Here is a 57,082-nt window from a genome sequence, read left to right as displayed (position 1 = left end):
CACCAGGGGTACGCCCAGTCGCCGCGCGGCGAGGTCGTGCAGGGCGACGTCCACCGCCGCCTTCGCCGCCTCGTTGCCGACCACGGCGCGCTGCACCTCGGCGCAACGGGTCACCAGGTCGTCCGGGTCACGGCCGACCAGCTGTGGGCCGAGCAACTCGCGGACGCACGCCTGCGCGCCGCCGACCGACGCGCCGGTGACCTGCCAGACCTGCGGCGCCTCACCGAAGCCGGACCGGCCGTCGCTGTCGACGAGCTCGACGACCAGCGTGTCCACTGTGGTGGTACGACGCAGCGCGGTGACGAACGGGGTGTGTAAGGGGGCGGAAACCCGGTGGGTGCGTACCGCCGAGATCGTCATGTGAGGCACCCTATACGGAGGTTCACGGTGGGAGGGGAGACCGGATGACCGGGCAGGGCTGGGAGCTGGTGGGTGCACCGAACGCGCGTGACCTGGGCGGGCTCGTCGGCGCGGACGGGCGGCGGGTCCGGGTCGGCCAGTTGATCCGCACCCCGGCGCTGGGACGGCTGACCGACGAGGACCTACCGGTGCTGGCGAAGCTGGGGCCGGCGTGCGTGGTGGATCTGCGCGACGCCTCGGAGATCGCGGTCGCGCCGGAGGACAGATTCGGCGGTGAGCCACGGGTGGTGCGCCTGCCGGTGCACGACGCGGAGCACCCGGTCTTCACGTACGTCTCGGCGGTGCTGCTCGGTCACGACCTGAACGCGTACGCGGAGCTGGCCCGGCAGGGCACGGCGGGGGCGATGGCGGCGATCTACCGCTGGTTCGTCACCGGTGAGTCGGCGCGGGTCGGCTTCGCCGAGGCGGTGCGGCTGGCGTCCCGGCCGGAAAATCTGCCGCTGCTCTACCACTGCTCCGCCGGCAAGGACCGCACCGGGTGGCTGACCGTCATCCTGCTGACGGCGCTCGGGGTCGACGAGGCGGCCATTCGCGCCGACTACCTGCGCAACAACGAGCTGACCGACAGCCTGCGGGCGGTGATCGTCGAGGCGATGCGCCGACGGAACCCCGAGCTGGACGTCGACGCGGTGTTGCCGGTGCTGGAGGTTCGTGCCGAGTACCTCGACGCCGGTTACGCCGAGGTGCGTCGGGTGCACGGCTCGTTCGACGCGTACCTGCGCGACGGGTTGGGGCTCACCGACGCCGACCTCAGGGCGTTGCGGGCGCAGTTGCTGGAGTGACAGGTGCCTCGGTGGGTGTGCTGGTGCGGGCGGCCCGGCCGGTGACGATCAGCGCCTGGCCGGCGGCGTAGGTCGCCATCACCAGCACCGGCGCGCCGGGTGGCTGGGCCACCTCTGCCACCCCGGCGGCGATCAGCAGGTCGGAGCCGAGGAAGAGCGCGGCGCCGAGACCGACCCGCCAGCCCTGGGTGGTGGCGGTGCTGGCCATGGCGGCCAGCGCGATCGCGTAGCCGGCCACCGGTACGGCCAGCCCGGCGTCGGTGAGCCCGCCCCACATCCAGCTGAGGGCGATGACGGTCAGCACCGCGTACCCCAGGGGGACGGCGACCAGCGGCGTGCGGCGCAGCGCGGTAGCCGCGCCGTGTCGGGTGAAGGCCGCGAGGTAGCAGAGGTGCGTGCCGAGGAAGCAGCCCATGCCGGCGAGGAACCAGTAGGTGCCGTCGATCATCAGGGCGACGTCGCCGCCGGTGGCGAATGCCAGCGCGGCGAGCAGCAGCCGGTCCGGCCGGGCCGCGCGTTCGGCGCTGACCCGCCAGAGATACGCGGCCAGCAGCGGCATCAGCAGCGGCTTGGTGAGCAGGAAGGCCAGGCCGCCGCCGGTGGCGTTGGCCAGCAGGTTCGCCGCCGTCACGACGAGGAAGGCGATCAGCACTGTGCGACTGCGGGGCATCGGCGGCTCCGGGGTGGGGGTGCGAGCAGCGTAGCCGCAGTCTGCGGCGCTGTCCTGGCCGCCGAGACTGTCGGGTCAGAGCTGGTGGCGGGTGGCCCAGACCTGCGCCGAGATGTGCGCGAGCAGCAGGCAGGCGTCGTCCTCGACCTGGTCGTCGCCCCCGGCCAGGTCGGTGGTGGTGCAGACGGCGATCAGGTACGGCGGGGCGTCGTCGGGCAGCACCAGGCCGGCGCCGTGGCGGACGCCGCGTACCCAACCGTTCTTGTGCGCGATGCGGGTGCCCGCAGGCAGTCCGGCGGCGAGGTCCTCGCGGTGTTCCTGAGCGAGCAGGACGTCCAGCATGGTGGCGCAGGCGGCCGGTGAGGCGAGTGGGCCGGGGTTGTCGGCCCCGGTGGCCAGGGCACCGAGCAGGGCGGCCAGGTCGGCGGCGGTGACCGTGTTGGTGATGCCGGCCTCGCGGGCGGCGAAGTCCTCGATGCCGCGGCCGGTGACGCTGTTGCGGGCGCCGGCGAGCGCCCAGATTTCGGCTACCGCGGGCAGCCCGACGTGGCCGAGGACGAGGTTGGTGGCGAGGTTGCTGGAGCGCACGATCATCCGGTCGGCCAGCCAGCGCAGCGACGCGGTGCCGCCGATGCGGTCCCAGACCGCGTCGTCGTTGTCGTAGGGCTTCGCGTTGGCGAAGCGGGGTGCGCCGGGCTGGGCGGAGTCGAAGTCGTTGACGACCGGGACCGGGGTGTCCAGGTCCAGGGTGCCTGCCTCGGCGGCGCGGTGCAGCGCGGCGAGCACCGCCACCTTCATGGTGCTCGCGGCGTAGTGGCCGGCGTCCGCGTGGCGGGTCCAGGTCGGCGGCGCGTCGAGCCGCCCCACGTACGCGGAGACGGTGCCAGGCACCCGGTCCAGGTGGGCGTCGAGATCATCCCAGGTCATGCCGGTGACCGTAGCGGATCAACCGGGGGTGGGCTCGCGTACCCGTGCGGGGAAAAACGACGGGCGCGCCGCCCGCAAGTGGGCGGCGCGCCCGTCGTCGGGTGCTGGTGGGTCAGCCGGCGTGCTTGCGGCGGGCGGCGGCGCGACCCCGCAGCTGCTGGTCGAGCACCACCTTGCGGATGCGCACAGCGGTCGGGGTGACCTCGACGCACTCGTCCTCGCGGCAGAACTCCAGGGCCTGCTCCAGCGAGAGCTTGCGCGGCGGGATCAGCTTCTCCGTCTCGTCGGAGGTCGACGCCCGCATGTTGGTGAGCTTCTTCTCCTTGGTGATGTTGACGTCCATGTCGTCGGAGCGGGAGTTCTCCCCGACGATCATGCCCTCGTACACCTCGGTGGTGGGGTCGACGAAGAGCTGGCCGCGCTCCTGAAGGTTGATCATCGCGAAGGCGGTGACCGCGCCGGCCCGGTCGGCGACCAGCGAACCGTTGTTGCGGGTGCGCAGCTCGCCGAACCACGGCTCGTACGACTCGAAGACGTGGTGCAGGATGCCGGTGCCCCGGGTGTCGGTGAGGAACTCGGTGCGGAAGCCGATCAGGCCGCGCGCCGGCACCAGCCACTCCATCCGGATCCAGCCGGTGCCGTGGTTGACCAGCTGCTCCATCCGGCCCTTGCGGGTGGCGAGGAGCTGGGTGATGGCGCCCAGGTACTCCTCCGGAGCGTCGATGGTCAGCCGCTCGACCGGCTCGCAGGTCTTGCCGTCGATCTCCCGGGTGACCACCTGCGGCTTGCCGACGGTCAGCTCGTAGCTCTCCCGGCGCATCTGCTCGACCAGGATGGCCAGTGCCAACTCGCCGCGGCCCTGCACCTCCCAGGCGTCCGGCCGCTCGGTGGGCAGGACCCGCAGGGACACGTTGCCGATCAGCTCCTTGTCGAGCCGGTCCTTGACCATCCGCGCGGTGACCTTGGAGCCCTTGACCCGGCCGACCAGCGGCGAGGTGTTGGTGCCGATGGTCATCGAGATGGCCGGCTCGTCGACAGTGATCAGCGGCAGCGCGACAGGGTTCTCGACGTCCGCGAGGGTCTCACCGATCATGATCTCCGGGATGCCGGCGACGGCGATGATGTCGCCAGGGCCGGCGGTCTCGGCCGGCTTACGCTCCAGGCCCTCGGTCATCAGCATCTCGGAGATGCGGACCCGCTGGGTGCTGCCGTCGGTGCGGCACCAGGCCACCGTCTGACCCTTGCTGATGGTGCCCTGACGGACCCGGCACAGCGCCAGCCGGCCGAGGAACGGCGAGGCGTCCAGGTTGGTGACGTGCGCCTGCAACGGCGCGCCGTCCTCGAAGGCGGGTGCCGGGATGGTGTCCAGCAGGGTGCGGAACAGCGGCTCCAGTGAGGTGCTGTCGTCGGGCACCGAGCCGTCGGCGGGCTGGGTCAGCGAGGCGATGCCGTCGCGGGCGCAGGCGTAGACGATCGGGAAGTCGATCTGCTCCTCGTCGGCGTCCAGGTCGAGGAAGAGCTCGTAGGTGTCGTCCACGACCTCCTTGATCCGGGCGTCCGGACGGTCCACCTTGTTGATCACCAGGATGATCGGCATCCGGGCCCGCAGCGCCTTGCGCAGCACGAAGCGGGTCTGCGGCAGCGGGCCCTCGCTGGCGTCGACGAGCAGCACCACACCGTCGACCATGGTCAGGCCGCGCTCCACCTCGCCACCGAAGTCGGCGTGGCCGGGGGTGTCGATGATGTTGATGGTGACCGGGTCGGAGCCGTCCGCCGGCAGGTAACGCACACCGGTGTTCTTGGCCAGGATCGTGATGCCCTTTTCCCGCTCCAGGTCACCGGAGTCCATCACCCGCTCGGTGTTCTCGCCGCGTGCGCCGTACGCGCCGGCCTGCCGCAACATGGCGTCGACCAGGGTGGTCTTGCCGTGGTCGACGTGAGCGATGATGGCGACGTTGCGGAGGTCGGTGCGAAGCTGCATACCCTCTATCCTTCCGCCTGCGCTCGCGCAGGCCGCGTCGGGGTCACCCCCAGGTGCCCCTGATCTATGGTGAAACGGCTGTGCCGGTGGTTCCCCCGGCTGGCATGCTGGCACCCGTGTCCCGGGGGCCTGAGTGCACGACCTGCTGACCTGGGTGCAGGGTCTGCCCACCCTGTGGATCTACCTGGTCGCCGCGCTGATCGTGGCGGGCGAGACCGCGGTGATCTTCGGCCTGCTCGTGCCGGGTGAGGCTACCCTGCTGCTGGTCGGCTTCCTCACCTACAACGGTACCTTGCGGCTCGGGCCGGCGTTGCTCGCGATGATCGTCGCGGCGGTCGTCGGCGATGGCCTGGCCTTTCGGGCCGGACGGCGGTACGGCTCCCGGCTGCGCGCCGGGCTGGGTCACCGGGTCGGGCCGCAGCGGTGGGCCCGGGCCGACGCCATGCTCGCCCGCCTCGGCGGGCGGGGGGTGTTCGCCGCCCGATGGGTGGCTTTCGCCCGGACCCTGGTGCCTCGGCTGGCCGGTGCGGCCGGCATGCCGTACCGGCGGTTCGCCCTCTGGAACCTGGCCGGGGTGGTGACCTGGGTGGGCGGCTCGGTGCTGCTCGGTCACCTCGCCGGTGAGTCGTACGACACTGTCTCCCGGCTGCTCGGACGGGCCACCGGGGTGGCGTTCCTGCTGCTGGCCGGCCTGGTGGGTGTGGTGCTCGTGGGTCGGTGGCTGGGCCGTAACCCCGACCCGGTGCGCGCGCTGCTGTCCCGGGCCGGCGCGCTGCCTCCGGTGCGGTGGCTCACTGCCCGCTACGGGGTGCTGTTCTTCCTGGTGGCCATGCGGATCGGCCCGGCCTGGACGCTGCTGCTCAATCTGGCCGCCGGGTTGCTGCTGCTGTTCGCCGCCGGGCTCGCCATCGCCGGTCTGCTCGCGGTGGCGGTCCGCAACAGTGGGCTGGCCGCGCTGGATGGCGCCATCGCCGGGTGGTTCGCGGCTCGGCGTACCCCGGACGCCGCCGACGCCACACTGGTGCTGGTGTCGGTGGTACGCGGGTCGGTGCTGATCCTGTTGGTGGCGCTGGTGGCGGCGGTGCTGGCGTGGCGCAACCGACCCTGGCGGGCCGACCTGCTCAGCGTGGTCGGCACGGTGGGCGCGTTCGTGCCGCTGGTGGTGCTGGCGGTGGTGGCCGAACTGACCGGCCCGAACGGGACCGCCCCGGGCGGCGGTGAGGCGGCTGCGCTCTCGACCCAGAACGCTGTGGTCGCGGCGAGCTTCTGCACCCTGGCCTGGCTGGTGTCGCGCAGCGCCCGCTGGCCGGTGGCGGTGGCCGCCTGGACCGCCGCGGCGGCGGGGGTGCTCGGGATCGGCGGCGCGCGGCTCTACCTCGGACTGGACACGGCGAGCGGGACGGCCGCGGCGGTCCTGCTCGGGGTGCTCTGGACCGTGGTGTTCATGGTCGCCTGGGCGACCCGGGACCGGGCGGTGGGTAACGGTCAGCCCCCGGTGGACCAGGCCCCCCGGCGCCCGTCGCAGGGGCAACGCCGCCCGGTCGAACCTTGTTAGGGTGCGGCGACAATCACACGGGGGAGGCAACGGCATGGTTCGACGCCACGATCGGCTGGGCGCCGCGGTGCTCGCCGGGCTTCTGCTGGCGGGCGCGTTGGTCGGCTGCGCCGCCAAGGGGGAAACCCCATCGGGCCTGGCCGCGCCGGTCGCCGTCACCGACGGGCCGACGGATGCCCCGTCCGACGAGGTCAACGGGGAGCCGAGCCCGTCGGTGAGTGCTGTGGAATCGATGGGTTCCGCGCCGAGTCGTAGCGCGACCCCGAAGCCGAAGCCGACGAAGAAGCCGACCCGGGCGGCGCCGAAACCGCGCACGGTGCCGAAGCCGCCCACCGAGACCGAGGTTCCGCCGGCGCCGCCGAAGCCGGCGCCGAGCTCCTGCAAGCCGACCTACAAGGGCAACCAGGCGAGCCGGTCCGCTGTGAAGGCGGCGCTGACCGATGCGGCCAACCGCACCTACTGGCCGGTGTCGGCACCGGACATCAAGATCCCGCTCAACCTGCTCAAGGCCACCGCGTGGCAGGAGAGCGGCTGGCAGTCCAACATCTACGCCTGCGACGGCGGGGTCGGGCTGTTGCAGGTGATGCCGGCCACCGCGACCTGGATGAACCAGCGGTTCGAGAAGAGCTACGAGATCGACGCCTACCAGGACAACGCCTACCTCGGCGCCACCTACCTGGCCTGGGCGACGAAGTACATCGGCGACATGTACTTCGAGTCCGACTTCCGGCTCGACCCGGCACTGTGCACCAGCGAGCTGAACTCCTGCCTGCTCAACGCCGTCATCGCCGCGTACAACTTCGGGCACGGTGCGGTGGCTCAGGAGGGGGAGCCGCTGACCATCCCCAACCCGTCGTACGTGCGCAACGTGCGGGCGCTGATGAGCGAGTGTGTCTGCCTGGCGTACTGACCTCGACGGGGGCCGTGGCGGGACTCACCACGGCCCCCGTCGAGTCGGTCAGTCGCGCGCGGCGACCGGCTCGGGCGAGCGCGGGATCGCCTGCACCGGGTCGCGCGTGATGCGGCCGGGCCACCAGAAGCGGTCGCCGAGCAGGAACGCCAGCGCCGGCACCAGGACCGTACGGACCAGCAGGGTGTCGAGCAGGACGCCGATGCAGACGATGATCCCGATCTGGGTCAGGGTGATCAGCGGCAGCACACCGAGCACGGCGAAGACCGCGGCGAGCAGCACTCCGGCGCTGGTGATCACCCCGCCGGTGACCCGCAGGGCGGAGAGCATCCCGGCGCGGGTGCCGGCGCTGCGGGCGTCCTCCCGGGCCCGGGTGACCAGGAAGATGTTGTAGTCCACCCCGAGCGCCACCAGGAACACGAAGGCGAGCAGCAGCACACCGCTGTCCAGGGCCGGGAAGCCCAGCACGTGGTCGAAGAGCAGCCAGGCCGCGCCGAGGCTGGCGAAGTACGACGCGATCACGGTGAGCACCAGCAGCAGCGGCGCGAGCAGACCGCGTAGCAGCAGCACGAGCACGGCGCCGACCAGCACCAGGATGATCGGCAGGATGAGTCGCAGATCCCGGTCGTTGGCCTCGTCGGAGTCGTAGGTGGCGGCCACGGAGCCACCGACGATCGCCCCGGACGGGGCGTCGGCGCCGGCGGCGGCCGGCGGCGCGGAGTCGGGAACCGCGGCGACCGCCGCGCGCAGCGCCTCGATCGCGCGGTCCGAGGCGGTGGTGCCGGGTTCGGCGTCGAGGACCACGTCGACCTGGGCGACGGCGGTGCCGGCGTCGCCGGGGCGCGCCGAGGCGACACCGGGTACCGCGGTGGCGGCGTCGGTGACCGCCCGCACCGCCGCCGGGGTGGTGATCACGGCGACGGGTTGGGTGCTGCCGGCGGGGAAGGCCCTGGCCAGGGTCTGTGCCCCGGTCACCGCCTCGGGCGCGGCCCGGAACTGTTCGGTCTCGGACAGGCCGGTGCGGATGCCGAGCCCACCCAGTGCCAGGCCTCCGAGCAGCACTGTGGCCAGCGTCGCTACCACCACCGGGCGGCGTTGCACGGCGGCGCCGAGTCGACCCCAGAGCCGACCCTCGCGCACCGGGCCGCCGACGCGGGGTACGAACGGCCAGAACAGGCCGCGACCGAAGAGCACCAGCACGGCGGGGAGCACGAACAGGGCCGAGAGCATGGCGAAGACCACACCGGTGGCGCAGGCCACGGCCAGCGCGCGGTTGGTCTCCTGCTCACTGAGCAGCAGGGTGAGCACGCCGAGCACGACGGTGCCACCACTGGCCAGGATCGGCTCCGCGGTGCGGCGCAACGCGGCGCGCATCGCCGCGAACCGGTCCTCCTCGCGGCGCAGCTCCTCCCGGTAGCGGGCGATGAGCAGCAGCGCGTAGTCGGTGGCGGCGCCGAAGACCAGCACACTGGCGATGCCGGTGACCTGACCCTGTTGGAGGTTGATGCCGACGCCCGGCACGATGACGTCCACCGCGCGCAGGGTGAGCTGCTCGGTGGCGGCGACCACGACCAGCGGCACGATCCACAGGAACGGGCTGCGGTAGGTGATCAGCAGGAGCAGCGCGACCACCGCGGCGGTCACCACGAGCAGTGTGACGTCGGCGCCGTCGAAGACCGAGGAGAGGTCGGCGGTGAAAGCCGGGGCGCCGGTCACCTCGGCGGTCAGCCCGTCGGGCAGGTCGGCGAGGGTGGCGCGCAGCTGGGTCACCGCGTCGGTGACGACCTCCTGCCCGCCGGCGGTGTCCAGCGGCACGGCGACCAGGGCCACCGCGCCGTCCGGGGAGACCTGGGCGGGGCTGACCTGCCCACCCACCGCGAAGCGGCGCAGACCCTCGGCGCGAGCGCCGACAGTCGCCCGGTCGGTCTCGCTCAGCGCGCCGCGGTCGCTGCGACTGATCACCACGATGGCCGGCTGCACGTCGCTGGAGGGCAGTTGATCCTGGAGGCGTTGCACCTGGGTCGACTGCCACTGCACCGACAGGCCGGTGGCGGAGACCGGCGCCGGGTTGTCCGGCTGGGGTGTCCCGAAGACGGCAGCGCCCACGACGATCGCGGCGGCCACGGTGAGCCAGGCGGCCAGCCGGCCACGAGCGACTCTGGTGAACACAGACATCAGGTGACCTCAAGGTCTTTCGAAAGACAAGTATCTTGATGACCGAGATTATCTGGGGCTGTTCTATGCTGCAACCCGGGGGACCGACGACGAGAAGAGCGGCGCGAGGTGGCGACTCACGGCATGTACCGACGGCGCGACACGCGCCGCGAGCAGCTGGTCGCGGAGATCACCAACAACCTCCGGCGGTACGCGGCGGACGCCCAGCAGGTCGGCCACGCCTTCGCCAACCTGCACGGTCTCAACCCGACCGACCTGCAGGCGCTGATCGCCGTGATGGACGCCGAGCTGCTCGGTGACCCGATCACCCCCGGCCGTCTCGGCGAGCAGCTGAACCTCTCCTCCGGCTCGGTCACGGCCCTGATCGACCGGCTGGAACGGGCCGGGCACATCCGCCGCGACCGGGACACCGTCGACCGGCGCAAGGTGCTGCTGCACTACGCCGACCAGGGTGCCGCCCTGGCCATGGAGTTCTTCCGGCCGCTGGGCGCCCGTACCGACACGGTGATGGCCCGCTTCAGCGAGGACGAGCTGGAAGTGGTGCGGCGGTTCATGGCGGAGATGAGCGAGTCGCTGCGGGGGCACCGCGACGCGGTGCGCGCCGCCCGGCCGGAGTCACCGCGCCGCCCGACGGGCTGACCGGTGCCGGACCTCGTCACCCGCGTCGCCAGCGCCGCGCTGCGCCTGGCACCGAGCCGCCCCGGCCCGGTGCGGGTCAGCCGCGACCTCCCGGTGCGGGCCCGCGACGGTGTGGTGCTGCGCACCGACCACTACGCCCCGGCCGTCCGCGGCGCGCCGACCGTGCTGATCCGCACCCCCTACGGGCGCGGTGGACCGCTGCGGCTGCTCGGTCGGCTGCTCGCCGCCCGGGGTCGACACGCGGTGATCCAGTCGTGCCGGGGCACCGGCGGCTCCGGTGGAACGTTCGCCCCGCTGGTGCACGAACGCGACGACGGCGCTGACACACTGGACTGGCTGCGCCGCCAGCCCTGGTGGTCCGGGCAGCTCGGCGTGTTCGGGGTCAGCTACCAGGGCTTCGCCCAGTGGGCACTGGCCGCCGACGCCGGCGAGGAGCTGCGCGCGATGGTCGCCGTGGTGACCGCCTCGGCCACCCGCGACTCGACGTACGCGGGGGAGTCCTTCGCCCTGGACACCGTGCTGACCTGGGCGGAGCTGCTGCACGCGCAGACCGTGCCGTGGCTGGCCCGGCAGTGGGAACTCAAGCGCGGGCAACCCCGGCTGGCCGCCGCGCTGGAACACCTCCCCCTGGCCGAGGCCGACCGGGTGGCCACCGGCGTGACCATCCCGTTCTTCCAGGAGTGGCTGCGCCACCACACCCCGCAGGCCGCGTACTGGCGGACCCGGGTCTTCGCCGACCAGGTCGCGAAGGTGCGGGCGCCGGTGGTCATGGTCACCGGGTGGCACGACATCTTCCTGCCCGCCCAGCTCGACGACCACGCCGTGCTGCGCGCCGCCGGCACACCGCCGCGCCTGGTGATCGGTCCGTGGACGCACGGCAGCCCCGGACTGTTCGTGGCCGCGCTGCGCGAGGGGCTGGCCTGGCTCGACGAGCATCTGCCGGCCGCGCCGCGATCGCCCGTCCCGGCGGGACCGGCCCGGCCGCCCGTGCGCATCTACGTCAGCGGCGCCGGTGGCGGCTGGCGGGACCTGCCGGACTGGCCACCCCCGGCGGTCGAGACCGCCTGGCACCTGCAACCCGGTGGCGAACTGGCGGCACGCCCACCTGTCGCGTCGACACCGGACGCACTCCGCTACGACCCCGCCGACCCCACCCCGTCGCTGGGCGGCGCGCTGCTCGTCGCCCAACGGGCCGGTCCGGTCGACAACCGGCGTGTCGAGGCCCGCCCCGACGTGCTGACCTACACCAGCGCCCCACTGACCGCGCCGGTCGAGGTGATCGGCCCGGTCCGCGCCGAGATCCACCTCCGCAGCGATCTGCCGTACCTGGACGTCTTCGTTCGGCTGTGCGACGTGGACCGCCGGGGTCGCTCGTGGAACGTGTGCGACGGCCTGGTGCGGGTCACGCCCGAGCGCTTCCCGGCCGACCCTTGCGGGGCGCTGCGGGTCCCGGTGCCGCTCTGGCCGACCGCGTACCGGTTCGCCGCCGGGCACCGACTGCGGGTGCAGGTCTCCGGCGGCGCCCATCCACGGTGGGCGCGCAACCCCGGCACCGGGGAGCCGCTCGGCACGGCGGTGACGCTGCGTGCCGGTTGGCGGCAGGTCTTGCACAATCCGGCGCACCCCTCGGCGCTGCTGCTGCCGATCGTCCACTCTGCCCCGCCAGTACGTCCAATCTGAACAGACCCATCCTGAGCTGGGCGTTTGCCAAAAACGCGGGCTATGGTTGAGTCAACGCCCGGCGCCGTGCACCAGTAGGCCGGGCTCGCCCCAAGCCCAGCACCGCGTACGCGGTGTGACGTCGTGCCCGGTCCCCGCCTCTCGGAAAGGGGGACCCATGACCCAGGCCCCGGCGAATCTTCTCGCCGTCCGAAGCCTGCTCCTCACACACCTCGACAACGCCCCTGGGCCGGACGACCTGGATCCGGGCGAGGTCGGCATCGTCGGCGACTCGGCCCACCGGGGTGGCTACCACTGCGGATCGGACCGGGTGGTCCGCAACGACTACTCGGTGGTCGAGTCCCCCCGAGACCGCGCCGGGCTGACCCTTGACGCGGCGGCACTCGACGTCGGGCAGTTCAATGTCCGCTCCGGCGGTCGTGCCAACACGCTGCCCAGCTTCTCGGTCTGGTGCGTCGCGCAGTGCGCCGCGAACGCCGCCGACACCCGGGACATCCGGGAGATCATCTACAGCCCCGACGGCACCACCGTGAGGCGGTGGGATCGCCTCGGCAAGCGCACCAGCGGCGACAGCTCCCACCGCTGGCACACCCACTTCAGCTTCTTCCGCGACGCCATCAAGGCGGGCCGCGACCAGCGGCCCCTGTTCCGCCGCTACCTCAGCTCCATCGGACTCCTGGAGGACGACGACATGACCCCCGAAGAACACAACTGGCTGGCCACCGTCCACAAGAACCTCACAGTGCTGGACGGCCGCAACCCGGTCGGGCAGATCTACACCCGGATGGCGATGGGCGAGGATGCCACAGTCCCGAACTTCGTCTCGGCGCACCCGACGCTGACATCGCTCGCCGCCCAGGTGAGCGAGTTGCAGAAGGCGCTGACCGCGCTGTCCAACCGGGACTTCACCGACGAGCCGGCGATCGTCCAGGGCGTCCTGGCCTCGCTGACGCCGGAGAAGATCGCCGCAGCCATCCCGCCCACAATGGCCAAGCAGGTCGCCGACGAGCTGGCCCGCCGGCTGGTCGCCTGAGCGAGGGGCGGCCCGAGGCCGCCGGGCCGCCCCTCTTGGCGCATTCCGCAACGAGTGTTGAGCAATGATTATTGCGCAACACTCGTTGCGGATGCCATCCTGTCGGCATGGACAGCTCCGACGTACGCCAGATCACCGACTCCCGGGTGCTGGCCGCCATGTCCCACCCGCTGCGCCGCCGGCTGATGGACGTGTTCAAGGTCCACGGGCCCTCCACCGTCGGGCTGCTCGCCGAGCGCACCGACCAGGCCCCAGCGAACGTCAGCCACCACCTCAAGGTCCTCGCCGCCGCCGACCTGGTCACCGAGGCGCCCGAGTTGGCCCGGGACCGGCGCGAGCGGTGGTGGCGCCTGGTCACCTCGGGGCTGCGCTGGTCCAACGCCGACTTCGACGCCGACCCCGCCTCCCGAGCGGTCGCCAACGCCGCCACCTCGCTCAACCTGGACCGGCACGTCGCCCTGGCCCGTGCCTGGCACGCCACCGACGAGAGCACCCAGGCCACCTGGAACGACGCGCCGTTCTCCACCGACCACTGGCTACGCCTCACGCCCGAGGAACTGGCCGAGCTGAGCCGCGAGGTGATCGACGTCCTCGCGCGCTGGGCCGACCGGGAGCCACCCGACGACGACGCCGACCGCAGGCCGGTCTTCGTGTTCGTCCACGGCGTACCGGCCCGACCGTGACCACCGCCACCCGCGGCGACACCACCGACGTCCGGCCGACCGGAGGGCTGCTGCGGCACCGCGACTTCCGATTGCTCTGGGCCGGCCAGGCGGTCAGCAGCGTCGGCAGCAACGTCACCACTGTCGCGCTGCCCCTGGTCGCGGTCGCCGTCCTCGACGCCGGCACCTTTCAGGTGGCGGTGCTCACCGCCGCGGCCTGGCTGCCCTGGTTGCTGATCGGCCTGCCGGCCGGCGCGTGGGTCGACCGGCTGCCCCGCCGACCGGTGATGGTGATCTGCGACCTGCTCTGCGCGGTGGCCTTCCTCAGCGTGCCGCTGGCCGCCCTACTGAACCGGCTCACCGTTGCGCAACTGCTGGTGGTCGCCCTCAGCGCGGGCGCCGCGCGGGTCTTCTTCGAGACCGCCGACCAGGTCTACCTGCCGGTGCTGCTGCGACCCGGGCAACTGCCGGAGGGCAACGCCAAGCTCCAGGCGACCCAGACCGTGAGCTACGTCGTCGGGCCCGGCCTCGCCGGACTGATCGCCCAGCTCACCGGCGCCGTCGCCGCGCTGCTGCTGGACGCGCTCACATTCCTGCTCTCCGCTGTGTTCCTCCTGCGCATCCGCACCCGCGAACCACGCGTACGCCCCTCGGGGCGCTCCCCGTCGCTGCGCCGGGACATCACCGAGGGGCTGCGCTTCGTCATCAGGGACCCGTACCTGCGGGTGCTCACGCTCTTCGGCGCGGCCAGCAACATCGGACTGACCGGCTACCAGGCCGTCCTGGTGGTCTTCCTGGTCCGCGAACTGCGTCTCGAGCCGGGCCTGGTGGGTGGGCTCGTCGGGGTGATGAGCGCCGGGGGGATCATCGGCGCGCTGCTCGCCACCACTGTGGCCCGGCGCTGCGGCACCGCACGCGCACTGCTGATCGCGGCGGCGCTCACCGGCCCGCCCGCGCTGCTCATCCCGCTCGCCGCACCCGGTGTCGGGCTGGCCTGGCCAGCCCTCGGCGGGCTGCTGATCGGTCTCGGAGTGGCCATCGGCAACGTGGTCAAGGGCGCCTTCCGGCAGACCTACACGCCGCACCACCTGCTGGGCCGGGTGACAGTGAGCATGCATCTGCTCAACTACGGCACGATCCCGCTGGCGGCCGTGCTGGCCGGTGCCACTGGCGCGCGTTACGGCGTCCAGACGGCAATTGTCGCGATGACCGCCTGGCTGGCGTTCACCCCGTTGATTCTGCTGATCGGGCCAATCCGGAGGCGGCGGGACCTGCCCGCCGCCCCGGCGGCGTCTTGAGTGCGCTGCGACGGCGGCCGGAGACCGGCCGCCGTCACCGGCACGGAGCTACATCGGGCGGACGTTGTCCGCCTGCGGACCCTTCTGCCCCTGGGTCACCTCGAACTCGACCTTCTGGCCCTCGTTGAGCTCCCGGTAGCCGCTCGAAGCGATGGCGGAGTAGTGGACGAACACGTCCGGCCCTCCACCGTCCTGCTCGATGAAGCCGAAGCCCTTTTCCGAGTTGAACCACTTAACCGTGCCGGTTGCCATGCATCTCTCCCTGTTCAAAGCGGCTGACCCTCGGCCTCTGGCCGATGATCGCCCGTACCTGTTCGACAGTAACGGGCAAAACCCCGATCCGCTGGCCGAAGTGCCGTAGGTATTTGACTGAACTCGGGTGAACTCTGCGCGGCGGCATGCGAAACCCGCCCCGACCAACCGTCGCTGGGGCATGCTTGCGCCGATGAAGGATGCCGCAGCCGACGCGCTGACCGAGCTGGAACGCGAGATTCACGCGCCCGGCGCCGGTCTGGACCGGCTCCGGTTGATGCCCACCCCGTTCGTCCCCGAGGTACGGCTGCACCTGGCCGAGGACGCGATCGTCTGGTGGGCCCGGATGGAGGCAGCCGCCGGACACGCGCTGCCGGCGCCGTACTGGGCGTCCGCCTGGGCCGGGGGACAGGCGTTGGCCCGCCACCTCCTGGACCACCCGGAGCTGGCCGCCGGCCGCCGCGTGCTCGACCTCGCCGCCGGGTCCGGACTGGTAGCCATCGCCGCCGCGCTCGCCGGCGCCGCGGAGGTGATCGCCAACGACATCGACCCGTACGCCGTCGCCGCCGTCACCCTCAACGCGCGGGCCAACCACGTCACCGTCGACGCCACCGGAGACGACCTGCTCGACGACACCGAAGCAAAGGTCGACCTGGTCGTCGCCGGAGACGTCTTCTACGACCGCGCGATGGCCGACCGGATGCTGCCCTTCCTGCAGCGGGCCGCCGCCGCAGGTGCCGACGTGCTGGTCGGCGACCCCGGCCGCGGGCACCTGCCGACGGACCGGCTGACCGTGCTGGCCGACTACCCGGTGCCCACCACCGAACCGTCGGTCGACTCGTCGCTACGCCACGTGCAGGTGCTGCGCCCCGACTGAGACTGCCCTGACTCAGGGGCGACCCCGAGGCGGATACCAGGGGTCACTGGGGGCTACGACCCGATGTCCGAAGTGGCGCCACGGCCATAGCGTCGACGCATGACGCAATGGCTGGCCCAGATCGGAGAACTCCCGATTCTGCTGCTGATGGGTGCGCTCGGGCTCGTCATGCTCTTCGACGCCGTACCCCTGCTGGGTGTCCTGGTCCCCGGCGACGTCGCGATCCTCGCCGCCGTCGGCGTCGGCCGCCCGAGTACCGGGCTGGCGACCTTCACCGCGGTGCTGATCGGCTGCCTGGCCGGCTGGTCGCTGAGCTTCCTGGTCGGCCGTCGCTACTCCGAACGACTGCGCGACAGCCGCGTCGGCGGCTGGATCGGCGAGGCACGCTGGACAGCGGCCGAAGGAATCCTGCGTCGCGGCGGCGGCCGGATGATGGTGGTCGCGCCGTTCCTGCCGGTCTTCAACGCGCTGCTGCCACTGGCCGCCGGCGGGCTGCGGATGTCGTACCGCCGATTTCTCGGCTGCGCGACGATCGGCGCGGCCGCCTGGGCCGGTCTCTACCTCGCCCTCGGCACCGCGTCCCGGTCGGTGGCCGGGCTGCTGCCGGGCGACCCCAGCCCGCTGCTGGTCACGATGGGGGTCGGGCTGGTGCTGGCTTCCGTCGCGTTGCTGGGGGCGCGGCGGCGGTTGTTCTCCGTCGTCGGCTGAGCTGCCTTCGCTCTGGGGGCGTGGGGGCGTGGGGGCGCTTGGGGTCGGGTTGCGGTGGGTGGGGGCGGGGGCCCGCCGCGCCCGGCTCCGGGCGGTCAGGCTTGATCCCTGCACCGGGCGCGGCGGGCCCCCGCTTCCGGCGTGGTGCCGATTCGTGCGGGGGTGCCGCCGCCGTCGGTGGGGGTGTTGATCTTGGTGGTTCCTGGTCGACGTCGGGTCTTCTGTTGGGTGGGGTTACCAGCCTCTGGCTTTCCACTGGGGGAGCGCGGGGCGCTCGGCGCCCAGAGTGCTGTCCTTGCCGTGGCCCGGGTAGAACCAGGTGTCGTCCGGGAGCTTGTCGAACAGCTTGTGCTCGACGTCGGCGATCAGCGCCGCGAAGCGCTCCGGGTCCTTGTCGGTGTTACCCACGCCACCGGGGAAGAGACTGTCACCGGTGAAGAGGTGCCCGGTGCCGGACGGGTCGCGGTAGAGCAGCGCGATCGAACCCGGGGTGTGCCCCTTGATGTGGATGACCTCCAGCGCGCAGTCGCCGATCGCCACCGTGTCGCCGTCGGCCAGCCGCTCCGCCTCGATCGGCAACCCCGACGCGTCATCGGCGTGCACCAACGCCCGGGCGCCGGTCTTGGCGACGACCTCCTCCAGCGCCACCCAGTGATCCATGTGCTGGTGGGTCGTCACCACAGCGGTGAGCCCACCGTCACCGATCAGTTCGAGCAGCCGCGGCGCCTCGTTGGCGGCGTCGATCAGCACCTGATCACCGGTGCCCGTGCAGCGCAGCAGGTAGGCGTTGTTGTCCATCGGACCCACCGACAGCTTGCTGATGGTCAGCCCGTCCAGCTCCCGGACCGCCGGTGCGCCGCCGTGCGTGACGTCTCCGCTGTATGTCATGACGTTTCTATATCCATTCCGGTGGAGTAGGCAGGGGACCGTCAGGGGTGACGGAGAGCGGGGAGCCGTCGGCGCGGCCGATCAGCCAGGCGGCGAGGTCGGGGGCGGGGCCGGCGACGATCGGGGCGTCCACGCGCTCCCCGATCACCACCTCATGCTCGCTGCCGTCGAGGCGCAGCACCATCGAGGGCGGTGTCTGCCCCATGGCGTGATGACTGGCCGCCTCCCGAAGCAGACGGTGGGCGAACGTCTCCGACCAGTCCGCGGCCCGGTAGTCGGCGGCCAGATCGAGGTGGTGCACCTCGATCTCCCGCAGCCGACCCCAGACCAGCAGCGCCGCCGGCCAGGGGCCCTTACGCGCCTGCACAGTCGCCGCCCAGGCATCGGCCGGCATCGCCGCGACCGCCGCGGCGAACAGGTCCGCCGTGCGTCGCAGGTCGTCCAGGTGCGCGGCCGGTGCCCGGCTCGAACCGGCTTCGATGTCCGCGTTGCGGGCGTCCAGCGAGGCGTACATCGGCAGCGCCGCCCCGGTGCGGGCCGCGGTGAGCAGGTTGACGAAGCCGTCGGCGTTGCGCGCCACATGCGCCAGCACGTGGCCACGCGTCCAGCCCGGCAGCAGCGACGCGCCGGCCAGGTCCGCGGCGTCGAAAGAAGCGGCGGTACGCAGTAGTCGGCTGGTGGCCGCGTCCACCTCGCCCATCAGCAACAGCGGATCCGTTGTCACCCGTCGACCCTAGCGGTCCGCCGTCGCGCCGTCGCCGGGGAAATCGCTTTCGGCGCGTCGGCGCGCGACCTACCGTCAGCGGCAGACGCGGCACCGGGACATCGGACGGAGGTGGTGATCATGCCGGACGTGGCACGCGTGTTCCGCCATCACCAGCTTCGACACCGATGAGGATGCCATGACGATCGATCTGACCGCCCTCGGCTGGGACGCCGAGCGGACGGCGTACGCCGCGCGCCGCGGTGAGCACCAGCCGGGTCGGGTGGCCCGGGTGGACCGGGGGGTCTGCACCGTGCTCACCGCAGTCGGCCCGGTCCGGGCCAGCCTGGGTGGGGCGGTGCTGACCGTCGCCGCGCGGGACCCGTCCGCGCTGCCCTGCGCAGGGGACTGGGTGCTGCTCACCCACTGGCCGGACCGCCGTGTGACCGTGGAGGCGGTGCTGCCGCGACGAGGCGCGCTGATCCGGCGTACCGCCGGCAAGGACGCCAGCGGTCAGGTGCTGGCCGCCAACCTCGACGCCGCCGCCGTGGTGGAGCCGGTGCACCCCGAGCCGGACGTGGGCCGGATCGAACGGCTGCTCTCCCTGGCCCATGAATCCGGCGCCCGGCCGCTTGTCGTACTGACCAAGGCGGATCTCGCGGCCGACCCGGCCGCGCTGGCCCGCCAGTTGGCCGCGGTCGCCCCCGGGGTGCCGGTGCTGCCGGTCAGCGCCGAACGAGGCCTCGGGCTGGAACCGCTGCGCGCCGAGGTGACCCCCGGCCGCACGCTCGGCCTGCTCGGCCCGTCCGGTGCGGGCAAGTCGAGCCTGGTCAACGCCCTCGTCGGGGCGGTGATGATGCCCACCCAGTCGATCCGGCGGGTGGACGGCAAGGGTCGGCACACCACCACCTGGCGGGCCCTCGTACCCATCCCCGGTGGCGGTGCGGTGATCGACACGCCCGGTGTCCGGGCGGTCGGCCTGCTGGACGGCGCGGCCGGGCTCGACCGGGCGTTCGCCGACATCGCCGGGCTGGCCGAAGGCTGCCGGTACGCCGACTGCGGCCACGACGGCGAGCCGGCCTGCGCGGTCCGGGAGGCGCTGCACAGCGGCGAGCTCTCCACCCGTCGGTGGGAGAGCTGGCGGCGGCTGCAGGGTGAGGTGGCCCACGAGAGCCGACGGCGGGAGGCCCGGGTGGCGGCGGAGCGACGCGGAGGGTGGCGTTCGGCCCGGCGTCGGGCCGCGCGTCCGCCGGCGCCCGGCGGGTACTGACCGGGCGCCCGCTGGCGCACTGCCGACGTGGCTTGCGGGTGCACGGTCGACATGGCCCGCCGGCGCACTGCCGACAGGGCTTGCGGGCGGCGCGGCCGACCGGGCTGAGCTGGGGGAATGTGCGGGCGAGGGAAACTGTCATACCTCGGGGCTAGAGTTGCCGAGGCGTGTTTTCCGCGCCCGCACGACCGCTCAAGACCACCCAGAGCGGGACAGATCCTTCGCTTCATCTTCTCCCGGGAGTACACGCACTGTGGCCGACCGACTGATCATCCGTGGCGCGCGCGAGCACAACCTGCGTGACGTCAGTCTCGACCTGCCCCGGGACGCACTCATCGTGTTCACCGGGCTGTCCGGGTCGGGCAAGTCGAGCCTGGCCTTCGACACGATCTTCGCCGAGGGGCAGCGCCGCTACGTCGAGTCGCTCTCGTCGTACGCCCGGCAGTTCCTCGGCCAGATGGACAAGCCAGACGTCGACTTCATCGAGGGCCTGAGCCCGGCCGTCTCGATCGACCAGAAATCCACCTCGCGCAACCCGCGCTCGACCGTCGGCACCATCACCGAGGTCTACGACTACCTGCGTCTGCTCTACGCCCGCATCGGTGAGCCGCACTGCCCGGTCTGCGGTGAGCGCATCTCCCGGCAGAGCCCCCAGCAGATCGTCGACCGGGTCCTGGCCATGGCCGAGGGCACCAAGTTCATGGTGCTCGCCCCGGTGATCCGTGGCCGCAAGGGCGAATATGTCGACCTCTTCGCCGAGCTCCAGGCCAAGGGCTACGCCCGGGCCCGGGTCGACGGCGTGGTGCACCCGCTGACCGAGCCGCCGAAGCTCAAGAAGCAGGAAAAGCACACCATCGAGGTGGTGATCGACCGGCTCACCGTCAAGCCGAGCGCCAAGCAGCGGCTCACCGACTCGGTCGAGGCCGCCCTGGGCCTGTCCAGCGGCCTGGTGCTGCTCGACTTCGTCGACCTCCCCGAGGACGACCCGGACCGCGAGCGCCGCTACTCCGAACACCTGGCCTGCCCCAACGACCACCCGCTGGCCATCGAGGATCTCGAACCTCGGGTCTTCTCCTTCAACGCCCCCTACGGCGCCTGCCCGGAGTGCACCGGCCTGGGCACCAAGAAGGAGGTCGACCCGGAGCTGCTGGTCCCCGACCCGGAACGCAGCCTGCGTGAGGGCGCCATCCAACCCTGGTCCACCGGGCACAACCTGGAATACTTCCTGCGCCTGCTGGAGGCGCTCGGCGAGGCCCAGCACTTCGACATCGACACCCCGTGGCGGGCGTTGCCGGCGCGGGCGCAGAAGACGATCCTGCACGGCTCCGACGACCAGGTGCACGTGCGCTACCGCAACAAGTACGGCCGTGAGCGCTCCTACTACACCGGCTTCGAGGGCGTGGTGCAGTGGATCGAGCGTCGGCACTCCGACACCGAGTCCGAGTGGTCCCGCGACAAGTACGAGGGCTACATGCGCGACGTGCCGTGTGCGGCGTGCGGCGGTGCGCGGCTCAAGCCCGAGGTGCTCGCTGTCACGCTGGCCGGCAAGAGCATCGCCGAGGTCTGCAACCTGTCCGTGGGGGAGTGCGCCGACCTGCTCGCCGGCATCGAGCTGACCGACCGGCAGAAAATGATCGCCGAGCGCGTCCTCAAGGAGATCAACGCCCGGCTGCGGTTCCTGCTCGACGTCGGCCTGGACTACCTCTCCCTGGACCGCCCGGCCGGCACGCTCTCCGGCGGTGAGGCACAGCGCATCCGGCTGGCCACCCAGATCGGCTCCGGCCTGGTGGGCGTGCTCTACGTGCTCGACGAGCCGTCGATCGGGCTGCACCAGCGCGACAACCACCGGCTGATCGAGACCCTGATCCGGCTGCGCGGGCTCGGCAACACGCTGATCGTGGTGGAGCACGACGAGGACACCATCCGCACCGCCGACTGGATCGTCGACATCGGGCCCGGCGCGGGTGAGCACGGCGGCAAGATCGTGCACAGCGGCTCGGTGCCGGCGCTGCTGAAGAACAAGGAGTCGATCACCGGGGCGTACCTGTCCGGTCGGCGGTCGATCCCCACGCCGACGGGCCGCCGCCCGCAGGACCCGGCCCGCGAGCTGGTGGTGCACGGCGCGCGCGAGCACAACCTGCGCAACCTGACCGTCTCGTTCCCGCTGGGCCAGCTCATCGCCGTCACCGGGGTCAGCGGCTCGGGCAAGTCGACGCTGGTCAACGACATCCTGTACGCGGTGCTGGCCAACCAGATCAACGGCGCCCGGCTGGTGCCCGGCCGGCACACCCGGGTCTCCGGGCTGGAGCACGTGGACAAGGTCGTCGGCGTGGACCAGTCGCCGATCGGCCGGACACCGCGCTCCAACCCGGCCACCTACACCGGCGTCTGGGACCACGTCCGCAAGCTCTTCGCCGAGACCACCGAGGCGAAGGTGCGCGGGTACGGCCCGGGGCGGTTCTCCTTCAACGTCAAGGGCGGGCGCTGCGAGGCGTGTTCGGGTGACGGCACCATCAAGATCGAGATGAACTTCCTCCCCGACGTGTACGTCCCCTGCGAGGTCTGCAAGGGCGCCCGGTACAACCGGGAGACCCTGGAGGTGCACTACAAGGGCAAGACCGTCTCGGACGTGCTGGAGATGCCGATCGAGGAGGCCGCCGAGTTCTTCTCCGCCATCCCGGCCATCCACCGGCACCTGAAGACCCTGGTCGACGTCGGCCTGGGCTACGTCCGCCTGGGCCAGCCCGCGCCGACCCTCTCCGGCGGTGAGGCGCAGCGGGTCAAGCTCGCCTCCGAGCTGCAGAAGCGCTCCACCGGGCGGACGGTCTACGTGCTCGACGAGCCGACCACCGGTCTGCACTTCGAGGACATCCGCAAGTTGCTGATGGTGCTGGAAGGGCTGGTCGACAAGGGCAACACGGTGATCACGATCGAGCACAACCTCGACGTGATCAAGACCGCGGACTGGCTGATCGACATGGGTCCCGAGGGTGGCCACCGGGGCGGCACCGTGCTCGCCACCGGCACCCCCGAGGAGGTCGCCGAGGTGGCCGAGAGCCACACCGGCGAGTTCCTGCGCCAGGTGCTCAAGCTCGACGGCAAGGCCAAGGGTGCGGCTGCCGCCACCACCCGGGCCGCCAAGGCCAACGGCGTGACCAAGGCGCGGGCCAGCCGTAAGGTGCCGGCCGCCGCACGCTGACCTCTCTGTGCGTGTTCGCCGGGCGGGGCGGGTCGGTTGACGACCCGCCCCGCCCCATTTGCCGGGTCGGACGAGTGCCGAGATGAACCATCCGGCACAGTTGCCCGTGTGGAGAAGTGTGGCCGGCCATCGACCGGCAGCGGGCTAGAGAGAGGCGAGGCATGAGTGACGATCACGCGCTGACCGGTCCGGGTACGCAGACACGTCGTACCCTGCTCACCGGCGTCGGGGCGGTCGGCGCGGCCGTCGTCCTGGCTGCCTGCGGCAGCGACGACGGCGGCAGCGGCAGCGGCAGCGGCGCACCCACCAGTGGTGGCCCCGCAGTGCCCAGCACCGGTGACGCCGGCGGCGGCGACCGGCAGAACGCCCAGTCGTTGGCCACCACCGCCGACATCCCGGTCGGAGGGGGCAAGGTCCTCGCCGCCGAAGGTGTGGTCATCACCCAGCCCACGGCCGGTCAGTTCAAGGGCTTCAGCCCGATCTGTACGCACCAGAACTGCCCGGTGACCAACGTCGACGGCGGCACCATCAACTGCACGTGCCACGGCAGCAAGTTCTCGATCGAGGACGGCTCGGTGAAGGCCGGCCCGGCCACCAAGCCGCTGCCACCCAAGGACATCAAGATCACCGGGGACCAGATCTCGCTGGCCTGATCCGAAGCGGAGCCGGCGGGCTGGCCCGGCCGCACGCTGAGCGGCCGGCCGGCCCGACGTCGCAGGATCGACTCGCGTCTCGGAAGTCGGGGTGTCAGCGGTGTGCCGACACCCCGGCGTCCGGGGCGCCGAGTGGATCACGCCTGCGGCGGGCTGTCGGTGCTGCGGACTAGGCTTGTTGGCGTGGCTGACCCCTCGACCTACCGCCCCGCACCCGGCACCATCCCGGAGCTACCGGGGGTCTACCGCTTTCGCGACGGCACCGGCCGGGTGATCTACGTCGGCAAGGCGCGCAATCTGCGCAGCCGACTCAACTCCTACTTCGGCGACGTCTGGAACCTGCACGAGCGCACCCGGCAGATGGTCACCACCGCCGAGTCGGTGGACTGGATCACCGTCGGCACCGAGGTCGAGGCGCTCCAGCAGGAATTCACCTGGATCAAGCAGTACGACCCCCGGTTCAACGTCCGCTACCGCGACGACAAGTCGTACCCCTATCTCGCCGTCACCCTCAACGAGGAGTACCCCCGGCTCCAGGTGATGCGCGGCGCCAAGCGCAAGGGCGTGCGTTACTTCGGTCCCTATTCGCATGCCTGGGCCATCCGGGAGACCCTCGACCTGCTGCTGCGGGTCTTCCCCGCGCGGACGTGCTCCGCAGGGGTGTTCAAGCGGGCCGGCCAGGTCGGTCGTCCCTGCCTGCTGGGCTACATCGGCAAGTGCTCGGCGCCGTGCGTCGGCACCGTCTCCGCCGACGAACACCGGGCCATCGTCGACGGGTTCTGCGACTTCATGGCCGGCCGCACCGACACCATGGTCCGCAAGATCGAACGTGAGATGACCGAGGCGAGCGAGCAGCTCGAGTTCGAGCGGGCCGCCCGGCTGCGCGACGACGTGGCCGCGCTGCGCCGGGCCATGGAGAAGCAGACAGTGGTGCTCGGCGACGGCACCGACGCGGACGTCGTCGCGTTCGCCGACGACCCGCTCGAGGCGGCCGTGCAGGTCTTCCACGTCCGCGACGGCAGGGTCCGCGGCCAGCGCGGTTGGGTGGTGGAGAAGACCGAGGAGCTGACCACCGGGGACCTGGTGCACCACTTCTGCACCCAGGTGTACGGCGGCGAGCACGGCGAAGCAGACGTGCCTCGGGAACTGCTGGTCCCCGAGCTGCCCGCTGACGCCGACGCGCTGGCCGAATGGCTCTCCAACCACCGGGGCAGCCGGGTGTCGCTGCGGGTGCCGCAGCGGGGCGACAAACGCTCACTGATGGAGACGGTGGAGCGCAACGCCAAGGACGCGCTGGCCCGGCACAAGCTCAAGCGCTCAGGCGACCTGACCACCCGGGGCAAGGCACTGGACGAGATCAGCGAGGCCCTGGGCATGGGCACGTCCCCGCTGCGCATCGAGTGTTTCGACATCTCCCAGATCCAGGGCACCGACGTGGTCGCCAGCATGGTGGTCTTCGAGGACGGGTTGCCCCGCAAGAGCGAGTACCGGCGCTTCATCGTCCGGGGCGCCACCGACGACCTCTCCGCGATGTCAGAGGTGCTCCGTCGCCGCTTCGCCCGCTACCTGGACGCGAGAGCCGAGACGGGCGAGGTGGGCGTGGAGTCCGCCGACGACACGGCCGCCCCCCAGGACGCGGCCGAGCCCCAGGTCGGCGTCCTGATCGATCCGACCACCGGCCGGCCCCGAAAATTCGCGTACCCGCCGCAACTGGTGGTCGTCGACGGCGGCGCACCACAGGTCGCGGCCGCCGCGCAGGCCCTCGCCGACCTGGGCATCGACGACGTGGCCCTGTGCGGGCTGGCCAAGCGGCTGGAGGAGGTGTGGCTTCCGGACGACGAGTTCCCGGTCATCCTCCCGCGCACCTCGGAGGGGCTCTACCTGCTGCAACGGGTGCGTGACGAGGCCCACCGCTTCGCCATCACCTTCCACCGGCAGCGCCGCTCCAAGCGGATGACCGAGTCGGCGCTGGACCACGTACCCGGCCTGGGCGAGGTGCGTCGCAAGGCGCTGCTGCGGCACTTCGGCTCGCTCAAGCGACTCTCGGCCGCAACGGTTGAAGAGATCACCGAGGTGCCTGGTGTGGGTCGACGTACCGCCGAGGCGATCCTGGCCGCCCTGGACACGGACACGAAGGCCGGCGACGGCGCGGAGGCGAAGCCCAGCACCTGAGCGCTGTCCTCGATCGCCTCGCTGGAGGCGGCCAACCAGCTCACGCTGACTGTCCTCGGTTGTCCGATGATGGGCGGCCGCGCCCAGCGTGATCGTGCGTCGGGGGAGTCGGGGGAGTCGGGGGCGTCGGGGGGCGTCGCCCGTCGGCAGCGGCTCGCTGAGTGCCGGCACCGCGGTGTCGTCCCCGGACAGCCCGCATGATCGTGCTCGATCCAGGTTGTAGTGGTCTCGCGGCGTGCGGAGGGGCCTGTTTCCTGGTTCGAGCACGATCATGGGGCGAGCCTGATCGTCCTCTACCGGTGGGTCGGGCCGGGGTGGGGTGGGCCGGGGTGGGTCGGGCCGGGGTGGGTCGGGCCGGGGTGGGCCGGGTCGGGTCGGGGTGGGTCGGGTCGGGCTGGGGCGCACGGCGCTGACCCCGGGGTCGATTGGTCCGGGGCGCGCGAACGGCGCAGACAGGCATGATCCACTCGCGTTTCCTGAAATCGGGGTATTCCCGGCACTCGGACACCGCGACTTTCAGGAACCCGAGTCGATCACGTGGTTGTGGGCGTCGTGTCGGGTTCGCCAGGTCGACGGGCTGGGTGGGTTGTCGGGTTTGGCCTGGGGTGTCGGGTGGTCGGCGGCACCCCGGTGGCGGAATCGGCGGCCGGGCGGGGTCGTTATACCTGGCAGACCACCGCGACCGTCGAGTCGCAGGGCGCGGGCAGCGGCCCCCGGGAACACCCGGTAGGCCGCCTCGGTTACATCCCCGCAGGCCGGAGCACGCCAACGGCCGGGCCGCCGCCGGGAACACCCGCCAGGCCGGCCCCGTTGCATCCCCCGCACGGCCGAGCACCCCAACGGCCAACCCCCGCGGGGGGGTGGAATGACCCGCCGCCGCGAACGGTTACACCCTGTCCCGACGCCGACCCCCTCGTTGCGGGTCGCCGGGCAAGAACTCCCCCGCACCACCACCCACCCCCCAGGTGGTGCGGGCACACACCCCCGATGCAGAGGAGCACGCCATCATGCGTACCGATCTGATCCGCAAGACCGCCCTGACCGCCGCCGGCCTCGCCTTCACCGGCGGCGCCATCGCCGGCCCCGTCACCACCGCCTTCGCCGCCCCCAGCACCGGCAAGCCCACCACCCAGACCCAGACCGACCGCAAGGGCCACGGTGAGCGGGAACTCGGCGTGCGCTACGAAGCCCAGCCGAACTTCTACTACTGCGGCCCCGCCGCCACCCGAAACGCCCTGAGTGTGCAGGGCAAGAACATCAACGTCGACGACATGGCCAAGGAAATGGGCACCACCGAAGCCGGCACCAACTCCATCAACGACATCACCCCCGTGCTGAACAAGGAAACCGGCAAGACCAACGCCTACCGGTCCGTCGAGATCAGCACCCCCGACGCCAACACCACGCAGACCGACACCCTGCGCGCCGACATCGTCCGCACCGTCGACGACGGCCGGGCCGTGGTCGCCAACATCGCCGGCACCAGCACCGACACCGACGGTGTCACCCACTCCTACGAGGGCGGGCACTACATCAGCGTCGTCGGCTACCGCGACAACGGCAACACCGTCACCATCGCCGACTCCGCCGACCCCAACCAAGCCGCCTACCAGATCAGCGTCGAACACCTCGCCGACTGGATCGCCACCCGCGGCTACGCCACCAGCTGACACCACCCACACACACGCACACACGCCGAAGGGCCGGACCCGTGGGGGTCCGGCCCTTCGGCATGACCTCAGTCGGTGGCGAGGACGGCCAGGATGTGCTCGCCGTACTTGGCGAGTTTGTTCTCGCCGACCCCGCTGACCCGGGACAGGTCAGCCAGCGTGGCGGGCGCGTCGCTGGCGATCTGTCGCAGCGTGGCGTCGTGGAAGATGACGTACGCCGGGACGCCCTGCTCCTTGGCGGTTGTCGCGCGCCAGGCCCGCAACCGCTCGAACAGCGACGCGGCGGCCGGGGTCAGCTCGGCCACGACTGTGGACGCGCCGCGCGGCTTCGATGAGCGGCTCGATGCCGGCTTCTCCGGCTCGCGGCGCATGGTGACGGTACGGCGGCGAGCGAGAACGTCGGCGCTCGCCTCGGTCAGCGCCAGCGTGCCGTAGTCGCCCTCCACGGCGAGGAGCCCTTCGGCGAGCAGTTGCCGGACCACGCCCCGCCACTCGGCCTCGCTGTGCTCGGCGCCGATGCCGAAGACGGTCAGCGAGTCGTGCCCGTACTGGCTGATCTTGTCGGTCTGCTTGCCGAGCAGGATGTCGATGCAGTGCCCGGCGCCGAAGCGCTGGTTGCGTTCGCGGTCCAGGCGGAAGACGGCGGAGAGCAACTTCTGGGCGGCGACGGTGCCGTCCCAGGACTCCGGTGGGGTGAGGCAGGTGTCGCAGTTGCCGCAGGCGGCCGTCGTCGTCTCGCCGAAGTATTCGAGCAGTTGGACCCGGCGGCAGCGCACCGTCTCGCAGAGGGCGAGCATCGCGTCCAGGTGCGCGGCCAGGTTGCGGCGGTGGGCGAGGTCCCCGTCGGATGTTTCGATCATCTTGCGTTGCTGGACCACGTCCTGAAGGCCGTACGCCAGCCAGGCGGTGGACGGCAGGCCGTCACGGCCGGCGCGGCCGGTCTCCTGGTAGTAGCCCTCGACGGACTTGGGCAGGTCGAGGTGGGCGACGAACCGGACGTCGGGCTTGTCGATGCCCATGCCGAAGGCGATGGTGGCCACCATGACCAGGCCGTCTTCGCGCAGGAAGCGCTGCTGGTTGCGGGCGCGGGTGCCGGCGTCCAGCCCCGCGTGGTACGGCAGCGCGGCGACCCCGTTGGCGGTGAGGAACTCCGCCGTCTTGTCGACCGAGGCACGGGACAGGCAGTAGACGATGCCGGCGTCGCCGGGGTGCTCGTCGCGCAGCAGGGTCAGCAACTGTTTGCGGGGTTCGCGCTTGGGCACGATCCGGTACTGGATGTTGGGCCTGTCGAAACTGGCAACGAAGTGCCGGGCGTCGTCGAGTTTGAGCCGGGTCGCGATCTCGGTGCGGGTGGCGCTGGTCGCGGTGGCGGTCAGGGCGATGCGGGGCACCTGCGGCCAGCGTTCGTGCAGCATCGACAGCTCGAGGTAGTCGGGGCGGAAGTCGTGCCCCCACTGGGACACGCAGTGCGCCTCGTCGATCGCGAACAGGGAGATGCGGCCCCGGTCGAGCAGGGCGAGGGTGGATCGGATGCCGAGCGCCTCCGGGGCCAGGTAGAGCAGGTCCAGTTCGCCGGCGACGAAGGCGGCCTCGACCCGTCGCCGGGCGTCCAGGGTCTGGGTGGAGTTGAGGAACCCGGCCCGTACGCCGACCGCGGTGAGGGCGTCGACCTGGTCCTGCATGAGCGCGATCAGCGGGGACACGACGACGGCGACCCCGTCGCGGACCAGGGCCGGGATCTGGTAGCACAGGGACTTGCCGCCACCGGTGGGCATCAAGACCAGCGCGTCGCCGCCGGCGACCACATGGTCGATCACGTCCTGCTGGAAGCCACGGAACGCGTCGTAGCCGAAGACCCGGCCCAGCACGTCCAGGGCGTCGGAGGCGGTACGCAGGTCGGTGGGAGAAGCCATCCGGGGAGTCTACGAGCCGACGCCGACAGCGCCCGTCCGGCGCACCCGGGTCGGGTGGGCCGGACGGGCGAGGCGGTCAGCCGGGTGGCCGTCGTCCGGCCACGGGTGCCGGGCCGCGACCGGGTGGCGGGATAGAGTCGCTGATTGACCAATCGCGGCCGAGGGCGGCCGCGGCGCCACGGCTTGGGGGTACGGGTGAGCGAGGCGCGCGCAGCCGGTGACCGGATCGACGGCCCGGATGCAGATGACGAGCAGATGGCGGCCGAGTCGGAGACCACCCTGGTGGTGGTCACCGGCCTCTCCGGGGGTGGCCGCAGCACTGTGGCCCGGGCGTTGGAGAACGTCGGCTACTACGTCGTGGACAACCTGCCGCAGGCCCTGATGTTGGACATGGCCGAGCTGGCGTTCAAGGCGGGCGGCGCCGCCCGTCGTACCGCGATGGTGCTTGACGTGCGGTCACGGGCCTTCTCCACGGACCTGGCCGGGGCGATCCGGGAGCTCAAGGAGCGCGGATTCTCGCCCCGGGTGGTCTTCGTCGACGCCGACGACGAGGTGCTGATCAGGCGGTTCGAGAGCGTTCGGCGCTCGCATCCGTTGCAGGGTGACGGACGGCTGGCCGACGGCATCGCCGTGGAGCGCGGCCTGCTGGAGGAGGCCCGTGACCAGGCCGACGTGATCATCGACACCAGCCACCTGAACGTCAACCAGCTCCGGCGCCGCATCGAGGAGCTGTTCGGCGGCGAGGACGCCCGCCGGCTGCGGGTGACTGTGTTGTCGTTCGGCTTCAAGTACGGCCTGCCACCGGACGCTGATTTCGTGTTGGACGCCCGCTTCCTGCCCAATCCGTACTGGGTGCCGGAGCTGCGTGAGCACACCGGGCGGGAGGAGGCGGTCAGCGCGTACGTGCTGGGCCAGGAGGGTGCGGACGCCTTCGTCGCCTCGTACGCCGACCTGGTCAACGCCACCACGACCGGCTTCGAGCGGGAGGGCAAGCGGTACCTCACGGTCGCCGTGGGCTGCACCGGCGGCAAGCACCGCAGCGTGGCCATCGCCGAGGAGTTGGCCAGCCGACTGCGTCACTCCGGGTTGGCGGCGAACGCCCAGCACCGCGACCTGGGGCGGGAATGACGGCCCGGCGGGTGGTGGCGTTCGGCGGCGGGCACGGCCTGTCCGCCTCGTTGCGTGCGCTGCGCCACTGCGCTCCCGAACTCGACCTCGACATCACAGCGGTGGTCACGGTGGGTGACGACGGTGGCTCCAGTGGTCGGCTGCGGGCCGAGCGGGGTGGCCTGCCGCCGGGGGACCTGCGTCAGGCGCTGGTGGCGTTGGCCGGGGACCACCCGGCGACCCGGCGCAGCGCCGGGCTGTTCCAGCACCGTTTCGCCGCCGTACCGGTGGGCGTACCCGGAACTGGCGGGACCGGCCCGGGGCCGGCGGCGAGCGGCCCGGACCGGGACGGCACAGTCCCGCGTGGCACCGACGGGGCGTCGGCCCGCACCGACGGTCTGACCGGGCACGCGGTGGGCAATTTGATGCTCTGCGGCCTCATGGAGCTGCTCGGCGACCCGGTGGCCGCGCTGGAGCACGCCGGCGCGATGCTCGGCGCGGTGGGCCGGGTGTTGCCGATGTCCCGCCAACCGGTCGGCATCGAGGCGCGGGTACGCGGTGCCGACCCGGCCGCCCCGGACGAGGTGCGCACTGTCAGTGGCCAGCACCAGGTGGCCGTGACCACCGGGCGGGTCGAGTCGTTGCGTCTCACCCCGAGCGCACCACCGGCGTGCGCCGAGGCCATCGAGGCGATCCGGGCCGCCGATTGGTTGATCTTCGGGCCGGGCAGCTGGTACACGAGTGTGCTTCCGCACCTGCTGGTGCCGCAGTTGGCCGACGCTATCGTGTCCACCTCGGCCCGGCGGCTGGTCACGCTGAACCTCGCCGCGGAGAAGGAGACCCTCGGGCTCTCCGTCGCCGACCATCTCGCGGCGCTGCACTGGTACCTGCCCGAACTCAAGGTGGATCTTGTGCTCGCCGATGCCAAGGCGGTGGGTGACCCCGAACCGGTCGAACGTGCGGCAGAATCGCTGGGTGCCCGCCTGGTCCTCGCTCCCGTCGCCGTTGTCGACGGGACTCCCCGCCATGATCCGGCTGCCCTGGGCGCCGCGCTGGTGCCTGTCCTGGGTGCCGATCGTTAGACACGTACGTAATCTCCGGCGACACGCCGGAACAGGTCCGTGAGGGGACGCACAATGGCGATGACGGCCGCGGTCAAGGACGAGCTGAGTCGGGTCGACGTGCCCAAGCCCTGCTGTCGGCGGGCGGAGATGGCCGCGCTGCTGCGCTTCGCCGGCGGGCTGCACATCGTCTCCGGCCGCGTTGTGGTGGAGGCTGAACTGGACACCGGGGCGGTGGCCCGGCGGCTGCGGCGGGAGATCGCCGAGGTCTACGGCTACCCCAGCGAGATCCACGTGCTGGCCTCCGGTGGGCTGCGCAAGGGCAGCCACTTCATCGTGCGGGTGGTCAAGGACGGCGAGGCCCTGGCGCGGCAGACCGGCCTGCTCGACGTGCGGGGTCGCCCGGTGCGTGGGCTGCCCCCGCACGTGGTGGCGGCCAACGTCTGCTGCGCGGTCTCCGCGTGGCGGGGCGCGTTCATGGCGCACGGCTCGCTCACCGAGCCGGGCCGCTCCAGCGCGTTGGAGATCACCTGCCCGGGGCCGGAGTCGGCGTTGGCGCTGGTCGGCGCGGCCCGCCGCATCGGCATCACCGCGAAGAACCGCGAGGTACGCGGGGTGGACCGGGTGGTCGTCAAGGACGGTGACGCGATCGCCGCGCTGCTCACCCGGATCGGCGCGCACTCCAGCGTGCTGGCCTGGGAGGAACGCCGGGTACGCCGCGAGGTGCGGGCCACCGCCAACCGGCTCGCCAACTTCGACGACGCCAACCTGCGCCGCTCGGCGCGGGCCGCGGTCGCCGCCGCCGCCCGGGTCACCCGTGCGCTGGAAATCCTCGCCGAAGAGGCGCCCAACCACCTGACCGACGCCGGTCGGCTGCGTCTGGAGCACCGGCAGGCGTCGCTGGAGGAGCTGGGAGCCCTGGCCGACCCCCCGTTGACCAAGGACGCCATCGCGGGGCGGATCCGCAGGCTCCTGGCGCTGGCCGACAAGCGAGCCCGCGACCTTGGCATCCCGGATACCGAAGCGGCAGTCACGCCCGACATGCTCGTGGTCTGATAGGACGGTGGGGCCGCACGGTGCGCCCGGGAGCACGACCCGGCGCAGCGTGGTCTCGCACGCTCGGATAAGGTCGCTGAGTACGGCAAGGGGGCCGACACCCGGCACTTCTCGTCGTGCCCACCGCCTCGGGCGGTCAGGTCCTCAGACCGCGCGGCGGGGTGGCCGAGATGAACCGTCGACGGCCGGCTCCAACGGTCGGCGCACACCATTCCCGCCGGCCCGTTGTCTGAAGCCGGCGGACCAGAACGCGAGGAGATGGGACCTGTGACCATCCGGGTTGGCATCAACGGCTTTGGCCGAATCGGCCGTAACTTCTTCCGGGCAGTGCTGGCGTCCGACGCCGACATCGAGGTCGTGGCGGTGAACGACCTGACCGACAACGGCACGCTCGCCCACCTGCTCAAGTACGACAGCATCCTCGGTCGCCTGCCGTACGAGGTCAAGGCCACCGCCGACGAGATCACCGTCGGTGGCAGGACCATCAAGGCGTACGCCGAGAAGGACCCGTCGAAGCTGCCGTGGGGCGAGGTCGGCGCCGACGTCGTCATCGAGTCGACCGGCTTCTTCACCGACGCCACCAAGGCCAAGGCGCACGTCGACGGCGGGGCCAAGAAGGTCATCATCTCCGCCCCGGCGAAGAACGAGGACGTGACCGTCGTCATGGGTGTCAACCACGACACCTACGACCCGGCGAAGCACACCATCATCTCCAACGCCTCGTGCACCACCAACTGCCTGGCCCCGATGGCGAAGGTCCTGCATGACACGTTCGGCATCCAGCACGGTCTGATGACGACGATCCACGCGTACACCCAGGACCAGAACCTTCAGGACGCGCCGCACTCGGACCTGCGTCGCGCCCGGGCCGCCGCGCTGAACATCGTGCCGACCTCGACCGGCGCCGCCAAGGCGATCGGCCTGGTCCTGCCGGACCTCAAGGGCAAGCTCGACGGGTACGCCCTGCGGGTGCCGATCCCGACCGGCTCGGTCACCGACCTCACCGTCAACGTGGGTCGCGAGACCACCGTGGACGAGGTCAACGCCGCGCTGAAGGCCGCCGCGGACGGCCCGCTCAAGGGCATCCTGGTCTACAACGAGGACCCGATCGTCTCCACCGACATCGTGACCGACCCGGCGTCGTGCATCTTCGACGCGCCGCTGACCAAGGTCGTCGGCAACCAGGTCAAGGTCGTCGGCTGGTACGACAACGAGTGGGGCTACTCCAACCGGCTGGTCGACCTCGTCAAGCTGGTCGGTTCGTCGCTGTGAGCATCCGGACCCTCGACGACCTGCTCGCCGAGGGGGTGTCGGGTCGGCGCGTGCTGGTGCGCGCCGACCTGAACGTCCCGCTCGACAAGCAGACCGGTGCGATCACAGATGACGGCCGGATCCGCGCGGTGCTGCCGACTCTCGGCGCGCTGGTCGAGGCCGGCGCGAAGGTGGTCGTCTGTTCGCACCTGGGCCGCCCGAAGGGCGCGCCGGACCCGCAGTTCAGCCTCCGTCCGGTCGCCGGTCGGCTCGGTGAGCTGCTCGGCGCGCGGGTGCACTTCGCCACCGACACCGTGGGTGAGTCGGCCCGCTCCACCGTCGCGGACCTGGCCGACGGCCAGGTCGCCCTTCTGGAGAACCTGCGCTTCAACGCCGGCGAGACCAGCAAGGACGAGGCGGAGCGGGGTGCCTTCGCCGACCAGCTCGCCGCGTTCGGCGACGCGTACGTGGACGACGCGTTCGGCGCCGTGCACCGCAAGCACGCCAGCGTCTTCGACGTGCCGGCCCGGTTGCCGCACGTCGCGGGTCGGCTGGTGCTGCGTGAGGTCGAGGTGCTCTCCAAGCTCACCGCTGACCCTGAGCGCCCGTACGTGGTGGTGCTCGGAGGGTCGAAGGTGTCCGACAAGCTCGCCGTGATCGAGGCGCTGCTGCCCACTGTCGACCGGCTGCTCATCGGTGGCGGGATGTGTTTCACCTTCCTCAAGGCCCAGGGCCTGGAGGTGGGCACCTCGCTGCTGGAGAAGGACATGGTCGACACCTGCCGCAACCTGCTGGAGCGGTCCGGCGGCAAGATCATGCTGCCGGTCGACGTGGTGGTCGCGGACGCGTTCGCTCCGGACGCGGCGCACGACACGGTGCGGGTCGACGGCATCCCGAGCCACCGGCTCGGCCTGGACGTCGGCCCGGAGACGGTGGCGGGCTTCAGCGCCGCGCTGTCCCAGGCGAAGACGATCTTCTGGAACGGCCCGATGGGCGTGTTCGAGATGCCGGCCTTCGCGGCGGGCACCCGGGGGATCGCCGAGGCGATCACCAAGGCCGACGCGTTCAGCGTCGTCGGCGGCGGTGACTCCGCTGCGGCCGTCCGTGCCCTGGGGCTGGACGAGTCGTCCTTCGGGCACATCTCCACAGGTGGTGGCGCCTCCCTGGAATACCTCGAGGGCAAGACCCTCCCCGGCATCGCGGCCCTGGAGAACTGAATGTCGAGCACCACCCGCCGGCCGCTGATGGCCGGCAACTGGAAGATGAACCTCAACCACCTCGAGGCCAACCTGCTGGTGCAGAAGCTGGCGGCGAGCCTCACCGAGAAGCAGCTCACCGACGTCGAGACGGTCGTGCTGCCACCCTTCACCGACCTGCGCACCGTGCAGACCGCCGTGGACGGGGACAAGCTGCTGATCGGCTACGGCGGGCAGGACCTCTCCCCGCACGCGTCCGGCGCGTACACCGGGGACATCTCCGGGCCGCTGCTGGCCAAGCTCGGCTGCACGTACGTGGTGGTCGGGCACTCTGAGCGGCGGGCCTACCACAACGAGGACGACGCGCTGGTCAACGCCAAGGTCAAGGCGGCGCTGACGCACGGTCTGACGCCGATCCTGTGCGTGGGGGAGGGGCTGGACGTCCGCGAGCAGGGCACCCACGTGGCGCACTGCTCCGACCAGCTCGACGGGGGCCTGGCCGGGCTCACCCCCGAGCAGGTGCGGCAGGTCGTGATCGCGTACGAGCCGGTCTGGGCGATCGGCACGGGCAAGACCGCGACCCCGGACGACGCCCAGGAGGTCTGCGGGGCGGTCCGTCAGCGGTTGGCGGAACGCTTCGACCGGGAGACCGCCGACCAGGTTCGGGTCCTCTACGGCGGCTCGGTCAAGGCGTCCAACGTCGCCTCGATCATGGCCCGACCGGACGTGGACGGGGGCCTGGTGGGTGGTGCCAGCCTGGACGCCGAGGAATTCGCTCAGATCTGCCGGTTCCCGGAGCACCTCGCCCGCTGATCGCTCGGTATCCTTGACACCGCCCGTCCGCCGGTCGGTGCCGCCGTGCCCGATCAGACCGGGCGAGGATCGCTACGAGAGGAACTGACCCCAGCCATGCCGATCTGGTTCGCATACACGTTGATCGTGTTGCTGGTCATCACGAGCATTCTGCTCACCCTGCTGATCCTGCTGCACCGTGGCAAGGGTGGCGGTCTGTCGAGCATGTTCGGCGGTGGCGTCAGCTCCAGCCTCGCCGGCTCTTCGGTCGCGGAGAAAAACCTGGACCGCTACACCGTTCTGGTGAGCGTCGTCTGGTTCGCCGCCATCGTCGGCCTCGGGCTCTGGCTGCGCCTCCAAATGAACAGCGGCACCTGAGCAGGCTCAGCAAGTCGTACAATCTGCGCGCGGTTCGTCACTCGACGGGCCGCGCGCAGGCTTTTCTCCGCTGCACCGCGTCGCCCGCCGCTCCACCCCCGAAGACGGCGGGTCCCCTCCGACGACAGGAGCGAGCAGCCGTGCCGAATGGCAACGTTATCCGGGGAGCCCGGGTCGGGTCCGCACCGATGCGCCCGGACGAGCGGCACCAACCCGCCCCCCGACAGGACGTCACCTACTGGTGCCGTAACGACCACCGGGTCGACATCAGGATCGCCGCGGACGTCGAACCGCCACCCCTGTGGGACTGCCCCCGCTGTGGCCTACCCGCAGGTCGGGACGCCCAGAACCCCCCGGGTCGGGTCCGCGCCGAACCGTACAAGAGCCACCTGGCGTACGTGAAGGAGCGGCGCACCGCCGAGGAGGGGGAGGCCCTGCTCGCCGAGGCGCTCGCCGCACTACGCCGTCGACGCGGCGAGTAGCGGGCGCCTCCCCGCGCTCAGCGCAGACTGCGCAGGCGGACGGGCACGTCGGCTGCGGCCGCCCGGTCCAGCAGCCAGCGGGTGCGGTTCACGCCGCGCACGCCGGCCGCCGGCAACTGCACCGGCCCGGCGCCGGCCAACGCCATACCCACAGCGCGAGCCTTGTCGGCGCCGGCGGCCACCAGCCAGACCTCTTCGGCGGTGTTGATCGCCGGCAGGGTGAGGGTGGTCCGCGTCGGCGGCGGCTTGGGGCTGCCCCGCACCGCGCTGACCGGCCGGGTCTCGTAGCCCACCGGGTGCTCGGGGAAGACCGAGGCCACGTGGCCGTCCTCGCCGACACCCAGCATCAGCACGTCGAAGTGCGGCACCGTGGCGTGCCCGGGCCGGGCGGCGCGGGCCAGCTGCTCCGCGTACGCCGCAGCGGCCGCCTCGGGGTCGTTGCCGGCCGGGCCGTCCGAGGCCGGCATCGCGTGCACCCGGGCCGGATCCAGCGGCACCACGTCCAGCAGGGCGGCGCGGGCCTGCGTCTCGTTGCGGTCCGGATCACCGGCGGGCAGGAACCGCTCGTCGCCCCACCACACGTCGACCCGGGACCAGTCAACAGCGTCGCGGGCCGGCAGCGTCGCCACCGCCCGGTACACGGCCGCGGCGACCCGACCTCCGGTGAGCACCACCGAGGCTTCGCCCCGGTCGGCCTGGGCGTCGAGCAGCTTCACCAGCAACCGGGCCGCCACAGCCTGCGCCAGCAGGTCGGCGTCGGCGTGCACGGCGACACTCGCCTCACTCATGGTTGCGCCTTCGTTTCCCGACCGCGAGGCGGTCGCTGTCGTCCCCGGGCCGGTGTGCCCGAGGTGGTAGGGGCAGGAACCCCTGACATTGCGGGGCAGGGCCGGTGCGTACCGGCCCTGCCCGACGTTGTGCCCCGGCTGGGCTCAGCCCTCGCCGCTCGTGCCGGCGTGCGCGGTGACCCCGGCCTCGGCGCGCTGCGCGGTGGCCGGATCCTTCCAGACGTGGACCCGCTGCGGGGGGCGCTGCTCCAGCCCTCGCAGCCCGACCGTCGCGCCCAGCGCCTCCGCGTACACCTGGTCGGCGTCCAGCCGGCGCAGCTCCTCGGCCAGCTCGTCGCCGAGCGGGCGGCGCACCAGCGGCAGGGCCCTGTCGTCCTGGCCCGTCCGCCGGAACACGGCCATGCTGTCCTCGCGGGTCAACGTCAGCTGGTCGCCGTTGGCGCAGCTGAGCTGCACCTCCCGCATCCGAGGGAACTCGTTGCTGTCCACCCGGCGTGGGGTGATGCCGAGCCGGCTGGACAGCCAACCGGCCATCAACGCCGCCGTCGGGTCGGTGGGAGGCGCGACGATTGTCGCCTCGGTGACCCGGGCGTTGGTGGTGTCGAACGCCCCGGCGACCAGGGTGCGCCACGGGGTGATCCGGGTCCACGCCAGGTCGGTGTCGCCGGGGGCGTAGTCCCGGGCACGCTGCCGCAGCGCCTCCACCGGGTCGGCGGCCTGCGCGGAGTCGGTGATCCTGCGGTCGGCCACCACCCCGAGGAAGTCGGTGGCGATCTCCGCCGGTGGCTCGCCGTGCCACCAGGTCACCACCGGCACGTCGGGAACGAGCAGCGGCATCACCACCGACTCGGCGTGCAGGGACAACCGGCCGTACATCCGGGTGACCACGGCCTCGCAGGGGCCGAGCCGGCCACCGACCACGATCTCCGCGTCCAGTCGGTTGCGGTCCCGCTCGATCTCCGAGCGGACCACCACCACGAGGCGACACGGGTGCGCGGCGGCCGCGATCGTCGCCGCAGCCTCCGCCTCCCGGACCCGCTTCTCGTCCACGACCACGATGAGGGTGAGCGCCATGCCGCTGGCCACCCCGCCAGCGCTGCGCCGCTCGGCGGCGAGCGCCTTGACCACCTCGTTGCCGGTGGTGTCCCACAGCCCGATCATGCTCTCCTCCAGGCGCGGCCCTCGCGGGCCAGCATCTCGTCGGAGGCCCTGGGGCCCCACTCACCGGCCCGGTACGGCTCCGGTGTGGTGCCCTCCCAGGCGTGCTCCAGGGGGTCGATCACCTGCCAGCTCTGCTCGACCTCGGCCGCGTCCGGGAACAGGGTGCGGTCGCCGATCAGCACGTCCAGCACCAGACGCTCGTACGCCTCGGGGCTGGACTCGGTGAACGCCTCGCCGTACTGGAAGTCCATCGCGATGTCGCGGACCTCCATCGTCGTGCCCGGCACCTTCGAGCCGAACTTGAGCACCACGCCCTCGTCCGGCTGCACCCTGATCACCAACTGGTTGTTGCCCAGCGACTCCATGTCGGCGTCGTTGAACGGCAGGTGCGGCGCCTTCTTGAACATGATGGCGACCTCGGTGACCCGTCGGGGCAGCCGCTTGCCGGCCCGGATGTAGAACGGCACCTCCGCCCAGCGGCGGTTCTGGATGCCCAACCGCACCGCCACGTACGTCTCGGTGGCGGAGTCGGCGGGGACGTCCCGCTCATCCAGGTACCCGACAGCGCGCTCGCCGCCGACCCAGCCCGGCAGGTACTGACCGCGCACGGTGTCCCGGGCGACGTCCTTGGGCAGGGTGATGGCCTTGAGCACCTTCAGCTTCTCGGCCCGGATCTCGTCGGCGTCGAAGCTTGTCGGCTCCTCCATCGCCACCAGGGCGAGGAGTTGGAGAAGGTGGTTCTGGAGCACGTCGCGGGCGGTGCCGACGGTGTCGTAGAAGCCGGCGCGGGTGCCGATGCCGACGTCCTCCGCCATGGTGATCTGCACCGAGTCGACGTACTTGGAGTTCCACAGCGGCTCGAACAGGTTGTTGGCGAACCGCAGGGCGAGGATGTTCTGAACGGTCTCCTTGCCCAGGTAGTGGTCGATCCGGAAGACGTCCTGCCTGGTGAACACGTCGTCGACGAGGTCGTTGAGCGCCTTCGCCGAGGGCAGGTCGTTGCCGAACGGCTTCTCCACCACGACCCGGCGCCAACCGCCGGACTTGTCGTTGTCGGCCATTCCGGTTCGAGCCAGCTGCTTGAGCACGACGGGGAACGCCGCCGGCGGGATGGAGAAGTAGAACGCCGCGTTGCCGGTGATGCCGTGGGTCTGACGCAGATCGTCAAGCGTCGAGGCGAGGGTGTCGAAGGCGGCGTCGTCGTCGAACGACCCACCGACGAACTTGATGTTGCCGGCCAGCCGCGCCCACACCTCGTCCCGCCACGGGGTACGGGCGTGCTTGCGGGCAGCCTCGCAGGCCAACGTCTCGAAGTCGCCGTCACCCCAGTCGCGGCGCGCGAAACCGAGCACCACGAAGCCCGGCGGCAACAGCCCCCGGTTGGCCAGGTCGTAGACCGCGGGGAGCAGCTTCTTGCGGGCCAGGTCGCCGGTCACCCCGAAGATCACCAGAGCGCAGGGCTCCGGGATCCGGGGCAACCGGCGGTCCTGCGGGTCGCGCAGCGGGTTCACCGAACCGCCTCCTCGCTCCGCTTCAGTCACGTCGTCCATCCTCACGCCCGCAGATCACCGGCCGCGTCCAGTAGTTGGGCGACACCGGTGGCACGGTCGGTCAGGTGCAGTCGCAGCACCGGCCGCTCCCGACCCGCGAGAGCCTGCCGGTCACCGGCGGCCTGCGCCGCCTGCAACTCACCGAAGGTGTACGGCTTGCCCGGCACCGCCAGGTCCTCGGCGACCGCGCCGGTCACCTGGAGGTAGCTGCCCACCTGCGGGCCGCCCTTGTGGTACTGGCCCGTCGAGTGCAGGAATCGCGGACCCCAGCCGAAGGTGACCGGCCGCCCGCCCGCCTGCGCCAGCAGCGACCGCAGCCGGGCCGCGTCGGCGTCGGCGAACCGGTCCAGGTACGCCATCACCGCGAGGTAACCGTCGTCGCCCAGCCCGTCGAGCAGCCAGCGCAGCACACCCGCCAGGTCTCCGGGGGCGCCCTGCGGGGCGTACACCTCGATCGCGCCCTCGGTGAACGACGGCGTCTCCGCCGGCAGGCCCGAGGCCAGGATCTTGTTGGTGTTCTCCTTGGACTCGGTGACGTTCGGCTGGTTGAACGGGTCGATGCCGAGCACGACACCGGCAACCGCTGTGGCGTACTCCCAGGCCAGGAACTGCGCGCCCAGCGGACCGTTGACGGCCACGTCCGGGTTGGCCCCGCCGCCCGGCATGTCACCGGGGGCCAGCGCGCCGCCGTAGCTGACGGTCAGCACGTCCGCACCGGTCGCGCCGGGGCTCTGCGGAGACTCCACCACCACCGGGAGGATGCCCACCCCGGCCTTGCCTGTCGACTCGGCGATCAACTGCTCGGCCCAGTCGCCGAGCCCGTCGATGCCGGTGCCGTCGGAGACCAGGGCGACCTTGTCCCGTGCCAGCGTGGCCGCGGCGCCCAGCGCGGCGCCCAGCGCCAGCGCCGGGTTGTTCTGGTCCGCGCCGAGCGACGTGGCCAGCGCGTCGGCCTGGTCGAGCAGCTCAGCGACCTCGACCCCGGCCAACGCCGACGGCACCAGACCGAAGGCGGTGAGCGCCGAGTACCGGCCGCCGACGTTCGGGTCGGCGAGCACAGTGAACGCGCCCATCTCGGCCGCGGTGGCCTCCAGCGGCGAACCCGGGTCGGTGACGATGACGAAGTGCCGGCCGGCCTCCGCCTCGGTCATCCCGGCGTCCAGGAACGCCTGCCAGTACGCGCGCCGGTGGCTGTCGGTCTCCACAGTCGACCCGGACTTGCTGGCCACCACCACGACCGTGCGTTCCAGCCGGTCACCGAGCGCCGCCCGGACCTGGCCCGGGTCGGTGGTGTCCAGCACCGTCAACGGGCGGCCCAGCGTCCGGGTGATCACCTCGGGCGCGAGCGACGAGCCGCCCATGCCGGCGAGCACCACGTGATCCAGGTCGGCCAGCTCCGCGGTCAGCTCGGCCAACTGCACGAGCAGCTCGCGGCTGCGCCGGTGGGTGTCCACCCAGCCCAGCCGGATCTTCGCCTCGGCCTCGGCGTCCGGACCCCACAGGCTCGCGTCCTTGCCCGCCAGCTTGCCCGGGACGCCGGCCTTGACCAGTGCGTCCCGGGTCGAGGCGGGCGCGGCCTTGTCGACCGCGTCCGCGCCGTAAACGGAAAGCCCGGCGGCTGCCTCCACCGGCCCACCAAGCAGGTCGCTCATGCCGTCACTCCGCTTCGCTGCGTGCCGTCATGAGGCACCTTCGCGCTGGGCTCGATGATGCGCTCGCTCATGCCCCACCGGCCTTCTCTGCGGACTTGGCGTTGCCCTTGGCTGCCTTGTTCGGCGCGCCCTTGCCCTTGGCGGCCGCCTCCAGGGACTTGCGGACCCCGTCGAGCAACTCCTGCCAGCTCGCCTCGAACTTCTCCACACCCTCGCGCTCCAGGGTGGCGATCACGTCGGCCATGTCCACCCCGACCGACTCCAGGTCGGCGAAGACCTTCCGGGCCGCGTCGTAGGCGCCGGTGACGGTGTCGCCGCGGGTCTCGCCATGATCGGCGTACGCGTGGATGACCGACTCCGGCATGGTGTTGACGGTGCCGGGGGCGATCAGTTCCTCGACGTAGATGACGTCCCGGTAGTCCGGGTTCTTCGTCGAGGTGGACGCCCACAGCGGCCGCTGCGGGTGCGCGCCGGCGGCGGCGAGCGCCTTCCAGCGGTCGGAGGAGAACACCTCGCTGTAGCGCTCGTACGCCAGCTGGGCGTTGGCGACGGCGGCCTTGCCCCTGAGGGCCTTCGCCTGGTCGGAGCCGATCTTCTCCAGCCTCTTGTCGACCTCGGAGTCGACCCGGGAGACGAAGAACGACGCCACCGAGCCGATCTTGGACAGGTCGTGGCCGTTGGCCTTGGCCCGCTCCAGACCGGCCAGGAACGCCTCCATGACCGCCGAGTAGCGGTCCAGACCGAAGATCAGCGTCACGTTGACGCTGATCCCCTCGGCAAGGGTGTCGGTGATCGCCGACAGGCCCTCCTCGGTGGCCGGGATCTTGATGTAGAGGTTGGGCCGGTCGACCAGCCACCACAGCGCCTTGGCCTCGGCGACCGTCTTGTCCGCGTCGTGCGCGCTGCGCGGGTCCACCTCGATCGAGACCCGGCCGTCGACACCGTCGCTGCCGTCGTACGAGGGGCGCATCACGTCGCAGGCCCACCGCACGTCGTACGTGGTGAGCATGCGCACCGACTCCTCGACCTCGACGCCACGGGTGGCGAGGTCGTGCAGCTGCCAGTTGTACTCGTCGGCGTCGCTCAGCGCCTTCGCGAAGATCGTCGGGTTGGTGGTGACGCCGGCCACGTGCTTCTCGCGGCGGAGCTGGTCCAGCCCGCCGGAGCTCAAACGCACCCGGGAAAGATCGTCGAGCCAGACCGCCACACCCGCGGCGGTGAGCTCATTCAGCTTGTCCGTCATGCCGTCCACGCTCCCTCAGTTGCCGGTCGTGAAACCGGTGATGTCGCCCACCCGGGCCAGCGAGGCGTGTGCTGCCGCCACGATCCGGTCGGGGGTGAACCCGAACTGCTCGAAGAGCACGGTGTGCGGGGCGCTCGCTCCGTAGTGCTCCAGGCTCACGCTCTCGCCCAGGTCACCGACGATGCCGCGCCAGGACATCGCGATGCCCGCCTCCACGCTCACCCTTGCCTTTACCCCGCGCGGGAGCACCGACTCCCGGTACGCCTCGTCCTGCTCGTAGAACCACTCCTGGCAGGGCATCGAGACGACCCGGGTCGGGGTGCCGTCGGCCTCCAGCCGCTCCCGGGCGGTCAGGCAGAGCTGCACCTCGGAACCGGTGCCGACGATGATCACCTGAGGCTTGCCGTTGGACGCCTCGGCCAGCACGTAACCGCCCTTGGCCACGCCCTCCGCGCCGCCCAGGACGTCGCGGTCCATCGTCGGCAGCGGCTGACGGCTCAGCGCCAGCGCGGTGGGCCGGTCGGTGTGCTCCAGCGCCTGCCGCCAGGCCCAGGCGGTCTCGTTGGCGTCCGCCGGACGGACCACGTCCAGGCCCGGGATGGCGCGCAGCGCGGTCAGGTGCTCCACCGGCTGGTGGGTCGGGCCGTCCTCGCCGAGGCCGATCGAGTCGTGCGTCCAGACGTAGGTCACCGGCAGCTTCATCAGCGCGGCCAGCCGCACCGACGGACGCATGTAGTCGCTGAAGACCAGGAACGTGCCACCGTACGGGCGGGTGCCGCCGTGCAGGGCGATGCCGTTGAGGATCGCGCCCATGGCGTGCTCACGGATGCCGAAGTGCAGCGTGCGGCCGTACTCGTGACCGGGGAAGTCCTTGGTGGCGTGCGCGGCCGGGATGAACGACGGCTCGCCCTTCATCGTGGTGTTGTTGCTCTCGGCCAGGTCGGCCGAGCCGCCCCACAGCTCCGGGAGCACCGGCGCGAGCGCCTCCAGCACCTTGCCGGAGGCGGCCCGGGTGGCCACCCCCTTGGCGTCCGCGGGGAAGACCGGCAACGCGTCGGTCCAGCCGTCCGGCAGTACGCGACCAGCCAACCGCTCGTAGAGCGCGGTGCGCTCCGGGTTGGCCTTCTTCCAGGCGTCGAACGCGGTGGTCCACTCCTGCTGGGCGTCGGAGCCGCGGCCCATCACCGTGCGGGCGTGGCTGAGCACCTCCTCGTCGACCTGGAAGGTCTGCTCCGGGTCGAAGTCGAGGATCCGCTTGGTGGCCTTCACCTCGTCGGCGCCGAGCGCCGAACCGTGGATCTTGCCGGTGTTCTGCTTGTTGGGCGCGGGCCAGCCGATGATGGTGCGCAGCGCGATGAAGGAGGGGCGGGCGGTCTCCGCCCGGGCGGCCATCAGCGCCGCGTACAGCGCCTCGGCGTCCTCGTGGTAGTCACCCTGGTCGGCGTCGCCGCTGCGCCAGTCGACGGTCTGCACGTGCCAGCCGTACGCCTCGTAGCGGGCGGCCACGTCCTCGCTCTTGGCGATCCGGGTGTCGTCCTCGATGGAGATCTCGTTGTCGTCGTAGATCACCGTGAGGTTGCCCAGCTGCTGGTGCCCGGCGAGGGCGCTGGCCTCGTGGCTGATGCCCTCCTCGATGTCACCGTCGGAGACGATGCACCAGATGTCGTGGTCGAAGACGGACGCGCCCAGCTCGGCCTCGGGGTCGAACAGGCCGCGCTCGCGGCGGGCCGCCATGGCCATGCCGACCGCGTTGCCCAGACCCTGCCCGAGCGGGCCGGTGGTGGTCTCCACGCCCGGCGTGTGCCCGTGCTCGGGGTGCCCCGGCGTCTGCGAGCCCCACTGCCGCAGCGACTTGAGGTCGTCCAGGCTCAGCGGGTAACCGGAGAGGAACAGCTGGATGTAGAGCGTCAGGCTGGAGTGCCCGGCGGAGAGCACGAAGCGGTCGCGGCCCGGCCAGTTCGGGTCGGCCGGGTTGTGCCGCATGACGCGGTTGAAGAGGAGGTACGCCGCGGGCGCGAGGCTCATCGCGGTGCCCGGGTGACCGTTGCCGGATTTCTCTACGGCATCCATGGCCAGCACGCGGACGGTGTCTACGGCCCGGCGATCGAGGTCGGACCAGTTGAGTGCGGGGTGCTCGGGTCGTTTAACAGCCACGATGGTTGTGCTCCTCGGCAGATGGGCGGAACCCTCACCGATGACCTTATCGAGCGTCCCTAAACGTGCGCCCGGGGATCTGCGCATGGTGTGCGCTACGTGACCATCCGGATGCTCGGTTCAACCCGGTGGTGTGACGGCCCGCACCGTTGTCGGGTCGGCCGGGCAGCCAAAACGACGACGCGTAGTGTGTGGGGCGGTATGCGGACCCGAGCGGTCCCGACCAATCCGATCTCCCCGTGCCCGATGCCGGAAGGTGGCAATCCGTGAGCATGATCACCGAGCGCCCCGCGAGCAACCCGGCCGGGCCCCACCCGGCGCGGGCGGCCGAGGGCCCGGTGGCCCGGCGGGACGTGCGCGCTGTCCTCTCGGCGTACGTGGCGCTCACCAAGCCGCGGATCGTCGAGTTGCTGCTGGTCACCACCATCCCGGCGATGATGCTCGCCGAGGGCGGGCTGCCGTCGCTGTGGCTGATGGCCATCGTGCTGATTGGCGGCTCACTCGCCGCTGGCGCGGCCAGCGTCCTCAACTGCTACATCGACCGCGACATCGACCAGCTGATGCGGCGTACCAAGCGTCGGCCGCTGCCGGCGCACACTGTGTCACCGCGAAGCGCGCTGATCTTCGGTCTGGTGCTGGCGGCGGTGTCGGTGGCCCTGATGGCCGCGTTCACCAACCTGCTGGCCGCCGGGCTGACCCTCGCCGCGATCGCCTACTACGACCTCGTCTACACCCTGTGGCTCAAGCGTTCCACCCCGACGAACACCTTCTGGGGTGGCGCGTGCGGGGCGGCGCCGGTGCTGATCGGGTGGGCGGCCGTGACCGGCTCGCTGGCGCCGGCCGCCTGGGGGCTCTTCGCGGTGGTCTTCTTCTGGCAGATGCCGCACTTCTACCCGCTCGCCATGAAGTACAAGGACGACTACGCCCGAGCCGGCATCCCGATGCTGCCGGTGGTGGCCTCGATCCGCCGGGTGAACGCCGAGATCCTGATCTTCGCGTGGCTCACGGTGCTCACCTCCCTGGCCGTCTGGCCGCTGGGGCTCAGCGCGATCTACGGTGTCCCGACCCTGGTGGTGGGTGCCATCTTCGTGGTCGAGGCACACCGGCTCTGCCGGCGTGCGACGCGCGGCGAGGCGGTCAAGCCGATGCGGCTGTTCCACTGGTCGACGACGTACCTGACGATCGTCTTCGTGGCTGTCGCGCTCGACGCGCTGATCTGACCCGTCCCGTACGGCCCGGCTTCTGCCCTTCACGTCCACGGCAATGGCCTTCGCCTGTCGGCTTCGCCGCCTGTCGGCGTCCTTGCACACTGCTGCTCGGCTCGGCTCCTCGTCCCTCGCGCCGTCCGACAGTTGTCGCGCCGTTGCGTGGTCGACGGCGAATGCCGCCGATGATCTACTGACTAATCATGGACGTGGATGAGTTGTCCAGGTTTAACGTCACATCAGAGTAACTTTCAGCATGAGTCGGATCGGCTCAACCTGGGGCCGTTCGGACCCGATTTCTCGACGTGCTTTGAGCGCAGAAGTCAGGAAATAATCGGACAGCAAACCTGTGCTCATCCTTAAACCTCTAGGTAATTGGCATCACAAAAGGTTCATGGTTCTCGCGCGACGGGGTGGAACTCTGCTTAGGCTTCGCGTCATGGCAGATGGTTCCGATACGACGCTGACGGCCGAGCAGACCGCCGACGAGCAGGCGCCCCAAGGCCTGGTCGCGGGCCTCAAGGCGTTCGCGGCCGGACACGGCGGCGCGAAGGCGGTCATCGAGTACGTCGGCAAGCGTGGCGCGCGGATCGTCCTGGTGGGTTCCGACGGCGAGTGGGGCGACCAGTTCGCCGACGACACCGTCACCGCCCGGGAGGCGTGCGCCAAGGCGGGAGTCACCGTCGAGAACGCCTGGGAGCGTGAACTGATGGACCAGATGCGTCCGAGCAACGACCTCTGGCGGTCGATGGCCCGGCGCACGATGGCCCGCTGAAGAGACAGCTGAATTGACCACATATCAACAGTCGACCCGGGGGGAACCCCGGGTCGCTCTCGTTACCTGCTCGGACCTGGCCGACCTCGACCCGGATGACCGGCTGGTCCTGGCCCCGCTCGCGGCCCGTGGCATCGCCGTCCAGACCGCCGTCTGGGACGACCCCGACGTCGACTGGTCGTCCTACGACCTGGTCGTGCTCCGCTCACCCTGGGACTACGCGCTACGCCGCGACGAGTTCGTGTCCTGGGCGGCCACCGTGCCGACGCTGGTAAACCCGGCAGACGTGGTCCGCTGGAACACCGACAAGCGCTACCTCGCCGAGCTGAGCACCGCCGGGGTGCCAACCGTGCCGACGTCGTGGATCGAGCCGGGTGAGAGCTGGCAGCTGCCCGCCGAGACCGGCGAGTACGTGCTCAAACCCGCGGTCAGCGCCGGCAGCCAGGACACCGGCCGGTACGACCTGGCCGACCCGCAACACCGGGACCTGGCCGCCGCACACGTTCGCCGACTCTCCGAGGCCGGCCGGGTCACCATGGTCCAGCCGTACCTGCGGGCCGTCGACACCGAGGGCGAGACGGCCCTGCTCTTCCTGACCGGCCCCGACGGGCTCGCGTTCAGCCACGCGATCCGCAAGGGGCCGATGCTGTCCGGGCCGGACCTCGGGCCGGACGGGCTGTACAAGGCCGAAGAGATCACCGCCCGCACCGCTCGCCCCGAGCAGTTGGCGGTGGCCGAGCAGACCCTCGCGACGGTGCCCGGCGGCACCCGACAGCTGCTCTACGCCCGGGTCGACCTGATCCCCGGCCCGGACGGCGAGCCGGTCCTGGTCGAGCTGGAGCTGACCGAGCCGTCGCTCTTCATCGGGTACGCGGACGGCGCCCCCGACCGCCTCGCCACCGCGATCAGCACCCACCTGGCCCGTACCGGCTGACCCGCACACCCGTGCGCGCCGTCGGTGCCCGCGCCCTCGTGCCACAGCGCCACCACCAAGATCGCGCAACATCCTGGTGGTAGTGGCTTCCCGGCGCTTCGTGGCCACCACATCCTGGTTCGAGTGCGATCTTGGCGGGTGTGGGCGTCCAATCCCGGGTCTCGGCCGCTCGGGGCGGGGTTCGGAGATCTGCGCGCGCGGCGCGCGGTCAGCCGGTGACCGGTGACCAGGGTGGCGGCGTCGCGGTCGGGCGATGACCGGGGTGGCGGCGTCGCGGCCGGGGCGGTCAGGCGCTGACTGGTACCGGGGCGGCGGCGTCGGTCGGGGTGGCCTGGCTGGCCGGCGGGACCGGACGGCGTTCCCGGGTGGACCACTGCACCGACAGGGCGGCCAGCAGTACCAGGCAGGAGCCGAGCATGTGCGCTCCGACGAGGAGCGCCGGCACGTGGGTGAAGTACTGCACGAAGCCGATCAGGCCCTGACTCAACTCCACGGCGACCAGGATGACCGCGGCGCGGGTGGCTCGTTGCGCACCGACGGCGCGGAACGCGAAGATCAGCGCCACCGACAGCCCGATCAGCAGGAAGACGCCGTCCGCGTGCACCTGCGAGATCGTCTCCGGGTCGAGCCCGTTGCGGGCGGCTCCGTGGTCGCCGGCGTGCGGGCCGCTGCCGGTGACCCAGGTGCCGATGACCAGCACGGCGACGGTGACGCCGGTGGTGATCCGGGCCAGCGCGCGCAGCGGTGCGGGCACCACGGCCGCGGTCGGGCCGTCGGGGTCGCCGATGCGTCGCCAGAGGGCGTACGCGGCGGCGATCACCGCCATCGAGGCGAGGAAGTGCAGCCCGACCACCCACGGGTTGAGGTTGGTCAGCACTGTGATGCCGCCGATCACCGCCTGGGCGGGGATGCCCAGGAAGACCGCCACGGCCAGTGCGAGGAGCCCGGGTCGGCGCGGCCGGTGGGCCAGCACGGCCAGCACTGTGGCCAGCGCGATCAGACCCACCGCGAAGGTCAGCATGCGGTTGCCGAACTCGATCACCCCGTACACGCCCATCTCGGGCGTGGTGACGTAGGAATCGTCGGTGCACCGGGGCCAGGTGGGGCAGCCGAGGCCCGAGGCGGTCAACCGGACGGCCCCGCCGGTGACGACGATGCCCACGTTCGCGATGATCGAGGCGAGCGCGACGCGGCGCAGCAGGATGCCGGAGACCGGACGGACGATTCGGTTCACGGCGCAAATCCTACGCACCGTAGTGCTCAAGGTTCGTCCGACTCCGTCGGCTCGGTGGTTGGGATCACCGGGGCCCGGGTTTGCGACCCTCCGGGTAATTACGTAACGTTGGCGTTGTGAAAAACGCGGCGGCGCTCTCCGGGCACCAACCGACGGCCGTGCCGGCCCTCGGTGCGTCCGGCTCCGCGCCTGCCGTGACCACGTCGGCCGGCCTCGCCGGGCCGGCGGCGGCCGAGGTCTCCACCCGGGATCGGGTCACCCAGTTGCTGCTTGAGCAGGGTGCCACCACCGCCGCGCAGCTTGGCGCGGCGCTCGGGCTCAGCCCGGCGGCAATCCGCCGGCACCTCGACGCGATGCTTGCGGATGGCGACGTGTACGCCCGCGAGCAGCCAGTGCAGGGCAGTCGCGGTCGGGGACGCCCGGCCAAGGTGTTCCTGCTGACCGAGGCCGCCCGGGTCCGTTGTGGCACACACCACTACGACAACATGGCCACCGCCGCGCTGCGCTGGATCGCCCGTAGCGGTGGTTCGGACGCGGTCGAGGCCTTCGCCACCGAGCAGGTGTCCGCTCTCGAGTCCCGTTGTCGGACCGCCATGGAGGACGCCGGCGACGACCCTCTCGCCCGAGCCGAGGCACTCGCCGCCGCGCTCACCGGCGAGGGTTACGCTGCCAATGCGACCACGATCGCTTCCGGCGGCCAGCTCTGTCAGCACCACTGCCCGGTGGCGCACGTTGCCGCCGAGTTTCCTCAGCTGTGCGAGGCCGAGACCGCGGTCATCTCCCGTCTGGTCGGCACCCACGTGCAGCGTCTGGCCACCATCGCGCACGGCGACGGGGTGTGCACCACGCACATCCCGACCCAGCCGGGCCGCGCTCAATCCGGTAATCCCGTAACCACTGTGAGGACAGATAGATGACCGAGCAGATCGTCCAGCCCCTGACCCAGGAAGAGCAGCTCGCCGCCCTGGGCCGGTACGAGTACGGCTGGTCCGACCCGGACGCCGCCGGGGCGGTCGCCCAGCGCGGCATCAACGAGGCGGTGGTGCGGGACATCTCGGCCAAGAAGAACGAGCCGGCGTGGATGCTCGACCTGCGGCTGAAGGGCCTGCGGCTGTTCGGCCGTAAGCCGATGCCGGCCTGGGGCGCGGACCTCACCGGGATCGACTTCGACAACATCAAGTACTTCGTGCGGTCGACCGAGAAGCAGGCCACCAGCTGGGAGGACCTGCCCGAGGACATCAAGAACACCTACGACCGGCTGGGCATCCCGGAGGCGGAGAAGCAGCGGCTGGTCGCCGGTGTCGCGGCGCAGTACGAGTCGGAGGTCGTCTACCACAAGATCCGCGAGGACCTTGAGGAGCAGGGCGTCCTCTTCCTGGACACCGACACGGCGCTGCGCGAGCACGAGGACGTCTTCAAGGAGTACTTCGGCACGGTGATCCCGGTCGGCGACAACAAGTTCGCCGCCCTGAACACCTCGGTGTGGTCCGGTGGCTCGTTCATCTACGTGCCGAAGGGCGTGCACGTGGAGATCCCGCTGCAGGCCTACTTCCGGATCAACACCGAGAACATGGGCCAGTTCGAGCGGACGCTGATCATCGTCGACGAGGGTGCGTACGTGCACTACGTCGAGGGCTGCACCGCGCCGCTCTACTCCTCCGACTCGCTGCACAGCGCGGTCGTGGAGATCATCGTCAAGAAGAACGCGCGCTGCCGCTACACGACCATCCAGAACTGGTCGAACAACGTCTACAACCTGGTCACCAAGCGCGCCGTCTGCCACGAGGGCGCGACCATGGAGTGGGTCGACGGCAACATCGGCTCCAAGGTGACCATGAAGTACCCGGCTGTCTACATGACCGGCGAGCACGCCAAGGGCGAGGTGCTCTCGGTGGCGATGGCCGGCGAGGGCCAGCACCAGGACGCGGGCGCCAAGATGGTGCACGCCGCGCCGCACACCTCCTCGACCATCGTGTCGAAGTCGATCGCCCGTGGCGGCGGCCGCACCTCGTACCGGGGTCTGGTGCAGGTGCTGGAGGGTTCGCACCACAGCCGGAGCACCGTCAAGTGCGACGCGCTGCTGGTCGACACGATCTCCCGCTCGGACACCTACCCGTACGTCGACATCCGTGAGGACGACGTGTCGATGGGTCACGAGGCGACCGTCTCCAAGATCAGCGACGACCAGCTCTTCTACCTGATGAGCCGGGGCCTGAGCGAGGACGAGGCGATGGCCATGATCGTGCGCGGCTTCATCGAGCCGATCGCCAAGGAACTCCCGATGGAGTACGCCCTGGAGCTCAACCGCTTGATCGAGCTTCAGATGGAGGGCGCGGTCGGCTGACGCCGCCGCTCCCCGTGACGGGCCGGAACCTCGGCCCGTCACTCCCGGCCCCAACTCGTCGTCACGGAACAGACAGACCAAGGAAGAAATGACTACCCAGGCTTCCGCGCCGCCGCCCAGCACCAAGTCGCAGGCGCTGCGCTCGTACGACGTCGCCGACTTCCCGACCCTCACCGGCCTGGAGGAGGAGTGGCGCTTCACCCCGCTCAAGCGCCTCCGCGGCCTGACCACGGAGGCGCCGGCCGCGACCGGCGCGGTCCGACACGAGTACGGTGACCTGCCCGAGGGCGTCGCCATCACCCGGATCGGCCGTGACGACGAGCGGGTCGGCAGCGTGCTGACGCCGGTCGACCGGGTCAGCGCGCTGGCCTACGGTGCCTCCGCGGACGCCCTGCTGCTGCGGGTGGCCCCCGACGTGGTGCTCGGCGAGGCGGTGCGGCTGCGGGTGGTCGGCGAGGGCGTCGAGCAGCCGGCGTTCGGTCACACAGTCGTCGAGGTGGGCCGGTTCGCCGAGGCGACAGTGGTGCTGGAGCACGTCGGGTCGGCCACTCTGGCCGACAACGTCGAGGTGGCGGTGGCCGATGGCGCGAAGCTGACGCTGGTCACTGTCGCCGACTGGGCCGACGACGCGGTCCAGGCCCAGCACCTGAAGATCAAGCTGGGCCGCGACGCCAAGGTCATCCACATCCAGGTCTCCCTGGGTGGCGACCTGGTCCGGCAGTTCACCAGCGTGGAATACACCGGGCGCGGTGGCGAGGCCGAGCTGTACGGCGTCTACTTCGCCGACTCCGGCCAGCACCTGGAGCACCGGCAGCTGGTCGACCACAGTGTCCCGGACTGCCGCAGCTACGTCGGCTACCGGGGCGCTCTGCAGGGCGAGAGCGCGCACACCGTCTGGGTGGGCGACGTGCTCATCCGGGCCGAGGCGACCGGCACCGACACGTACGAGATCAACCGGAACCTGCTGCTCACCGACGGCGCACGGGCGGACTCCGTACCCAATCTGGAGATCGAGACCGGCGAGATCGCCGGCGCCGGCCACGCCAGCGCGACCGGCCGCTTCGACGACGAGCAGTTGTTCTACCTGATGGCCCGGGGCATTCCGGAGAGTGAGGCCCGTCGGCTGGTGGTCCGTGGCTTCTTCGCCGAGCTGATCAACAAGATTCCGGTGGAGTCGCTGCGTGAGAGCCTCGGCGACGCGATCGAGGCTCGGCTGACCAAGGCGGGCGCTTGATGATCCGAATCTGCTCCACCGAGGACGTGCCGAAGGGCACCGCGATCAGCGCGGACGTCGACGGCACGCCGATCGCCCTGGTGCACGGCGAGGACGGCGGCTTCTACGCCGCGTACGACGAGTGCTCGCACGCCTCGGTCGCGCTCTCCGAGGGTGAGGTCGACGGCTGCACGCTCGAGTGTTGGCTGCACGGCTCGCGCTTCGACCTGCGCACCGGAGAGCCGACCGGCCTGCCCGCCACCGAACCCGTCCCCGTCTACCCCGTCGAAGTCCGCGACGGCGACATCTACCTCAGCCTGACGCCGAGTAATGGAGTGACCCGATAATGAGCACCCTGGAGATCCGCGACCTGAAGGTGTCGGTCAAGCTGCCCGAGGGTGAGCTCAAGCCGATCCTGGCCGGTGTCGACCTGACCGTGAAGTCGGGCGAGACCCACGCGATCATGGGCCCGAACGGTTCCGGCAAGTCCACGCTGGCGTACTCGATCGCCGGTCACCCCAAGTACGAGATCACCGGCGGCACGGTGACCCTCGACGGCGAGGACGTGCTGGCCATGACGGTCGACGAGCGCGCCCGCGCCGGCCTCTTCCTGGCCATGCAGTACCCGGTCGAGGTGCCCGGCGTCTCGGTGGCGAACTTCCTGCGGACCGCGAAGACCGCCATCGACGGCGAGGCGCCGAAGCTCCGTACCTGGGGCGGCGAGCTGCGCGGTGCGATGGAGCGTCTCCAGATGGACCCGGCGTTCGCCCAGCGCAACGTCAACGAGGGCTTCTCCGGTGGTGAGAAGAAGCGGCACGAGATCGTCCAGCTGGAGCTGCTCAAGCCGAAGATCGCGATTCTCGACGAGACCGACTCCGGTCTCGACGTGGACGCGCTGCGCGTGGTCAGCGAGGGCGTCAACCGGGTTCGCGACAACGGTGACACCGGCGTGCTGCTGATCACCCACTACACGCGGATCCTGCGCTACATCAAGCCGGACTTCGTGCACGTCTTCGTGGCCGGCCGGATCGTCGAGCAGGGCGGCCCGGAGCTGGCCGACAAGCTCGAGGCCGAGGGCTACGAGCGGTACGCCGCCGGGGCCGGCACGGCCAAGGCCTGAGCGGGAGAGGCGCTGCCGAGATGACCAGCATCGCGATCCCCTCGGGGATGCCGCAGTACGACAACGTGCCGCGTTTCGACGTGGCCCGGGTGCGCGCCGACTTCCCGATCCTGGGTCGGGAAATCAACGGGCACCCGCTGGTCTACCTCGACAGCGCCAACACCTCGCACAAACCCCGGCAGGTGCTCGACGTGCTCGACGAGCACTACGCGCGGCACAACGCCAACGTGTCGCGCTCGGTGCACACCCTGGGCACCGAGGCCACCGAGGCGTACGAGGGGGCGCGGGCGAAGATCGCCGCGTTCATCAACGCGCCGAGCACCGACGAGGTGGTGTTCACGAAGAACTCCACCGAGGCGATCAACATCGTGGCGTACGCCTTCTCGAACGCCACGCTCCGTCCGGACGCCGACAGCCGGTTCCGGCTCGGCCCTGGCGACGAGGTGGTGATCTCCGAGATGGAGCACCACTCGAACATCGTCCCGTGGCAGTTGCTCTGCGAGCGGACCGGCGCGACCCTGCGCTGGTTCCCCGTCACCGACCAGGGGCGGCTGGACGAGTCGGGCCTGGAGGACCTGGTCACCGAACGGACGAAGATCGTCTCGCTGGTGCACACGTCCAACATCCTCGGCACGATCAACGCCACCTCGCGGATCACCGCCCGGGTCCGTGAGGTGGGCGCGCTGCTGCTGCTGGACTGCTCGCAGTCGGTGCCGCACCTGCCCATCGACGTGGTCGACCTGGACGCGGACTACATCGTGTTCACCGGTCACAAGATGTGCGGCCCGACCGGCATCGGCGTGCTCTGGGGTCGCGGTGAGCTGCTGGCGGCGATGCCGCCGGTGATGGGTGGCGGCTCGATGATCGAGACGGTCACCATGGCCCGCTCGACGTTCGCCGCGCCGCCGGCCCGCTTCGAGGCGGGCACCCCGCCGATCGCCGAGGCGGTCGCGCTCGGCGCGGCCGTGGACTACCTGACCGGCGTCGGGATGCGGGCCATCCAGTGGCACGAGAAGGAGCTGACGGCGTACGCGCTGGACGCCCTCGCCTCGGTGCCGGACCTGCGGATCTTCGGCCCGACAGTGCCGGTGGGCCGGGGCGGCACCATCTCGTTCGCGCTCGGTGACGTGCACCCGCACGACGTGGGTCAGGTGCTCGACTCGCTCGGCGTGCAGGTGCGGGTGGGTCACCACTGTGCCAAGCCGGTGTGCAGCCGGTTCGGCGTCCCGGCCATGACCCGGGCCTCGTTCTACCTCTACACCACCACTGAGGAGATCGACGCTCTGGTGGCCGGTCTGGAGCAGGTGAAGAAGGTGTTCGACTGATGCAGCTCGACCAGCTCTACCAGGAGATCATCCTGGATCACTACAAGCGCCCGCACGGGCGTGGCCTGCGCGACGCCGACGACCCGGGTGACCAGGTCGCGGAGGCGCACCATGTCAACCCCACCTGCGGTGACGAGGTCACCGTCCGGGTGGCCACCGACGGCACGGTGCTGCACGACATCTCGTACGACGGGATGGGCTGCTCGATCAGCCAGGCATCGGCGAGTGTGCTGCACGAGTTGCTGCGTGGTCGGGGCACCGGGGAAGCATTCGAGGTGCACGAGGCGTTCGTGGAGTTGATGTCCGGACGTGGCCAGGTCACGCCGGACGAGGACGTGCTCGGTGACGGGGTTGCTTTCGCGGGTGTGGCCCGTTACCCCGCCCGGGTGAAGTGCGCGCTGCTGCCGTGGATGGCGTTCAAGGACGCCGCGGCACGCGCCGGTGTGGGCGTGAGCCCGGAGGTGAAGGCGTGAGCGAGCGTCAGCGAGCGAGTCAGTGGTGCGACGCGATGGTGCCTCGTGGCGTCACGGAGCGAAACGGAGAGACGGCATGAGCAGCGAGAACACGGCTACTGCGGCGACGCCGGAGGCCGGTGACGCGGTCGCGGCGCAGACCGGTGCGGTGACCGGCGATGTTGCCGCCCCGGCGGCTGGCGGCGATGTTGCCGCTTCGGCGGGTGCCGGCGACGCTGCCGCTTCGGCGGACGGTGCCGGCGTCAGCAAGGCGATGATCGCCGACATCGAGGAGGCGATGAAGGATGTCGTCGACCCGGAGCTCGGCATCAACGTGGTCGACCTGGGCCTGGTGTACGGCGTCCACGTCGATGACGAGAACGTCGCCACCCTGGACATGACGCTCACGTCGGCGGCCTGCCCGCTGACCGACGTCATCGAGGACCAGACCCGGCAGGCGCTGACCACCGGCCCCGGCGGCGGCCTGGTCAACGACATCCGGATCAACTGGGTGTGGCTCCCGCCGTGGGGCCCGGACAAGATCACTGACGAGGGTCGGGACCAGCTCCGCTCCCTCGGCTTCAACGTCTGACCCGAACCACTTCGTCGAGCGCGGTACCCGTCCGGGTGCCGCGCTCGATTTTGTTGTACGTCGACGGCAATCACTAGTGGAACGGATCGTTCCGGTCTGCTAGTCTGATTGCAGAACGGAGCGGAACATTCCGTTCAGCGAGTGAGCGCACAGGCTCGCTCGACGGGGTCGGCGGAGAGGGTCGGAACAATGAGTGAGATGGCAGCTGGTCAGTGGCGGATCGTGCTCGACGAGGCGCACAAGGCGCTCCGGACGACCGTCGAGGGAATCCCGTCCGACGCCTGGGACCTGCCCACCCCGTGCGAACAGTGGACGGTCACCCAGGTGCTCCAGCACGCGACCGGCGACCAGACCGCCTTCGCGGCGGCGATCGTCGGCGGGGCCGGGCCGCAGGAGGACCCGTTCGCGCCCTCCGGTCGGATCGAGGGCGACAAACTCGGCGGGCTGCGCGCCGCCCTCGACGCGTCCGCCCAGGCCTGGAACCGTGTCGCCGACGACGACCCGGAGGTGCCCACGCCGCTGCCCCAGGGCAAGCTGCCGGCCGAGGTCGCTGCCGTGGCTTGCGCCCTGGATGCGGCAGTGCATGCCTGGGACATCGCGGCGGCCACCGGACAGCCGTCCCCGCTCCACGACGAACTGGCCCGCCCCCTGCTGGAGGTCGCCCGGCAGATCGTCGAGCCGTTGCGAAACTACGGCGCGTACGCCCCGGCCCTCGCTGCTGGTGCGGAGGCCGACGACGTCAGCGCCCTGCTCGCCTACCTCGGCCGCGACCCCCAGTGGCCCGGAGTGCGGCTCTGACCGAACGGCCGGCCCTCAGCAAGCCCCAAGATCGCGTTAACAGGCTCAAGATCGCGCTCGATCATTGATGTAGTGGCCTCGGCGTGTTGCCGAGGCCACTACATCCTGGTTCAAGCACGATCTTGGCGCGGGGCGCGGGGCGCGGGGCGCGGGGCGCGGGGCGCGGGGCGCGGGGCGCGGGG

Annotated in this window: 51 protein-coding genes (1 of these 51 cut by a window edge); 35 read left to right on the top strand and 16 right to left on the bottom strand. The window is 71.2% G+C overall.

Features of this window, described 5'->3' with window-relative positions:
• Window positions 1-360 carry the start of a dipeptide epimerase gene (locus AB0B94_RS32035; protein ID WP_357289335.1) on the bottom strand. Its footprint begins 738 nt before the window's first position, so only the first 360 of its 1,098 coding nucleotides appear in the window; its start codon is at window positions 358-360; the stop codon falls past the left edge of the window.
• 44 nt (window positions 361-404) lie between these two features.
• Between AB0B94_RS32035 and AB0B94_RS32030 the strand changes: the two genes are divergently transcribed.
• The gene (locus tag AB0B94_RS32030; RefSeq protein WP_357289332.1) at window positions 405-1,202 is read left to right on the top strand and encodes a tyrosine-protein phosphatase; all 798 of its coding nucleotides are present in this window, start codon (window positions 405-407) and stop codon (window positions 1,200-1,202) included.
• Here the strand turns inward: AB0B94_RS32030 and AB0B94_RS32025 are convergent.
• From AB0B94_RS32025 to typA, 3 genes are all read right to left on the bottom strand, one after another.
• Window positions 1,171-1,872 carry a lysoplasmalogenase gene (locus tag AB0B94_RS32025; RefSeq protein ID WP_357289329.1) on the bottom strand — a complete coding sequence of 234 codons (702 nt, stop codon included), beginning with the start codon at window positions 1,870-1,872 and terminating at the stop codon, window positions 1,171-1,173. The genes AB0B94_RS32030 and AB0B94_RS32025 overlap by 32 nt on opposite strands.
• Window positions 1,873-1,947: 75 nt before the next feature.
• Complete coding sequence (locus AB0B94_RS32020; RefSeq protein ID WP_357289326.1) at window positions 1,948-2,799, bottom strand: serine hydrolase; 852 nt, start codon at window positions 2,797-2,799, stop codon at window positions 1,948-1,950.
• A 112-nt stretch (window positions 2,800-2,911) separates the two neighbouring features.
• The gene (typA, locus tag AB0B94_RS32015) at window positions 2,912-4,780 is read right to left on the bottom strand and encodes a translational GTPase TypA (RefSeq protein ID WP_357289323.1); all 1,869 of its coding nucleotides are present in this window, start codon (window positions 4,778-4,780) and stop codon (window positions 2,912-2,914) included.
• A gap of 133 nt (window positions 4,781-4,913) precedes the next feature.
• On the opposite strand from typA, the gene AB0B94_RS32010 reads away from it, so the two are divergent.
• The gene (locus tag AB0B94_RS32010; protein ID WP_357289320.1) at window positions 4,914-6,335 is read left to right on the top strand and encodes a DedA family protein; all 1,422 of its coding nucleotides are present in this window, start codon (window positions 4,914-4,916) and stop codon (window positions 6,333-6,335) included.
• Between the two features lie 34 nt (window positions 6,336-6,369).
• Window positions 6,370-7,245 (top strand): lytic transglycosylase domain-containing protein, encoded by an 876-nt coding sequence (locus AB0B94_RS32005; RefSeq protein WP_357289317.1) that lies wholly within the window; start codon window positions 6,370-6,372, stop codon window positions 7,243-7,245.
• A 48-nt stretch (window positions 7,246-7,293) separates the two neighbouring features.
• On the opposite strand, the gene AB0B94_RS32000 is transcribed toward AB0B94_RS32005, so the two are convergent.
• Entirely contained in the window at window positions 7,294-9,420 is a 2,127-nt protein-coding gene (locus AB0B94_RS32000) for an efflux RND transporter permease subunit (protein WP_357289314.1), read from the bottom strand.
• A 123-nt stretch (window positions 9,421-9,543) separates the two neighbouring features.
• Here AB0B94_RS32000 and AB0B94_RS31995 point away from each other — a divergent pair, with 123 nt between their 5' ends.
• From AB0B94_RS31995 to AB0B94_RS31975, 5 genes are all read left to right on the top strand, one after another.
• Complete coding sequence (locus tag AB0B94_RS31995; protein ID WP_357289311.1) at window positions 9,544-10,059, top strand: MarR family transcriptional regulator; 516 nt, start codon at window positions 9,544-9,546, stop codon at window positions 10,057-10,059.
• A 3-nt stretch (window positions 10,060-10,062) separates the two neighbouring features.
• Window positions 10,063-11,739: a CocE/NonD family hydrolase gene (locus tag AB0B94_RS31990; RefSeq protein ID WP_357289308.1), complete on the top strand. Its 1,677-nt coding sequence runs from the start codon at window positions 10,063-10,065 to the stop codon at window positions 11,737-11,739.
• Window positions 11,740-11,896: 157 nt separating this feature from the next.
• A complete protein-coding gene (locus tag AB0B94_RS31985) occupies window positions 11,897-12,772 on the top strand; it encodes a hypothetical protein (protein ID WP_357289304.1) in 876 nt (291 codons plus the stop codon).
• A 107-nt stretch (window positions 12,773-12,879) separates the two neighbouring features.
• Window positions 12,880-13,455, top strand: a complete 576-nt coding sequence (locus AB0B94_RS31980; protein WP_357289301.1) for a helix-turn-helix domain-containing protein — start codon at window positions 12,880-12,882, stop codon at window positions 13,453-13,455.
• Window positions 13,452-14,732 (top strand): MFS transporter, encoded by a 1,281-nt coding sequence (locus tag AB0B94_RS31975; RefSeq protein ID WP_357289298.1) that lies wholly within the window; start codon window positions 13,452-13,454, stop codon window positions 14,730-14,732. The genes AB0B94_RS31980 and AB0B94_RS31975 overlap by 4 nt, the downstream gene beginning before the upstream one ends.
• A 48-nt stretch (window positions 14,733-14,780) precedes the next feature.
• Here the strand turns inward: AB0B94_RS31975 and AB0B94_RS31970 are convergent, their stop codons facing one another.
• A complete protein-coding gene (locus AB0B94_RS31970) occupies window positions 14,781-14,984 on the bottom strand; it encodes a cold-shock protein (protein ID WP_007462771.1) in 204 nt (67 codons plus the stop codon).
• Window positions 14,985-15,165: 181 nt separating this feature from the next.
• Between AB0B94_RS31970 and AB0B94_RS31965 the strand changes: the two genes are divergently transcribed.
• Complete coding sequence (locus AB0B94_RS31965; RefSeq protein WP_357289294.1) at window positions 15,166-15,861, top strand: 50S ribosomal protein L11 methyltransferase; 696 nt, start codon at window positions 15,166-15,168, stop codon at window positions 15,859-15,861.
• 99 nt (window positions 15,862-15,960) lie between these two features.
• A complete protein-coding gene (locus AB0B94_RS31960) occupies window positions 15,961-16,569 on the top strand; it encodes a VTT domain-containing protein (RefSeq protein ID WP_238671630.1) in 609 nt (202 codons plus the stop codon).
• A 234-nt stretch (window positions 16,570-16,803) separates the two neighbouring features.
• Here the strand turns inward: AB0B94_RS31960 and AB0B94_RS31955 are convergent, their stop codons facing one another.
• Together AB0B94_RS31955 and AB0B94_RS31950 are read right to left on the bottom strand one after the other, a co-directional pair.
• On the bottom strand, window positions 16,804-17,457 hold the full coding sequence (locus AB0B94_RS31955; RefSeq protein ID WP_357289290.1) for an MBL fold metallo-hydrolase: 654 nt from the start codon (window positions 17,455-17,457) through the stop codon (window positions 16,804-16,806).
• Between the two features lie 7 nt (window positions 17,458-17,464).
• Entirely contained in the window at window positions 17,465-18,181 is a 717-nt protein-coding gene (locus AB0B94_RS31950; protein WP_357289287.1) for a maleylpyruvate isomerase family mycothiol-dependent enzyme, read from the bottom strand.
• A 178-nt stretch (window positions 18,182-18,359) separates the two neighbouring features.
• Here AB0B94_RS31950 and rsgA point away from each other — a divergent pair, with 178 nt between their 5' ends.
• The 5 genes from rsgA to AB0B94_RS31925 all read left to right on the top strand — a co-directional run bounded on the left by rsgA (window position 18,360) and on the right by AB0B94_RS31925 (window position 27,124).
• Window positions 18,360-19,430 carry a ribosome small subunit-dependent GTPase A gene (rsgA, locus tag AB0B94_RS31945; RefSeq protein ID WP_357289284.1) on the top strand — a complete coding sequence of 357 codons (1,071 nt, stop codon included), beginning with the start codon at window positions 18,360-18,362 and terminating at the stop codon, window positions 19,428-19,430.
• 253 nt (window positions 19,431-19,683) lie between these two features.
• On the top strand, window positions 19,684-22,629 hold the full coding sequence (uvrA, locus tag AB0B94_RS31940) for an excinuclease ABC subunit UvrA (protein WP_091408018.1): 2,946 nt from the start codon (window positions 19,684-19,686) through the stop codon (window positions 22,627-22,629).
• Between the two features lie 161 nt (window positions 22,630-22,790).
• Window positions 22,791-23,282, top strand: coding sequence for a Rieske (2Fe-2S) protein (locus tag AB0B94_RS31935; protein WP_357289280.1), 492 nt, complete (start codon window positions 22,791-22,793; stop codon window positions 23,280-23,282).
• Between the two features lie 183 nt (window positions 23,283-23,465).
• Window positions 23,466-25,454: an excinuclease ABC subunit UvrC gene (uvrC, locus tag AB0B94_RS31930; RefSeq protein ID WP_357289276.1), complete on the top strand. Its 1,989-nt coding sequence runs from the start codon at window positions 23,466-23,468 to the stop codon at window positions 25,452-25,454.
• Window positions 25,455-26,461: 1,007 nt separating this feature from the next.
• Entirely contained in the window at window positions 26,462-27,124 is a 663-nt protein-coding gene (locus AB0B94_RS31925; RefSeq protein ID WP_357289272.1) for a C39 family peptidase, read from the top strand.
• Window positions 27,125-27,192: 68 nt separating this feature from the next.
• On the opposite strand, the gene recQ is transcribed toward AB0B94_RS31925, so the two are convergent.
• Complete coding sequence (recQ, locus tag AB0B94_RS31920) at window positions 27,193-29,037, bottom strand: DNA helicase RecQ (RefSeq protein WP_357289268.1); 1,845 nt, start codon at window positions 29,035-29,037, stop codon at window positions 27,193-27,195.
• Window positions 29,038-29,292: 255 nt separating this feature from the next.
• Here recQ and rapZ point away from each other — a divergent pair, with 255 nt between their 5' ends.
• The 8 genes from rapZ (at window position 29,293) to AB0B94_RS31880 (ending at window position 36,360) form a co-directional block, all read left to right on the top strand.
• Window positions 29,293-30,165: an RNase adapter RapZ gene (gene rapZ / locus AB0B94_RS31915; protein WP_112588408.1), complete on the top strand. Its 873-nt coding sequence runs from the start codon at window positions 29,293-29,295 to the stop codon at window positions 30,163-30,165.
• Window positions 30,162-31,226, top strand: a complete 1,065-nt coding sequence (locus tag AB0B94_RS31910) for a 2-phospho-L-lactate transferase CofD family protein (RefSeq protein ID WP_357289265.1) — start codon at window positions 30,162-30,164, stop codon at window positions 31,224-31,226. The genes rapZ and AB0B94_RS31910 overlap by 4 nt, the downstream gene beginning before the upstream one ends.
• A 54-nt stretch (window positions 31,227-31,280) precedes the next feature.
• Entirely contained in the window at window positions 31,281-32,261 is a 981-nt protein-coding gene (gene whiA / locus AB0B94_RS31905; RefSeq protein WP_030491583.1) for a DNA-binding protein WhiA, read from the top strand.
• 267 nt (window positions 32,262-32,528) lie between these two features.
• Window positions 32,529-33,533: a type I glyceraldehyde-3-phosphate dehydrogenase gene (gene gap / locus AB0B94_RS31900; protein WP_030337349.1), complete on the top strand. Its 1,005-nt coding sequence runs from the start codon at window positions 32,529-32,531 to the stop codon at window positions 33,531-33,533.
• On the top strand, window positions 33,530-34,729 hold the full coding sequence (locus AB0B94_RS31895) for a phosphoglycerate kinase (RefSeq protein ID WP_357289259.1): 1,200 nt from the start codon (window positions 33,530-33,532) through the stop codon (window positions 34,727-34,729). Before gap ends, AB0B94_RS31895 begins: the two co-directional genes overlap by 4 nt.
• Window positions 34,730-35,521: a triose-phosphate isomerase gene (gene tpiA, locus AB0B94_RS31890; protein WP_357289256.1), complete on the top strand. Its 792-nt coding sequence runs from the start codon at window positions 34,730-34,732 to the stop codon at window positions 35,519-35,521.
• Window positions 35,522-35,617: 96 nt separating this feature from the next.
• Window positions 35,618-35,878 carry a preprotein translocase subunit SecG gene (gene secG / locus AB0B94_RS31885; RefSeq protein ID WP_238668369.1) on the top strand — a complete coding sequence of 87 codons (261 nt, stop codon included), beginning with the start codon at window positions 35,618-35,620 and terminating at the stop codon, window positions 35,876-35,878.
• A 140-nt stretch (window positions 35,879-36,018) separates the two neighbouring features.
• On the top strand, window positions 36,019-36,360 hold the full coding sequence (locus AB0B94_RS31880; RefSeq protein ID WP_124853953.1) for an RNA polymerase-binding protein RbpA: 342 nt from the start codon (window positions 36,019-36,021) through the stop codon (window positions 36,358-36,360).
• 17 nt (window positions 36,361-36,377) lie between these two features.
• On the opposite strand, the gene pgl is transcribed toward AB0B94_RS31880, so the two are convergent.
• The 6 genes from pgl to tkt form a co-directional block, all read right to left on the bottom strand.
• On the bottom strand, window positions 36,378-37,148 hold the full coding sequence (pgl, locus tag AB0B94_RS31875) for a 6-phosphogluconolactonase (protein ID WP_357289253.1): 771 nt from the start codon (window positions 37,146-37,148) through the stop codon (window positions 36,378-36,380).
• A 144-nt stretch (window positions 37,149-37,292) separates the two neighbouring features.
• The gene (locus tag AB0B94_RS31870) at window positions 37,293-38,309 is read right to left on the bottom strand and encodes a glucose-6-phosphate dehydrogenase assembly protein OpcA (RefSeq protein ID WP_357289249.1); all 1,017 of its coding nucleotides are present in this window, start codon (window positions 38,307-38,309) and stop codon (window positions 37,293-37,295) included.
• A complete protein-coding gene (zwf, locus tag AB0B94_RS31865; RefSeq protein ID WP_357289246.1) occupies window positions 38,306-39,859 on the bottom strand; it encodes a glucose-6-phosphate dehydrogenase in 1,554 nt (517 codons plus the stop codon). The genes AB0B94_RS31870 and zwf overlap by 4 nt, the downstream gene beginning before the upstream one ends.
• Before the next feature lie 2 nt (window positions 39,860-39,861).
• A complete protein-coding gene (locus AB0B94_RS31860) occupies window positions 39,862-41,511 on the bottom strand; it encodes a glucose-6-phosphate isomerase (RefSeq protein ID WP_357289243.1) in 1,650 nt (549 codons plus the stop codon).
• A gap of 67 nt (window positions 41,512-41,578) precedes the next feature.
• Entirely contained in the window at window positions 41,579-42,754 is a 1,176-nt protein-coding gene (tal, locus tag AB0B94_RS31855) for a transaldolase (protein ID WP_357289240.1), read from the bottom strand.
• 15 nt (window positions 42,755-42,769) lie between these two features.
• On the bottom strand, window positions 42,770-44,908 hold the full coding sequence (gene tkt, locus AB0B94_RS31850; protein ID WP_357289236.1) for a transketolase: 2,139 nt from the start codon (window positions 44,906-44,908) through the stop codon (window positions 42,770-42,772).
• Between the two features lie 266 nt (window positions 44,909-45,174).
• Between tkt and AB0B94_RS31845 the strand changes: the two genes are divergently transcribed.
• From AB0B94_RS31845 to AB0B94_RS31835, 3 genes are all read left to right on the top strand, one after another.
• Window positions 45,175-46,128: a heme o synthase gene (locus tag AB0B94_RS31845; protein ID WP_112677042.1), complete on the top strand. Its 954-nt coding sequence runs from the start codon at window positions 45,175-45,177 to the stop codon at window positions 46,126-46,128.
• 424 nt (window positions 46,129-46,552) lie between these two features.
• Window positions 46,553-46,888 carry a hypothetical protein gene (locus AB0B94_RS31840; protein ID WP_210784996.1) on the top strand — a complete coding sequence of 112 codons (336 nt, stop codon included), beginning with the start codon at window positions 46,553-46,555 and terminating at the stop codon, window positions 46,886-46,888.
• A gap of 13 nt (window positions 46,889-46,901) precedes the next feature.
• Complete coding sequence (locus AB0B94_RS31835) at window positions 46,902-47,822, top strand: hypothetical protein (RefSeq protein WP_357289231.1); 921 nt, start codon at window positions 46,902-46,904, stop codon at window positions 47,820-47,822.
• 286 nt (window positions 47,823-48,108) lie between these two features.
• Here the strand turns inward: AB0B94_RS31835 and AB0B94_RS31830 are convergent, their stop codons facing one another.
• Window positions 48,109-49,074 carry a COX15/CtaA family protein gene (locus AB0B94_RS31830; protein ID WP_357289228.1) on the bottom strand — a complete coding sequence of 322 codons (966 nt, stop codon included), beginning with the start codon at window positions 49,072-49,074 and terminating at the stop codon, window positions 48,109-48,111.
• Window positions 49,075-49,250: 176 nt separating this feature from the next.
• Between AB0B94_RS31830 and AB0B94_RS31825 the strand changes: the two genes are divergently transcribed.
• From AB0B94_RS31825 to AB0B94_RS31785, 9 genes are all read left to right on the top strand, one after another.
• Complete coding sequence (locus AB0B94_RS31825) at window positions 49,251-49,973, top strand: HTH domain-containing protein (RefSeq protein WP_145794884.1); 723 nt, start codon at window positions 49,251-49,253, stop codon at window positions 49,971-49,973.
• Window positions 49,970-51,400, top strand: coding sequence for a Fe-S cluster assembly protein SufB (gene sufB / locus AB0B94_RS31820; RefSeq protein WP_074312771.1), 1,431 nt, complete (start codon window positions 49,970-49,972; stop codon window positions 51,398-51,400). Before AB0B94_RS31825 ends, sufB begins: the two co-directional genes overlap by 4 nt.
• 88 nt (window positions 51,401-51,488) lie before the next feature.
• Entirely contained in the window at window positions 51,489-52,634 is a 1,146-nt protein-coding gene (gene sufD, locus AB0B94_RS31815; protein WP_357289225.1) for a Fe-S cluster assembly protein SufD, read from the top strand.
• Entirely contained in the window at window positions 52,634-52,960 is a 327-nt protein-coding gene (locus AB0B94_RS31810; RefSeq protein WP_091403693.1) for a non-heme iron oxygenase ferredoxin subunit, read from the top strand. Before sufD ends, AB0B94_RS31810 begins: the two co-directional genes overlap by 1 nt.
• On the top strand, window positions 52,960-53,733 hold the full coding sequence (gene sufC / locus AB0B94_RS31805; RefSeq protein WP_112677399.1) for a Fe-S cluster assembly ATPase SufC: 774 nt from the start codon (window positions 52,960-52,962) through the stop codon (window positions 53,731-53,733). Before AB0B94_RS31810 ends, sufC begins: the two co-directional genes overlap by 1 nt.
• Window positions 53,734-53,753: 20 nt before the next feature.
• Window positions 53,754-55,058, top strand: a complete 1,305-nt coding sequence (locus AB0B94_RS31800) for a cysteine desulfurase (protein ID WP_357289220.1) — start codon at window positions 53,754-53,756, stop codon at window positions 55,056-55,058.
• Window positions 55,058-55,531: a Fe-S cluster assembly sulfur transfer protein SufU gene (gene sufU / locus AB0B94_RS31795; RefSeq protein ID WP_328652952.1), complete on the top strand. Its 474-nt coding sequence runs from the start codon at window positions 55,058-55,060 to the stop codon at window positions 55,529-55,531. Before AB0B94_RS31800 ends, sufU begins: the two co-directional genes overlap by 1 nt.
• A gap of 76 nt (window positions 55,532-55,607) precedes the next feature.
• A complete protein-coding gene (locus tag AB0B94_RS31790; protein WP_357289215.1) occupies window positions 55,608-56,102 on the top strand; it encodes a metal-sulfur cluster assembly factor in 495 nt (164 codons plus the stop codon).
• Window positions 56,103-56,291: 189 nt separating this feature from the next.
• Window positions 56,292-56,900 (top strand): TIGR03086 family metal-binding protein, encoded by a 609-nt coding sequence (locus AB0B94_RS31785; protein WP_357289212.1) that lies wholly within the window; start codon window positions 56,292-56,294, stop codon window positions 56,898-56,900.
• Window positions 56,901-57,082 lie beyond the last annotated feature (182 nt).

This window comes from Micromonospora sp. NPDC048986 (genome assembly GCF_040649335.1).
In the GTDB taxonomy this organism is placed as follows: domain Bacteria; phylum Actinomycetota; class Actinomycetes; order Mycobacteriales; family Micromonosporaceae; genus Micromonospora; species Micromonospora alfalfae.
This window is presented reverse-complemented; position numbering and strand designations above follow the sequence as displayed.

Excerpts from the sequence above, each read along its gene's own strand:
- AB0B94_RS32030 (WP_357289332.1), top strand. The coding sequence starts at position 405 with ATGACCGGGCAGGGCTGGGAGCTGGTGGGTGCACCGAACGCGCGTGAC.
- AB0B94_RS32025 (WP_357289329.1), bottom strand. The coding sequence starts at position 1,872 with ATGCCCCGCAGTCGCACAGTGCTGATCGCCTTCCTCGTCGTGACGGCG.
- AB0B94_RS32020 (WP_357289326.1), bottom strand. The coding sequence starts at position 2,799 with ATGACCTGGGATGATCTCGACGCCCACCTGGACCGGGTGCCTGGCACC.
- typA (WP_357289323.1), bottom strand. The coding sequence starts at position 4,780 with ATGCAGCTTCGCACCGACCTCCGCAACGTCGCCATCATCGCTCACGTC.
- AB0B94_RS32005 (WP_357289317.1), top strand. The coding sequence starts at position 6,370 with ATGGTTCGACGCCACGATCGGCTGGGCGCCGCGGTGCTCGCCGGGCTT.
- AB0B94_RS32000 (WP_357289314.1), bottom strand. The coding sequence starts at position 9,420 with ATGTCTGTGTTCACCAGAGTCGCTCGTGGCCGGCTGGCCGCCTGGCTC.
- AB0B94_RS31995 (WP_357289311.1), top strand. The coding sequence starts at position 9,544 with ATGTACCGACGGCGCGACACGCGCCGCGAGCAGCTGGTCGCGGAGATC.
- AB0B94_RS31985 (WP_357289304.1), top strand. The coding sequence starts at position 11,897 with ATGACCCAGGCCCCGGCGAATCTTCTCGCCGTCCGAAGCCTGCTCCTC.
- AB0B94_RS31980 (WP_357289301.1), top strand. The coding sequence starts at position 12,880 with ATGGACAGCTCCGACGTACGCCAGATCACCGACTCCCGGGTGCTGGCC.
- AB0B94_RS31970 (WP_007462771.1), bottom strand. The coding sequence starts at position 14,984 with ATGGCAACCGGCACGGTTAAGTGGTTCAACTCGGAAAAGGGCTTCGGC.
- AB0B94_RS31965 (WP_357289294.1), top strand. The coding sequence starts at position 15,166 with ATGCTTGCGCCGATGAAGGATGCCGCAGCCGACGCGCTGACCGAGCTG.
- AB0B94_RS31960 (WP_238671630.1), top strand. The coding sequence starts at position 15,961 with ATGACGCAATGGCTGGCCCAGATCGGAGAACTCCCGATTCTGCTGCTG.
- AB0B94_RS31955 (WP_357289290.1), bottom strand. The coding sequence starts at position 17,457 with ATGACATACAGCGGAGACGTCACGCACGGCGGCGCACCGGCGGTCCGG.
- rsgA (WP_357289284.1), top strand. The coding sequence starts at position 18,360 with ATGACGATCGATCTGACCGCCCTCGGCTGGGACGCCGAGCGGACGGCG.
- AB0B94_RS31935 (WP_357289280.1), top strand. The coding sequence starts at position 22,791 with ATGAGTGACGATCACGCGCTGACCGGTCCGGGTACGCAGACACGTCGT.
- AB0B94_RS31925 (WP_357289272.1), top strand. The coding sequence starts at position 26,462 with ATGCGTACCGATCTGATCCGCAAGACCGCCCTGACCGCCGCCGGCCTC.
- recQ (WP_357289268.1), bottom strand. The coding sequence starts at position 29,037 with ATGGCTTCTCCCACCGACCTGCGTACCGCCTCCGACGCCCTGGACGTG.
- rapZ (WP_112588408.1), top strand. The coding sequence starts at position 29,293 with ATGGCGGCCGAGTCGGAGACCACCCTGGTGGTGGTCACCGGCCTCTCC.
- AB0B94_RS31910 (WP_357289265.1), top strand. The coding sequence starts at position 30,162 with ATGACGGCCCGGCGGGTGGTGGCGTTCGGCGGCGGGCACGGCCTGTCC.
- whiA (WP_030491583.1), top strand. The coding sequence starts at position 31,281 with ATGGCGATGACGGCCGCGGTCAAGGACGAGCTGAGTCGGGTCGACGTG.
- tpiA (WP_357289256.1), top strand. The coding sequence starts at position 34,730 with ATGTCGAGCACCACCCGCCGGCCGCTGATGGCCGGCAACTGGAAGATG.
- secG (WP_238668369.1), top strand. The coding sequence starts at position 35,618 with ATGCCGATCTGGTTCGCATACACGTTGATCGTGTTGCTGGTCATCACG.
- pgl (WP_357289253.1), bottom strand. The coding sequence starts at position 37,148 with ATGAGTGAGGCGAGTGTCGCCGTGCACGCCGACGCCGACCTGCTGGCG.
- AB0B94_RS31870 (WP_357289249.1), bottom strand. The coding sequence starts at position 38,309 with ATGATCGGGCTGTGGGACACCACCGGCAACGAGGTGGTCAAGGCGCTC.
- zwf (WP_357289246.1), bottom strand. The coding sequence starts at position 39,859 with ATGGACGACGTGACTGAAGCGGAGCGAGGAGGCGGTTCGGTGAACCCG.
- AB0B94_RS31860 (WP_357289243.1), bottom strand. The coding sequence starts at position 41,511 with ATGAGCGACCTGCTTGGTGGGCCGGTGGAGGCAGCCGCCGGGCTTTCC.
- tal (WP_357289240.1), bottom strand. The coding sequence starts at position 42,754 with ATGACGGACAAGCTGAATGAGCTCACCGCCGCGGGTGTGGCGGTCTGG.
- AB0B94_RS31840 (WP_210784996.1), top strand. The coding sequence starts at position 46,553 with ATGGCAGATGGTTCCGATACGACGCTGACGGCCGAGCAGACCGCCGAC.
- sufB (WP_074312771.1), top strand. The coding sequence starts at position 49,970 with ATGACCGAGCAGATCGTCCAGCCCCTGACCCAGGAAGAGCAGCTCGCC.
- sufD (WP_357289225.1), top strand. The coding sequence starts at position 51,489 with ATGACTACCCAGGCTTCCGCGCCGCCGCCCAGCACCAAGTCGCAGGCG.
- AB0B94_RS31810 (WP_091403693.1), top strand. The coding sequence starts at position 52,634 with ATGATCCGAATCTGCTCCACCGAGGACGTGCCGAAGGGCACCGCGATC.
- sufC (WP_112677399.1), top strand. The coding sequence starts at position 52,960 with ATGAGCACCCTGGAGATCCGCGACCTGAAGGTGTCGGTCAAGCTGCCC.
- AB0B94_RS31800 (WP_357289220.1), top strand. The coding sequence starts at position 53,754 with ATGACCAGCATCGCGATCCCCTCGGGGATGCCGCAGTACGACAACGTG.
- sufU (WP_328652952.1), top strand. The coding sequence starts at position 55,058 with ATGCAGCTCGACCAGCTCTACCAGGAGATCATCCTGGATCACTACAAG.
- AB0B94_RS31790 (WP_357289215.1), top strand. The coding sequence starts at position 55,608 with ATGAGCAGCGAGAACACGGCTACTGCGGCGACGCCGGAGGCCGGTGAC.
- AB0B94_RS31785 (WP_357289212.1), top strand. The coding sequence starts at position 56,292 with ATGAGTGAGATGGCAGCTGGTCAGTGGCGGATCGTGCTCGACGAGGCG.